Annotated in this window: 56 protein-coding genes (2 of these 56 only partly in view); 32 read left to right on the top strand and 24 right to left on the bottom strand. The window is 72.2% G+C overall.

The window, feature by feature from the left end; all coding sequences use genetic code 11:
* Positions 1-657: the 3' portion of a snapalysin gene (gene snpA / locus AC07DF_RS13325; RefSeq protein ID WP_478970082.1), read on the top strand. It extends 3 nt beyond the left edge of the window; 657 of the gene's 660 nt are visible here — the last part of the coding sequence; the start codon falls outside the window, past its left edge; its stop codon occupies positions 655-657.
* On the opposite strand, the gene AC07DF_RS13330 is transcribed toward snpA, so the two are convergent.
* On the bottom strand, positions 654-1,667 hold the full coding sequence (locus tag AC07DF_RS13330; RefSeq protein ID WP_478970084.1) for an endonuclease/exonuclease/phosphatase family protein: 1,014 nt from the start codon (positions 1,665-1,667) through the stop codon (positions 654-656). The two genes, snpA and AC07DF_RS13330, sit on opposite strands and share 4 nt — an antisense overlap.
* A gap of 43 nt (positions 1,668-1,710) precedes the next feature.
* On the bottom strand, positions 1,711-2,538 hold the full coding sequence (locus AC07DF_RS13335) for an alpha/beta fold hydrolase (RefSeq protein ID WP_478970086.1): 828 nt from the start codon (positions 2,536-2,538) through the stop codon (positions 1,711-1,713).
* An 80-nt stretch (positions 2,539-2,618) separates the two neighbouring features.
* Between AC07DF_RS13335 and AC07DF_RS13340 the strand changes: the two genes are divergently transcribed.
* On the top strand, positions 2,619-3,974 hold the full coding sequence (locus AC07DF_RS13340) for an aminotransferase-like domain-containing protein (RefSeq protein WP_478970088.1): 1,356 nt from the start codon (positions 2,619-2,621) through the stop codon (positions 3,972-3,974).
* On the opposite strand, the gene AC07DF_RS13345 is transcribed toward AC07DF_RS13340, so the two are convergent.
* Positions 3,880-4,839: a hypothetical protein gene (locus tag AC07DF_RS13345; protein WP_478970090.1), complete on the bottom strand. Its 960-nt coding sequence runs from the start codon at positions 4,837-4,839 to the stop codon at positions 3,880-3,882. The two genes, AC07DF_RS13340 and AC07DF_RS13345, sit on opposite strands and share 95 nt — an antisense overlap.
* Positions 4,840-4,942: 103 nt before the next feature.
* Complete coding sequence (locus AC07DF_RS13350; protein ID WP_478970092.1) at positions 4,943-5,392, bottom strand: hypothetical protein; 450 nt, start codon at positions 5,390-5,392, stop codon at positions 4,943-4,945.
* A 174-nt stretch (positions 5,393-5,566) separates the two neighbouring features.
* Between AC07DF_RS13350 and AC07DF_RS13355 the strand changes: the two genes are divergently transcribed.
* From AC07DF_RS13355 to AC07DF_RS13375, 5 genes are all read left to right on the top strand, one after another.
* Positions 5,567-6,628, top strand: a complete 1,062-nt coding sequence (locus AC07DF_RS13355; RefSeq protein ID WP_478970094.1) for a serine/threonine-protein kinase — start codon at positions 5,567-5,569, stop codon at positions 6,626-6,628.
* 125 nt (positions 6,629-6,753) lie between these two features.
* Positions 6,754-7,089: a hypothetical protein gene (locus AC07DF_RS13360; protein ID WP_478970096.1), complete on the top strand. Its 336-nt coding sequence runs from the start codon at positions 6,754-6,756 to the stop codon at positions 7,087-7,089.
* Between the two features lie 4 nt (positions 7,090-7,093).
* A complete protein-coding gene (locus tag AC07DF_RS13365) occupies positions 7,094-9,673 on the top strand; it encodes a substrate-binding domain-containing protein (RefSeq protein WP_478970098.1) in 2,580 nt (859 codons plus the stop codon).
* Positions 9,670-11,073 (top strand): extracellular solute-binding protein, encoded by a 1,404-nt coding sequence (locus AC07DF_RS13370; protein ID WP_478970100.1) that lies wholly within the window; start codon positions 9,670-9,672, stop codon positions 11,071-11,073. The genes AC07DF_RS13365 and AC07DF_RS13370 overlap by 4 nt, the downstream gene beginning before the upstream one ends.
* Positions 11,074-11,232: 159 nt before the next feature.
* The gene (locus AC07DF_RS13375; protein ID WP_478970102.1) at positions 11,233-11,664 is read left to right on the top strand and encodes a hypothetical protein; all 432 of its coding nucleotides are present in this window, start codon (positions 11,233-11,235) and stop codon (positions 11,662-11,664) included.
* A gap of 203 nt (positions 11,665-11,867) precedes the next feature.
* Here AC07DF_RS13375 and AC07DF_RS13380 read toward each other — a convergent pair whose 3' ends face one another.
* Positions 11,868-12,314 carry an ATP-binding protein gene (locus AC07DF_RS13380; RefSeq protein ID WP_478970104.1) on the bottom strand — a complete coding sequence of 149 codons (447 nt, stop codon included), beginning with the start codon at positions 12,312-12,314 and terminating at the stop codon, positions 11,868-11,870.
* A gap of 86 nt (positions 12,315-12,400) precedes the next feature.
* On the opposite strand from AC07DF_RS13380, the gene AC07DF_RS13385 reads away from it, so the two are divergent.
* Positions 12,401-13,249 (top strand): helix-turn-helix domain-containing protein, encoded by an 849-nt coding sequence (locus AC07DF_RS13385; RefSeq protein WP_478970106.1) that lies wholly within the window; start codon positions 12,401-12,403, stop codon positions 13,247-13,249.
* Positions 13,209-13,415, top strand: a complete 207-nt coding sequence (locus AC07DF_RS13390; protein ID WP_478970108.1) for a DUF397 domain-containing protein — start codon at positions 13,209-13,211, stop codon at positions 13,413-13,415. The genes AC07DF_RS13385 and AC07DF_RS13390 overlap by 41 nt, the downstream gene beginning before the upstream one ends.
* On the opposite strand, the gene AC07DF_RS13395 is transcribed toward AC07DF_RS13390, so the two are convergent.
* The 4 genes from AC07DF_RS13395 to AC07DF_RS13410 form a co-directional block, all read right to left on the bottom strand.
* On the bottom strand, positions 13,373-13,573 hold the full coding sequence (locus tag AC07DF_RS13395) for a hypothetical protein (RefSeq protein WP_478970110.1): 201 nt from the start codon (positions 13,571-13,573) through the stop codon (positions 13,373-13,375). The two genes, AC07DF_RS13390 and AC07DF_RS13395, sit on opposite strands and share 43 nt — an antisense overlap.
* Before the next feature lie 216 nt (positions 13,574-13,789).
* A complete protein-coding gene (locus tag AC07DF_RS13400; RefSeq protein WP_478970112.1) occupies positions 13,790-14,284 on the bottom strand; it encodes a hypothetical protein in 495 nt (164 codons plus the stop codon).
* Between the two features lie 6 nt (positions 14,285-14,290).
* The gene (locus AC07DF_RS13405) at positions 14,291-19,327 is read right to left on the bottom strand and encodes a DUF6531 domain-containing protein (RefSeq protein ID WP_478970114.1); all 5,037 of its coding nucleotides are present in this window, start codon (positions 19,325-19,327) and stop codon (positions 14,291-14,293) included.
* Positions 19,328-19,905: 578 nt separating this feature from the next.
* A complete protein-coding gene (locus tag AC07DF_RS13410) occupies positions 19,906-20,172 on the bottom strand; it encodes a hypothetical protein (RefSeq protein WP_478971013.1) in 267 nt (88 codons plus the stop codon).
* On the opposite strand from AC07DF_RS13410, the gene AC07DF_RS13415 reads away from it, so the two are divergent.
* Both AC07DF_RS13415 and AC07DF_RS13420 read left to right on the top strand, forming a co-directional pair.
* The gene (locus tag AC07DF_RS13415; RefSeq protein WP_478970967.1) at positions 20,062-20,337 is read left to right on the top strand and encodes a hypothetical protein; all 276 of its coding nucleotides are present in this window, start codon (positions 20,062-20,064) and stop codon (positions 20,335-20,337) included. The genes AC07DF_RS13410 and AC07DF_RS13415 overlap by 111 nt on opposite strands.
* 36 nt (positions 20,338-20,373) lie before the next feature.
* Positions 20,374-20,970: a Uma2 family endonuclease gene (locus AC07DF_RS13420; protein WP_478970116.1), complete on the top strand. Its 597-nt coding sequence runs from the start codon at positions 20,374-20,376 to the stop codon at positions 20,968-20,970.
* Between the two features lie 35 nt (positions 20,971-21,005).
* Here AC07DF_RS13420 and AC07DF_RS13425 read toward each other — a convergent pair whose 3' ends face one another.
* Positions 21,006-21,158 (bottom strand): hypothetical protein, encoded by a 153-nt coding sequence (locus AC07DF_RS13425; protein ID WP_478970118.1) that lies wholly within the window; start codon positions 21,156-21,158, stop codon positions 21,006-21,008.
* 128 nt (positions 21,159-21,286) lie between these two features.
* On the opposite strand from AC07DF_RS13425, the gene AC07DF_RS13430 reads away from it, so the two are divergent.
* The 4 genes from AC07DF_RS13430 (at position 21,287) to AC07DF_RS13445 (ending at position 25,494) form a co-directional block, all read left to right on the top strand.
* Complete coding sequence (locus AC07DF_RS13430; RefSeq protein ID WP_478970120.1) at positions 21,287-22,630, top strand: helix-turn-helix domain-containing protein; 1,344 nt, start codon at positions 21,287-21,289, stop codon at positions 22,628-22,630.
* Between the two features lie 71 nt (positions 22,631-22,701).
* Positions 22,702-23,715, top strand: coding sequence for a permease (locus AC07DF_RS13435; RefSeq protein WP_478970122.1), 1,014 nt, complete (start codon positions 22,702-22,704; stop codon positions 23,713-23,715).
* Positions 23,712-24,491, top strand: coding sequence for a TIGR03943 family putative permease subunit (locus AC07DF_RS13440; RefSeq protein ID WP_478970969.1), 780 nt, complete (start codon positions 23,712-23,714; stop codon positions 24,489-24,491). Before AC07DF_RS13435 ends, AC07DF_RS13440 begins: the two co-directional genes overlap by 4 nt.
* 232 nt (positions 24,492-24,723) lie before the next feature.
* On the top strand, positions 24,724-25,494 hold the full coding sequence (locus AC07DF_RS13445; protein ID WP_478970124.1) for a GAF and ANTAR domain-containing protein: 771 nt from the start codon (positions 24,724-24,726) through the stop codon (positions 25,492-25,494).
* A gap of 73 nt (positions 25,495-25,567) precedes the next feature.
* On the opposite strand, the gene AC07DF_RS13450 is transcribed toward AC07DF_RS13445, so the two are convergent.
* Positions 25,568-26,356 (bottom strand): hypothetical protein, encoded by a 789-nt coding sequence (locus tag AC07DF_RS13450; protein ID WP_478970126.1) that lies wholly within the window; start codon positions 26,354-26,356, stop codon positions 25,568-25,570.
* A 326-nt stretch (positions 26,357-26,682) separates the two neighbouring features.
* On the opposite strand from AC07DF_RS13450, the gene thrS reads away from it, so the two are divergent.
* Positions 26,683-27,966, top strand: coding sequence for a threonine--tRNA ligase (gene thrS / locus AC07DF_RS13455; RefSeq protein WP_478970971.1), 1,284 nt, complete (start codon positions 26,683-26,685; stop codon positions 27,964-27,966).
* Positions 27,967-27,976: 10 nt separating this feature from the next.
* Here thrS and AC07DF_RS13460 read toward each other — a convergent pair whose 3' ends face one another.
* Positions 27,977-28,534 carry a pyridoxamine 5'-phosphate oxidase family protein gene (locus AC07DF_RS13460; RefSeq protein WP_478970128.1) on the bottom strand — a complete coding sequence of 186 codons (558 nt, stop codon included), beginning with the start codon at positions 28,532-28,534 and terminating at the stop codon, positions 27,977-27,979.
* A gap of 178 nt (positions 28,535-28,712) precedes the next feature.
* Here AC07DF_RS13460 and AC07DF_RS13465 point away from each other — a divergent pair, with 178 nt between their 5' ends.
* Positions 28,713-29,669: a nucleoside hydrolase gene (locus AC07DF_RS13465; RefSeq protein ID WP_478970130.1), complete on the top strand. Its 957-nt coding sequence runs from the start codon at positions 28,713-28,715 to the stop codon at positions 29,667-29,669.
* Between the two features lie 158 nt (positions 29,670-29,827).
* On the opposite strand, the gene AC07DF_RS13470 is transcribed toward AC07DF_RS13465, so the two are convergent.
* The gene (locus AC07DF_RS13470) at positions 29,828-30,784 is read right to left on the bottom strand and encodes an LAETG motif-containing sortase-dependent surface protein (RefSeq protein WP_478970132.1); all 957 of its coding nucleotides are present in this window, start codon (positions 30,782-30,784) and stop codon (positions 29,828-29,830) included.
* Positions 30,785-31,069: 285 nt separating this feature from the next.
* On the opposite strand from AC07DF_RS13470, the gene AC07DF_RS13475 reads away from it, so the two are divergent.
* Together AC07DF_RS13475 and AC07DF_RS13480 are read left to right on the top strand one after the other, a co-directional pair.
* Positions 31,070-32,752 (top strand): glycoside hydrolase family 13 protein, encoded by a 1,683-nt coding sequence (locus tag AC07DF_RS13475; protein ID WP_478970134.1) that lies wholly within the window; start codon positions 31,070-31,072, stop codon positions 32,750-32,752.
* A gap of 179 nt (positions 32,753-32,931) precedes the next feature.
* Positions 32,932-33,054 carry a hypothetical protein gene (locus AC07DF_RS13480; protein WP_478970136.1) on the top strand — a complete coding sequence of 41 codons (123 nt, stop codon included), beginning with the start codon at positions 32,932-32,934 and terminating at the stop codon, positions 33,052-33,054.
* Here the strand turns inward: AC07DF_RS13480 and AC07DF_RS13485 are convergent.
* Positions 33,048-33,539, bottom strand: coding sequence for a hypothetical protein (locus tag AC07DF_RS13485; protein WP_478970138.1), 492 nt, complete (start codon positions 33,537-33,539; stop codon positions 33,048-33,050). The genes AC07DF_RS13480 and AC07DF_RS13485 overlap by 7 nt on opposite strands.
* Position 33,540: 1 nt before the next feature.
* Positions 33,541-33,915, bottom strand: a complete 375-nt coding sequence (locus AC07DF_RS13490) for a DUF6479 family protein (RefSeq protein WP_399021906.1) — start codon at positions 33,913-33,915, stop codon at positions 33,541-33,543.
* Positions 33,916-34,042: 127 nt separating this feature from the next.
* Between AC07DF_RS13490 and AC07DF_RS13495 the strand changes: the two genes are divergently transcribed.
* Both AC07DF_RS13495 and AC07DF_RS13500 read left to right on the top strand, forming a co-directional pair.
* Complete coding sequence (locus AC07DF_RS13495; RefSeq protein WP_478970140.1) at positions 34,043-34,897, top strand: hypothetical protein; 855 nt, start codon at positions 34,043-34,045, stop codon at positions 34,895-34,897.
* 143 nt (positions 34,898-35,040) lie between these two features.
* A complete protein-coding gene (locus tag AC07DF_RS13500) occupies positions 35,041-35,454 on the top strand; it encodes a DUF5994 family protein (protein WP_478970142.1) in 414 nt (137 codons plus the stop codon).
* A gap of 16 nt (positions 35,455-35,470) precedes the next feature.
* On the opposite strand, the gene AC07DF_RS13505 is transcribed toward AC07DF_RS13500, so the two are convergent.
* Both AC07DF_RS13505 and AC07DF_RS13510 read right to left on the bottom strand, forming a co-directional pair.
* Positions 35,471-35,833: a DUF1304 domain-containing protein gene (locus AC07DF_RS13505; RefSeq protein WP_478970144.1), complete on the bottom strand. Its 363-nt coding sequence runs from the start codon at positions 35,831-35,833 to the stop codon at positions 35,471-35,473.
* Between the two features lie 247 nt (positions 35,834-36,080).
* A complete protein-coding gene (locus tag AC07DF_RS13510) occupies positions 36,081-36,656 on the bottom strand; it encodes a TetR/AcrR family transcriptional regulator (RefSeq protein ID WP_478970146.1) in 576 nt (191 codons plus the stop codon).
* 74 nt (positions 36,657-36,730) lie between these two features.
* On the opposite strand from AC07DF_RS13510, the gene AC07DF_RS13515 reads away from it, so the two are divergent.
* From AC07DF_RS13515 to AC07DF_RS13530, 4 genes are all read left to right on the top strand, one after another.
* On the top strand, positions 36,731-38,572 hold the full coding sequence (locus AC07DF_RS13515) for an ABC transporter ATP-binding protein (RefSeq protein ID WP_478970148.1): 1,842 nt from the start codon (positions 36,731-36,733) through the stop codon (positions 38,570-38,572).
* A gap of 108 nt (positions 38,573-38,680) precedes the next feature.
* Positions 38,681-40,579, top strand: a complete 1,899-nt coding sequence (locus tag AC07DF_RS13520; RefSeq protein ID WP_478970150.1) for a hypothetical protein — start codon at positions 38,681-38,683, stop codon at positions 40,577-40,579.
* A gap of 171 nt (positions 40,580-40,750) precedes the next feature.
* Entirely contained in the window at positions 40,751-42,241 is a 1,491-nt protein-coding gene (locus AC07DF_RS13525; RefSeq protein WP_478970152.1) for an MFS transporter, read from the top strand.
* A 107-nt stretch (positions 42,242-42,348) separates the two neighbouring features.
* Positions 42,349-42,915 (top strand): tellurite resistance TerB family protein, encoded by a 567-nt coding sequence (locus AC07DF_RS13530; protein WP_478970154.1) that lies wholly within the window; start codon positions 42,349-42,351, stop codon positions 42,913-42,915.
* Positions 42,916-42,940: 25 nt separating this feature from the next.
* Here the strand turns inward: AC07DF_RS13530 and AC07DF_RS13535 are convergent, their stop codons facing one another.
* Positions 42,941-43,825, bottom strand: coding sequence for a serine hydrolase (locus AC07DF_RS13535; RefSeq protein WP_478970156.1), 885 nt, complete (start codon positions 43,823-43,825; stop codon positions 42,941-42,943).
* The gene (locus AC07DF_RS13540; protein WP_478970158.1) at positions 43,822-44,823 is read right to left on the bottom strand and encodes a LysR family transcriptional regulator; all 1,002 of its coding nucleotides are present in this window, start codon (positions 44,821-44,823) and stop codon (positions 43,822-43,824) included. Before AC07DF_RS13540 ends, AC07DF_RS13535 begins: the two co-directional genes overlap by 4 nt.
* An 85-nt stretch (positions 44,824-44,908) precedes the next feature.
* On the opposite strand from AC07DF_RS13540, the gene AC07DF_RS13545 reads away from it, so the two are divergent.
* Genes AC07DF_RS13545 through AC07DF_RS13560 form a run of 4 tightly spaced genes read left to right on the top strand, consistent with a single transcriptional unit; the run spans position 44,909 to position 48,612 of the window.
* Entirely contained in the window at positions 44,909-46,546 is a 1,638-nt protein-coding gene (locus tag AC07DF_RS13545) for a penicillin-binding transpeptidase domain-containing protein (RefSeq protein ID WP_478970160.1), read from the top strand.
* 14 nt (positions 46,547-46,560) lie between these two features.
* Positions 46,561-47,502, top strand: coding sequence for a class A beta-lactamase (bla, locus tag AC07DF_RS13550; protein WP_478970162.1), 942 nt, complete (start codon positions 46,561-46,563; stop codon positions 47,500-47,502).
* A gap of 19 nt (positions 47,503-47,521) precedes the next feature.
* On the top strand, positions 47,522-47,884 hold the full coding sequence (locus AC07DF_RS13555; RefSeq protein ID WP_478970164.1) for a DUF952 domain-containing protein: 363 nt from the start codon (positions 47,522-47,524) through the stop codon (positions 47,882-47,884).
* A 47-nt stretch (positions 47,885-47,931) separates the two neighbouring features.
* Positions 47,932-48,612, top strand: coding sequence for a DUF4328 domain-containing protein (locus AC07DF_RS13560; RefSeq protein WP_478970973.1), 681 nt, complete (start codon positions 47,932-47,934; stop codon positions 48,610-48,612).
* On the opposite strand, the gene AC07DF_RS13565 is transcribed toward AC07DF_RS13560, so the two are convergent.
* From AC07DF_RS13565 to AC07DF_RS13585, 5 genes are all read right to left on the bottom strand, one after another.
* Complete coding sequence (locus AC07DF_RS13565) at positions 48,609-50,117, bottom strand: alpha/beta hydrolase (protein WP_478970166.1); 1,509 nt, start codon at positions 50,115-50,117, stop codon at positions 48,609-48,611. The genes AC07DF_RS13560 and AC07DF_RS13565 overlap by 4 nt on opposite strands.
* A 121-nt stretch (positions 50,118-50,238) precedes the next feature.
* Positions 50,239-50,757: a hypothetical protein gene (locus AC07DF_RS13570; protein ID WP_478970168.1), complete on the bottom strand. Its 519-nt coding sequence runs from the start codon at positions 50,755-50,757 to the stop codon at positions 50,239-50,241.
* Positions 50,741-51,232 carry an RNA polymerase sigma factor gene (locus tag AC07DF_RS13575; protein WP_107456362.1) on the bottom strand — a complete coding sequence of 164 codons (492 nt, stop codon included), beginning with the start codon at positions 51,230-51,232 and terminating at the stop codon, positions 50,741-50,743. Before AC07DF_RS13575 ends, AC07DF_RS13570 begins: the two co-directional genes overlap by 17 nt.
* Entirely contained in the window at positions 51,229-51,855 is a 627-nt protein-coding gene (locus AC07DF_RS13580) for a class F sortase (RefSeq protein ID WP_478970170.1), read from the bottom strand. The genes AC07DF_RS13575 and AC07DF_RS13580 overlap by 4 nt, the downstream gene beginning before the upstream one ends.
* On the bottom strand, positions 51,852-52,241 hold the full coding sequence (locus AC07DF_RS13585) for a sortase-dependent protein (protein WP_478970171.1): 390 nt from the start codon (positions 52,239-52,241) through the stop codon (positions 51,852-51,854). Before AC07DF_RS13585 ends, AC07DF_RS13580 begins: the two co-directional genes overlap by 4 nt.
* A gap of 189 nt (positions 52,242-52,430) precedes the next feature.
* On the opposite strand from AC07DF_RS13585, the gene AC07DF_RS13590 reads away from it, so the two are divergent.
* The 3 genes from AC07DF_RS13590 to AC07DF_RS13600 form a co-directional block, all read left to right on the top strand.
* A complete protein-coding gene (locus tag AC07DF_RS13590) occupies positions 52,431-53,606 on the top strand; it encodes an NAD(P)/FAD-dependent oxidoreductase (protein ID WP_478970173.1) in 1,176 nt (391 codons plus the stop codon).
* A gap of 110 nt (positions 53,607-53,716) precedes the next feature.
* The gene (locus tag AC07DF_RS13595; RefSeq protein ID WP_478970175.1) at positions 53,717-55,042 is read left to right on the top strand and encodes a hypothetical protein; all 1,326 of its coding nucleotides are present in this window, start codon (positions 53,717-53,719) and stop codon (positions 55,040-55,042) included.
* A gap of 49 nt (positions 55,043-55,091) precedes the next feature.
* On the top strand, positions 55,092-55,589 hold the beginning of the coding sequence (locus AC07DF_RS13600; protein WP_478970176.1) for an AAA family ATPase. The gene runs 732 nt beyond the window's last position; the window shows 498 of its 1,230 coding nt (coding positions 1-498); its start codon is at positions 55,092-55,094; the stop codon falls past the right edge of the window.

Here is a 55,589-nt window from a genome sequence, read left to right on the forward strand (position 1 = left end):
CGAAAGTCCACGTCCGCCCTGGCGGTTCTCGGCCTCGGCCTCGCGACGGTCGGCTTCGGTACGACGGTTCCCGCCGCGGCTGCCCCTGCCACGGCCCCGCACGCCGGGTACGTCGCCCAGTCCGCCGAATCCGACGCCAGCAGGGCCTTCTTCGAGGCCGTCCTGAAGTCCGTCGCCGAGAAGCGCGCCGCCAACCCGAGCTCCACCGCGGCCGTCACCGTCGTCTACGACGCGTCCCGTGCGCCCACGTTCAGCTCCCAGATAGCGCGCAGCACCCAGATATGGAACAGCTCGGTGTCGAACGTGAGACTCCAGTCGGGGTCCGCGTCCTCCGCCGACTTCAGCTATCGGGAGGGCAATGACTCCCGTGGCTCGTACGCCTCCACCGACGGGCACGGCAGCGGCTACATCTTCCTCGACTACAGGCAGAACCAGCAGTACGACTCCACGCGGGTCACCGCCCACGAGACCGGTCACGTCCTCGGTCTGCCCGACCACTACTCGGGCCCGTGCAGCGAGCTGATGTCCGGTGGCGGGCCCGGCACGTCCTGCACCAACGCCGTTCCGAACGCCGCTGAGCGCTCCCGGGTGAACCAGCTCTGGGCCAACGGCTTCGCGGCGGCGATGGACAAGGCCCTGGAGAAGTCCGGACGCTAGGACTCACCCTCAGGGCGCTGATGCAGCGTCAGGTCGGTGATCACCGATCGGTGGTCCGTGTCGGCCAGGTCCAGGACGCGGGTGTCGCGGGCCGCGAAGTCCCGCGACACCAGCACATGGTCGATCTGGGCGCCGAGCGTCGGGGCGGTCAGGGCCGGCCAGGTGGCCGTGCGGTCGGCGCCGTCCAGGCGGGAGGCGTCGCGCAGGCCGGTGTCGAGGATGCGGCGGAAGGCGGCGTGGTCCTGGGAGGCGTTGAAGTCGCCGGCCAGGACGAGCGGGGTGCCGCGGTCGGTGACGGCAGCGGCGCGTACGGCCCCGAGCTCCCGCTTCCAGAGGTCCACCTGCCCGGGCAGCGGGGGCATGGGGTGGGCGAGCTGGAGCCGTACGGCGTGCCCGTCCACGTCGGCGACCGCCCCGGGCATGCCCATGGTGCCGGGGACGCCGGCGGTGGGCCGGAGCGGGAAGCGGCTGAGGATGGCGGAGCCCTCGGAGCCGCCGCCCTCGACAGCGCTGCGGTGCGGGAAGTCCTGGGAGAGGTCCTTCTTCAGCCGCGCGTCACAGTCGTAGTCGCACTCCTGCACGAAGACGATGTCCGGTTTCTCGCGGCGGACGGCGGCGACCAGGGAGCCGGTGCCCTGCCCGAACTCGACGTTCGAGGTCAGCACGCGCAGGTCGGCGACCGGGCGGCCCGCCGGGTCGTCGACCTTGCCGTACGGTTCGATGAACCAGGCCAGCAGGCCGAGCACGGCGACTCCCCAGACCGTTCCCAGCCACCAGCGGGAGCGCAGGGTGAGCAGCAGCGCCAGGCCGGTGGGCGCGAGCAGCCAGGGGAGGAAGGCGAGGAGCTGCGGGACGGGTGTCATGCCGTCGCTGTCGGCGGTGCGGAAGCCGACGACCACGCTCACACCCGCGAGCAGAAGGAAGGCGAACCCCGCGCCGAACCTCCGCCCGGGCGGGCGGTCCTCCGGCCCGTCGTCCGTGGCGGTCCACTCGGCAGCGGCGGTGTTCACAGGCCGGCCTTCCGTTCGCGGGGTGGTTCGCCCGCATCCTCCCTCAAAGACGGGGTGGGGCGGAGGAAGGTTGCCGTACGTCGACGCGGGCCAGGAATTCCCCCAGCGCCCGGTCGAACACGTCCGGGCGTTCCAGGTTCGGCATGTGGGCCGCGCCGTCGATGATGTGCAGCGCCGAGTCCGGGAGGGCCGTGTGCATGGCCAGGGCGTCGGAGACCGGTGTGAAGGAGTCGTCCGCACCCACGACGACCAGGGCCGGGACGGAGACACGGGGCAGCAGGTCGTCGTAGCCGGGGCGGCGGGCGCGGGCGCGCAGGGCGGCTGCGGCGCCCTCGGGTGCGGTGGCGGTCATCATGCGGTGGACGTGGGCCTTGACCTCGGCGGGGGCGTACGGGGCGACCATCCGCTCCAGGACCTCGTCGGCGTAGCCGCGCATGCCCTCCGTCAGGAGACGGTCCGCCATGGCGTCGCGGGTGCGGACGCCCTGAGGGGTCTCCGCCGACGGGAAGGTGTCCGCGAGGACCAGGCCGCTGACGCGCTCGGGGAACAGGCGGTAGCAGTCCATCGCGATCTGGCCGCCCATCGACAGGCCCGCCAGGACGAACGACTCCACCCTCAGCTCGTCCAGCAGGGCCTCGATGTCCCGGGCGAATCCGGAGAAGTCCGTGAGGGCGGGGGTGACCGGAGAGGCGCCGTAGCCGCGCAGGTCGGGGGCGACGACCCGGCGGTCCGCCGAGAACGTCTCGAGCTGCGGGGTCCACATCGTGCGGTCGAAGGGGTGGCCGTGGACGAGAACCAGGGGAACCTTGGGGACAAGCGGCTGCCCGGCGTTCTCGGGGCCTTTGTCCTCGTATGCGAGGAAGGGTGCCATGAGGACGACCCTAGGCCGCCCCATTACTCGGTGCAATAAGATCTTTGCTCTCGGTGCAATCCAAGGGGGAGACCGAACCGATGGGTGACTACCGGCGTATCGCCGACAGGATCGCCGACGACATCGCCACCGGACGGCTCCGGCCCGGTCAACGGCTGCCGCCGCAAAGGGCGTTCGCGCGGCGCCGCGGGATCGCCCCGTCGACGGCCGGCCGGGTGTACAGCGAACTCGTCCGGCGCGGGCTGGTCGTCGGCGAGGTGGGGCGCGGCACCTTCGTACGGGCCGGACCGGCGGTCCCGGCGGGGCGGGCGCTCGCCGAGCCCGGCCCGGCCGACGCGCCCGTCAACCTGGAGCTCAACTACCCCAGCGCCCCCGGCCAGCCGGAGCTGCTCGCCCCCGTCCTCGCGCCGCTGCTGCGTCCCGACGTGCTGGCCGAGGCCTTGCTGCCGGCCGCCGCCACCGGCACCGCGGGGGCCCGGGAGGCCGCGGCCGCCCTCCTCGCCACACCCGGCTGGCGCCCCGCCCCGGACCGGCTGCTGTTCACCGGCAACGCCCGCCAGGCCATCGCCGCCGTCCTGGCCTCCCTGGTCCGGCCGGGCGGCCGGGTCGGCGTGGAGCAGCTGACGTATCCGCTGGTCAAGGAGATCGCGGCCCGGCTGGGCATCACCCTGGTGCCGCTGGCCGGTGACCCGGCCGGGCTGCTCCCGGAGGCCGTCGCGGCCGCGCACCGCACGGCACCGCTGTCCGCCCTGTACCTGCAGCCGACGCTGCACAATCCGACGTCCCTGACGACGAGCCGGACACGGCGGCTGCAACTCGCCCAGCTGATCCACCACTTGAACCTCCCGATCGTGGAGGACCGCATCTGGTCCTTCCTGCACGGGTCGGGTGAGCGGCACGGGACGGGTGATCCTCTGGCCGCCCATGCCCCGGCCCTGGCCCATGTCGTCGACGGGCTCTCCAAGCGGATCGCCCCCGGGCTCACCGTCGGGTTCCTCGTCGTGCCGCCGCAGCGGGTCGGTGCCGTGGCCGACGCCGTGCGGTCGGGCGGCTGGAGCGCGGGGCGGTTCGCGCTGGAGGCGGCGGTGCGCTGGGCCGCGGAGGGGACGGTGGCGCGGCTGGTGGAGGCCAAGCGGGCGGACGCGGCGCGGCGGCAGCGGATCCTCGCCGAGGAACTCTCCGGCTTCGCCGTACGGTCCGACCCGCGCGCCTACTTCGCCTGGTGGGAGCTGCCCGCCCCGTGGCGTGCCGACACCTTCACGGCCGCCGCCGCGGCGCACGGCATCGCCGTCACGCCCGGCCCCGCCTTCGCCGTCGCCCCCGGCCACACGCCCGACGCCGTCAGGCTCGGGCTCGCGTCGGCTCCGGAGGGGGATCTGCGGCGGGCACTGCGGACCCTCGCCCGCGTCGCCGCGCGGCGAGGCAGCGGCCGGTGAGCCATGAGGTGAGGGCCACCGTCAGGCCGAGGGCGAGGAGTAGCCAGGAGACCGTGCGCAGGGTGGTCGTGAGGGCGTCGTAGACCGCGCCCACCGCGGGGCGGTGGAGCGCGTCGGGCAGGTCGGCGAGGGTGAGGCGGCGGCCGATCGCCACGGCGAGGACCAGCAGCCCGCCGCCCAGGGCCGTGCCGAGGCCGAGGGCGGTGACCGCGCGGCGGCGGCAGGCGGCGACGGCGATCCCGGCGACGGCCAGGATTGCGGCGGTGAGCGGCAGCCAGAAGGCGGCGGTGTCCAGCACGTCGTATCCCCTGCGCAGTCGGTCCACGTCCCCGGCCGGGAGCACCGGGACCCGGGCGTGGGCGACCGGGATGCGGTGGGCGAACGACACGTTGTCGTCGGCGAGTTGGCGTTTGACCCGGGCGACGACCGGGGCGAGGTCGACCGTGACCGCGGCCGCGTGCGTCTCGTCGTCGCGCAGGGCGTGCAGCACGGCGGCGTGGAGGGCCTGGTTCGCCGCGTCCCAGGCGGCGCGGAACGCCTCGGTGCGGGTGAAGGAACGCGCCGCGTCGTGCACGAAGGGGCCGACCGCGCCGCGCAGGGAGCCGGTGTCGAGCTCGTGCCCCGCCTCCCGCATGATGCCGTCCCCGACGGCGTCCGCGACCGCGCGCTGCACGTCCGGGTCGGCCGCGAGCGGAGCCATCGTACGGACGTAGCGGCCGGTGTCGGTCAGCCCGTGCGCCGCCCAGGACGCGAGCGCCCCGAACGGTACGAGCAGGCACGCGAGAGCCAGCAGAACGGCCGACAGGGCGTTCCGCAGTCGTGGGGGCGCCTGCTCGGGTACGGGCGCCCGGTCGCGCTCGGGCACCCTCCCAGGCAAGCCGCCACGGGCCCGCTCCGCGCCCGGTGTGACTGCAATCGGCCTCATATGTCAAGCCGAACGAGCGCACCCCCGGGACGACCGGACCCGGTCAGTCGATGCGGTGTCCCGAGGCGTCCTCGTGCGTGTAGTAGCGGTAGAACATGATCAAGAGGACACCCGCCCCGGCCGCTATGCCCAGCCACATGGACCACAGCACGGACAAGCCGGACTGGCTGATGAGGAAGCCGGTCGCGCAGCCCGTGAAGGCGAACCAGAGCGCCGCGTGCAGTTCGCGTCGCAGCCGCGGGCCGAAATGCCACACGGCGGCGAACAGCACGGCGAACACGAGCGCGGTGACGAAGCCGAACAGCAGGTTCCAGCCCGTGATGGGCCCGCCGTAGCGCCGGTTGGCCGCGGCCCAGTAGCCGTAGACGAGCCCGAGGGCGAGGGGAACCCCGACCCTGGCCATCGCGTGGGTCCGCGCGCTGAAGACATCGGGTGTACGGCGCTGCGTGAGCTGCCTGGTCACCTTGCGTGAGGCGGGTGCCGCATGAGCCATGAGAGTGCTCCTCTCTCTCCCTGCCCCTGCCTACCAGGGCACACCGCCCGGCAGCGGCTGGCAAGTCGGCGGGCGAAGCCCCTCGAAAGCGGAGGTTTACGGCCCTCAGGCCCTCGTTTGCAGCCGCAGAGGTTACGGTGCTGCCGTACCTGATCGACCGGGGGAGGGGAAGAGATGCCCGGAACCGTGCTGCTGCTGGCGGCCTCGCCGCTGGGCAAGGGGCGCCTGGTGGACGCCGCCTCCGTGCTCCCCGTCCTCGCCGCCGTGCCGCCCGCCGTGCTGTCCGGCACGGACACCGCGAACGTCGTCGAACTCGCCGACCCGCTGGATCCGCAGGCCGTCCTCACCCGGCTCCGCGCCGCCGCCACGGCCCCCGGCCCGCTCACCGTGTACGTCACCGGACAGCTCCAGCTCGACCGCAAGCAGCGCCTGCCGCACCTCGCGCTGGCCCGCACCACCGCCCCGACCGTGCGCTACACGGCCTTCCCCTGGCACTGGTTCCGGGAGGAACTGCGGCTCAGACCCGCCGGGGCGACCACGCTCGTGCTCGACCTGCACGCGGACGCCGAGACCTGGGAGCTGCTGCGGAGCACCCCTCTGGACTCGGGCCGCGGCACCGCCGTCCACGGGCGCATCGCACCACCGCCGTCCCGGCGCACGGTCGCGGTACCGGCGTACATGAAGGCCGTGGCGACGATCCTGCGCAGCGGGTTCCGCCCGCCGCCGGAGCAGCTGCACCAGCAGGCGCTGGCCCGGATCGCGCAGGAGAGCGCCGGCCGGGACATCGTGGTCAGCGCGCAGGGGCCGGTGAGCGGCGATCCGCACACCGCCATCACCGCCGCCGTCCAGGCCGGCCGGCACCAGGACGCCGACGCGCTCGCCGCCCGGCACGAGCAGGCCGCCGTCGCCGCGCACGGACCCGCCTCCGAAGAGGCCCTGCACTGGGCCGAGGTCCGGGCCGACCTGGCGATGTTCGCCGGGGACGCGGCCCGCAGCTGCCGCACCTGGCTGGCGGTGGCCACCGTCCGGCTGAACGCCGGGCAGGCGGTGGACGCGCCCGCCGTCGAGTCGGCCGTCGACCGGGCCCACCACCAGTGGGGCCAGATATCCGACCCCGCGCAGGCACGTGACCTGGGTGCCGGGCTCGCCGAGTTGCGGGGGCGGGTGCCCGGGCGGCGCGAGGGGGCGCTCGACCACGTCCAGCGGCAGCTGCGCCAGCTCCAGACCCAGGGCTGAGCACCCGTGCGCCGGGTGCGCTCGGCGTGAAAAGGGCGTGCGATCGCTTGCGCGGTTCGTGTCAAAGGTCTGCCCTCGGGGCCTGACCCGGTGTCATGATGTCGGGTATGACAGAGGGGGACGAAGTGGCTGTCTTAGGTGTACGCGTCCGGCTGGGCGCCGGCGCGACCGTGGACGATGTCAGAGCCCTGCGGGCATGGCTGGAGCGGGACGAACCGCTGGAACAGCTGCTCTCCGCCGAGCAGCTGCGCATCGAGGAGCGGACCAGCACGGACGGGCCCAAGGGGCGTCTGGGACCCGACATCGAGCTCGTCCTCCAACTGCTCGGTAACGTCGCGACGGTCGTGGCGCTGACCGAGTACACCGCCCGCGCGGTGAAGACCTGGAAGAACAACCGCCGCAGGCTCCAGGGCGGCGAACCCGATTCGGAGATCCGTCCGCTGGGCTCCGACGGGTCGTAGCCCGGTGAGCCGCTTCGACCCGCGCGGCCGAGTGAACCGGGCGCTGCTCGTCGGTGTGTCCGAGTACGACCACACGGCACCGGCTCCGTATGGCGTGACCGGCCAGCTTCCCGCCGTGCGGCACAACCGGACGACACTCGAGGACGCCCTCTACCGGGGCCGGGTGTTCGGCGCGGGTGAGGTCACGGTGCTGCCCTCCCCGTCCCAGCACGACTTCACCGGCGCGCTGCACCGCGCCGTGAGCGAGGCGGAGGGCCTGCTGCTGCTCTACTTCGCCGGGCACGCCGTCGTGAACACGTCCGGCGGCGAGCTGTACCTCCAGATGCGCACCGCGCGGGTGCTCGCGGGCGAGTTGCCCGGTGCGGTGAGTTTCGCCGAGGTGCTGAGCGAGATCTGCGTCGCCGAGAGCCGTGCCGAGAAGGTGCTGGTGATCCTGGACTGCTGCTACGCGGGCCACGCGGCGGAGATCTGGCACCGCTTCGCCGACCCGGAGGGGAACAGGGAGAAGGTCCTGCTCCTGATGAGCGTCCAGCCCAACCGCTGCATCCTGGGCGGGGACGCCGACGTCGCGACGCCGTTCACCCGCGAGCTGGCGCAAGTCCTCGACGAGGGCGGGGAGGTGTGGCTCTCCGAGCTGTACCCCACGCTGAAGCAGCGGATGGACGAGGCGGGTTACAAGGCGGAGGAGGACGACCCGCAGATACCGCAGGCACTGGCTCCTCCGTGGGACCCGGACGCGGACATCCTGCTGGCGGCGCGGCCGGTGCCCTCGCATGCGCCTGTGTACGAGCCCGCGCCCGAACCTCCGGCCCCTCCCCCGCCGCCGAGGCCCGGCCTCCCGTCCCGCCCGCGCCGGTCACGCCTGCTCAGACGCGCGGCCAACAGTGTCCGGGCCATCGTCGACCGGCTCGGCAGGACCCTGCTCACCGTCCTGCTGGCCCTGCTCGCCACCGGTGCCGGCGGCTACGGGATCTTCGCCCTCATCGGCGATTCCGGGACCTGCGCGCCGGCCCTGGAGCTGCGCGTGCTGACCGACCCCGACCTGGAACCGGCGATGCAGGCCGTCGCGGACGCCTACTTCGCCTCGGACACGAACACCACGGACGACGGCTGCCGGCGCGGCGGCGTCACCGTCTACAGCGCCGGTGCCGCCGCCGTGGTGAGCGCGCTGGGCGAGCGGACCGACACCTGGCAGCAGCCGCGCGAGGACGACAACCCGCAGCGGGACATCGGCCCCCAGCCGGACGTGTGGATCCCCGCGACCGGAGCCGACGTCGGCCGCGTCACCGCCGCGCAGGAGGACCGGGTCTTCGCCCGGCTGGAGCCGGACACCGAGCCGTTCGCGTATTCGCCGGTCGTGCTGGCCGTGCCGCAGGACCTCGCCGGGCCCCTCGGGAAGCTCACCGGGCGGTCGCTGCCGGAGCTGGTCGACGCGTTGGAAGGACTGCCCGGCGCCGCCGAAGTGCACCGCCCCGACCCCGGCTTCACCGGATCGGCACTGCTGGCGACCGTGGGCCTGTACGGCGACGGGGACGACGCGCGCGGTGCCGAGCGGCTCATCACCCGGCCCGAGCGGCCCGAGCCCTCGGCCGTCAAACTGCTGTGCACGCTGCCCGACGTAGGCGCCGTGGACGACCGCGGCGCGGCCCTGGTCCCGGAGTTCCTGCTCAGGAGCGGGGTCGGCTGCCACCCGGTCACACGCGTCCCGCGCACCGCCGCCTACCCCGACGACGTACCCGGTCTGGAGCCGACGTTCGTGCGGGTGCGCTGGGATCACGGCGACCGGGACGCGAACGCGCGCGACGACGAGGCGAACCGCTTCCGCACCTGGCTGGCCAGTGCGGAAGGCCGGGCGGTGCTCGGCGAGCAGGGCTTCAGGTCAGCGAGCGGTGAACGCGCTCTGCTCGACACCGAGTCGGCTCCCGACGGGCTGACCGGCACCGTCCGCCCGGCGGATTCCGCCGACCCGTCGCGACTGGACGAGACACTGGAGCAGTACGGCAACGCGCACGGACCCGGCCGGGTGCTCTTCCTGCTCGACAGCTCCGGCTCGATGGCCGGTCTGTGGGACGGCCCCAGCGGCGGCCCCGGCATTCTGAAGCGGACCCTGCCCGGGCTCGGCGGGGAGGACCAGTACGGGATGTGGGCCGTGCACGGCATCGAGGGCCGTACGCACACCGAGCTGCTGCGCTTCGGCACACACGCCCGCAAGGACGCCGAGGAGGACCTCGACGCCGCCAAGGTGCGGGACGCGGAGGCCGATCCGCCCGCCGCCCTGCTGGACGCGCTGGCGTTCATGCGGGAGCGCGGCGCCGACGACGAAAGGCCGCAGCTGATCGTGTACCTCACCGACGGAGAGGACGACACCCGTCTGACCGGGGACCGGCTGAAGCAGGTGCTCGACCGGGCCGGGACCGCGGGCGTGCCCGTGGCGATGGTGACCCTGAACAGCGGGGCCTGCGACAGCGGCCGCCCCGGCAGGCTCATCGCCGAGGCGAGCCGGGGCCGCTGCCTGGACGCCGGGGACGACCTGGTCCCCGCCCTGCACGACGAGGTCGCCCGCGTCGGAATGGGGGAGGAATGACGGCCCGCCGCCTGCCCGCCGCCGTGCTGTCCCTGCTGTCGTTGCTCGCCCTCGCCTCCTGCACCGGCGGTGAGGGGCAGGAACAGCCGCAGGGTGCCGACGCCTCCACCCGGATCGTGGTGGCCAGCGGCCAGGACGTCACGGGCAAGAACGGCGTCCGCCGGCAGCTCATCGACGCCTGGAACGCCAAGGAGGGCAGCCACGGCTACCGGGCCCGCCTGGTGGAACTGCCCGGCTCCGCCGACCAGCAGCGCAGCCAGCTGCTCGGCGCCCTGCAGTCCGGCGGCGCCGACTACGACGTGGTGAACCTCGACGTGACCTGGATCCCGGAGTTCGCCGAATCCGGCCTGATCCGCCCGCTGACGGACGCGGCCGTCGAGTCCCCCGAGGACATCGTCCCGTCCGTGGACAGCACGTCGTACTGGGACGGCGAGCGGTACGCGGTCCCCTTCAACAGCGACGCGGGCCTGCTGTACTACCGCAAGGACCATCTGAAAAAGGCCAGTGCCTCCCATACCGAGCTCAGCGACGAGGTCACCTGGGACGAGCTGCGGGAACTGATCGATGCGGTCGACCCCGAGGACAAGAACGCGGGCTGGACCACCCAGCTCGCCGCGTACGAGGGCCGTACCGTCAACGCGATCGAGGCGTTCGCCTCGGCCGTACCGGACTTCGAGCTGACCGACCGCGACGGCAAGTATGTGGCGACCGAACAGCAGTTGACGGCGGGTGTGACCGAGCTGCGTGGGCGTACGGCGAAGCCCTACACGCTGGAGGAGGCCTACGAGTCCCGCGAGGCCGAGTCGCTGAGCGCCTTCGCGGAGGGCCGCACCACCTTCCTGCGGCACTGGCCGTACGTCTATCCCACCCTCTACGAGACCTTCAAGGACAAGCTCGGTGTGGCCCGGCTGCCCGGCAAGGCGGTGCTCGGTGGCCAGAACCTCGCCGTCACCTCGTCCATGACCGGGCAACGGGCCGCGAAGGCCGAGGAACTCATCGCGTTCCTCACCGACCCGGACAGCGAACGCTGCCTGCTGCGCGCCGGGTTCGCCGCGACCCGCGCCTCCGCCTACCAGGACTCCAACACCGCCCCCGACTGCCGGCACGCCCGCGCGTACGCCGAGTCGCCCTCGGCGTCCCCCACCGGCGAGAGCACGGTCCGTACGCCCCCCGACCGTTTCGCCGACGGCACCAGTTACTCCCGCGACATCCTGTACCCGGCCCTGCGCGGGGCCGTGCACCGACCGGTCACGCCCCTGTACGGCGTGGTGAACCGCACGCTCATCACCGAACTCGACGCGCTGTACGGCCCTCCGCGGGGGCCGGGGGGAAGCCGGCCGGGTGACGCGGAGATAGCGAAAAGCCTTGACGAGGCGTTGAGAAAAGTTTTACCCGGTTGAATCTCCTCCCAATGATGTTCACAACTCCTCCATTGCGTACGTGTGTCCCCGTGGGTAGCCTCAATTTCGCACTGACCATGCAATTGAAGTAAACGGGGAACGGGGATGGACTTCGTGAGCGTACGAAGCAAGGGAATTTCTTCCGTAATAGCCTTCGCCATGACCGGCGCGCTGTGTGCTGCCGGAGCGCAGTCGGCACAAGCGGCTCCGGCCCAGCCGGAACTTCGCGCCGGAGCGGACGAGATCTGTGCGGTCCTGGGGATCGGCAGCGGCGCGGCGGGCCTCACCAAGGCCCTGGCCAAGGGCGCCTCGTGGGTCGGGATCGGCGCCAGCATCGGGTGCTACGCCTACACGAAGGCGAAGGAGGCCACACCGGCGGAGAAGCGGGCGGCCATGATCAAGTCCTACAAGAAGTACCAGGCCATGAGCGACATCAAGAAGCTCGACGCGCTCGGCTACTACTGCCGCAAGAAGGACACCGGCGGTGGCGGCGGCACGGACGTCGCTCCCACCAACCCGACCGTGAAGGTGGGGTACCGCGACATCAGGATGAAGGGCGTGACGTACAAGTGCACGGCGACCGGGGACTGACCGGCCGTCGCGGCCCGGGCCATGGAGAACGCCTGCTGTTCTCCATGGCGCTGGTCGTGGTGAGTCTGCTGTGGGTCACACGGGACATGGCCATGTGGGCGACGGTGATGTGCGGCGTCGGCGCGGCGGCAGGGGCTCTCGGAGTTTTCTACTTCGGTTGGCGCTATATTCACGATTCTCGCGCACGCGAGAATTCCCGCTAGTCACCTATTCTTTTCCGGCTTCACATCGCATTCGAACCAGACGGTTTTTCCAGGCCGGTCGGGCAGTGGATCCCACCCCCACCGGTCCGTGACCGCGTCGACGATCAGCACGCCGCGTCCGCCCTCGGCGAGTTCGTCCACAGCTGTGGACAGCGGCGGTAGCGGGCATCCGTCCGTCACCTCCACCCGCACCCCACGCCCGTCCGGCCACCGCGTCATCAGCACCGCGGCGCGCCGGTCGGGCGTGTGGCGTACGACGTTGGCGACGAGTTCGGTGAGGGCGAGGCCGGCCGGGTCACAGAGCTCGGCCATCTCCCAGGCGATGAGATACACCCTGAGGATTCGGCGCAGATGCCGGGCGCTGTGCTCACCCAGCGTGAAGTCGGTGCCGTATCGGGAGCCCGGGGAGCCAAGTCCTGGCCAGGGCTGGTGGGTTGCGTGATCCATGCCTCCAGGCTGGAGTCGAGTGACTACGCTCGGCAACGGACCGAAATGAACGCCGCGCCGCGTTCTGACCTGGGGGTGACCACTCCATGCCCAACATCCGCCGCCTCGACCCCACCGCCTCACCGCTGGATTACTTCGGCTCCGAGCTCCGCCGCTACCGCGAGAGCGCGGGGCTGTCCCAGAAGGAGCTCGGGGACTGCATCTTCTGCACGGGTTCGCTCGTCGGCCAGATCGAAACGGCCCACAAGGTCCCGACCAGGGAGTTCGCGGAGCGGGCGGATGCGGCGCTGATGACGGACGGGTGCTTTTCGAGGCTCGTGGGGTTGGTGTTGCGCAGCCAACTCCCGGCCTGGTTTCAGGCGTATGCGGAGATGGAGGCGAGGGCGGCCTACATCAGCACGTTCCAGTGCCAGTTGGTGTACGGGCTCCTGCAGACGCCGGCATACGCACGGGCGGTGCTGGGCGCGGTTCAACCGGAGAACCTCGACGAGTTGGTCGAGGCCCGCATGGAGCGGCAACGCCTCCTACGGAAGGAGAAGCCGCCGCTGGTGTGGGTGGTGCTGGATGAGGCCGTGCTGTACCGGCCCATGGGTGGCCGGGAGGTGATGCGAAACCAACTGGCGCACCTGTTGAGCTTCCGGAACGAAAGGCGCTTGAAGATCCAGGTGCTGCCGTTCTCGGCGGGGGAGCACCCGAGTGTGCAGGGCTCCTTCAACCTCCTGCGCCTCGATGACGACCCTGACATCGTCTACACCGAGGACTTCGTCCAAGGGCACATGACGGCCAATCCGGATAGTGTCAGCGAAGGTTGGCTCCATTACGATCAAGTGCGAGCTGCTGCCCTGTCGGTACGGGACTCGGCAGACCTGATCGCCCACGTGATGGAGGAGCGCTATGGAGACCAGCCAGCAGCTGAGGAGCGCGACGTGGCGTAAGTCGTCGTACAGCGGAAGCACCGGGGGCGATTGTGTCGAGGTCGCCGACCTCGGGCTGCTCGGCGTCGGTGTGCGTGACTCCAAGAATCCCGAGGCCGGGATACTCACCGTCTCTCCGGAGGCCTACTCCGTCTTCGTGGCGGCGTCGAAGACGCGCAGCGAGTAGACGTCGCTGTCGTTCTCCGAGATCGCGAACAGCGTGCTCGCGTCCGGTGCCCAGGCCAGGACGACCGACGCGAGGGTGTCCGCGTCGCCGCTGGTGCCGGTGTTGGGGAAGTCGATCGTCCAGGCAGCTACCCGGTCCTCTAAACGGCGCCCGTACAAACACGGAGGCCGAGCGTAATCGGCCACAGAGCGTCCGGTGAAGCGACTGTGACCGCGCTCGCCATTGCGGCACCGCCCCGTGTTCAACAACACCGGGCGGTGCCTCAGTCCGCAGCCAATGTGCGGTCAGCTACAGGGCGATCGCTGAAGCGCAGTCCGAGGACCTCCTCAGACTGGTGATCAACTCTCCCCACGATGTGCACGAGAAGGAACGGATCACCCGGCCAGGCCGCACGCGGCGCGTAGTCGGGCCATGAGCTCGAGGTCGAGTCGCACGTCGAACTCGACCAGGTGTCCCAGTTCCGAGAATCCGAACACTGCTGTCGGGTCACCGACTGCCCGTGCCGCGGGCTCATGGCCGAAGCGAACACATAGCCCGTCCGTGTACAGGTGAATCCCACCCGCAGAGCTGCCCTGGCTGGACTCGCCGTACGACATCAGTGGGACACCGGATTCAGTGACACCGGGCAGGAGCAGTGGGGCGTCGCTGTCTTCCGGCCGGCTGACGTCGACCAGTACGAGTTCCACCACCTCGCCGCTGTCGCGGTCTGTCTTGACCTCGACCAAGGATGCCCCTACCTCGAGAGCGATGGACTGCGGCGCCTGCCGGAGGCGTGCGTAGCCCGGCCACTGAATGGTCAGGGGGACGTACTCGTCGATCTCAACGGTGGGTCCTCCGTGCGGTCGCGCGCCGTGGATCGTGAACGACACCGGCCCTCACCCGAGCCTTCGTGCATGCTTCAGCACCGGGTTCTCCGTCAGCGTCCTGGGCTTGGCGATGATCAGCTCCCAACCATGACTCAACACCCTCCGACCGTACTGGACGCCCTGCACGGTGGCGGCGTCGACTGCTCGGGTGAGACCGGCCAGCATCTCCTCGGTTTTGAAGCTCTTGGAGAAGCTGTTGTGCATGATCTCCTCGGCGATGTGCTTCGTCGCATTGGGATGGACCCAGATTCGGCGGCCGCTTGAGGTGAGCAGGTTGAAGGACTTGGGCAGCACAGTTCCGGCATAGACGGGCTGAGTCGCCGCGATTCGCGTCCACACGGAAGCGGTGGCGTACTCGGCTCCCTCCAATGCGAGACGTCGGCCTCCTGCGACGGGGAAGGGCACCATGCTGCCGTACAAGCCGACGTTGTAGGCCGGCGGGCAGATGACTTCGGCTCCGGTGAGGTAGCTGAAGCCGCCGAGGGATAGGCCGTCGAGGAGGCCGAGGCTGGTCTGGCCGGTGACCTCGATGGCTCCGTTGGTGACCTTGTCGGAGAGGTTCTTGGCCGACTGGGACGCGGGCGGCAGGGTCGCGGTCTCGCGATCCTCCTTGTCGCACTCGGTGTTCCAGCCCCAGTTGCCCGAGAACAGGTCCTTCAGCTGCGTGGTGACGCTGCACAGGCCGCTCGGGTCGATGCGGCTGGTGGGCATGTTCTCCACGTAGGCGTAGGGCTGCGTGAAGGGCGTGTCCGGGTCGGGGGTGTAGGGGTCGGGACGGGTGAAGCGGCCGGTGGCGGTGTCGTACTGGCGGGCGCGCAGGTCGAGGTAGCCGGTGGTGGTGTCGTGGTAGGCGCCGGTGTAGGACGGTGTGGATGACGGGGCGCCGGTGGTCTGGGTGTCCAGGGTCCGGTTGCCGAAGGGGTCGTAGGCCCAGCGCTGGTAGACCTTGCCGGTGCTGTCGGTGACGTCGAGGGGCGAGCCCAGGGCGTCGTGGGTATAGGTGAAGACGGCGCCGGAAGCGTTCTTGGTGGCTGTGGGCTGGCCGAGCGGGTCGTAGCGATAGGACTGCTGGACCTTCCCGGCGCTGTCGAGCTCGCTGGCCAGGATGGGCAGCGGGGCGTTGGGGTCCCACTGGAGGCGCTTGGTGACGGCGCCGGCCTTGCTGGTGGTGACCAGGTTGCCTTCGGCATCGTGCTCGTAGGTGTAGCCGGTGCCGGCGACGGTGGCGGCGGAGATCTGCCCGGCCAGGTCGTAGGTGTAGCTGTTGGCTCCGGCCTTGGTCTGGTTGCCTTCGCCGTCGTAGTCGTAGCTGGTGGTGGTGGAGCCCGTGGTGGTAGAGGTGAGCTGGTCGGCGGCGTCGTGGTCGTAGCTGGTGGCCGTCGTGCCGAGCGTCGAGGTGAGGCGGTTGCCCGCCTTGTCGTAGGTATAGGCCGTGGCGCGAGAGGCGGCACAGCCGCTGACCTGCGGCTGCGGGGCGCAGCCGGACGTGATCCGCCCGGCCTTGTCGTAGGTCAGGTCGTAGCCGCCTGCGGCCACCCCGGCCCGGGTGGTGTCGATGCGCGTGGGCTGCCCGGCCGGGGAGAGGGTGAGCGCGGTCTTGGTGACCACCGCTCCCGCCTTCGCGGCGTTGACGGATGTCAGCCGAGCGGCGGCGTCGTAGGACCGGTCCTCGGTCAGCGTGTTGGGCAAGGTGCTGCGGGTGAGGTTCGCCTCCGCGTCGTAGGTGTAGCTCGTGGTCTTGGAGTCGGCCGCCATGGTGGCGGTGCGGCCGTCGGCGTCATAGGTGTACGTGATGGTGTTGCCGTCGGCGTACTTGCGGGTCAGCATCTGGCCCGCGGCGTCGTAGGTGTAGGCGAAGCCGCGTGTCTTGGTGAGGCGTCCGGCGTTGTCGTAGCCGAAGTCCTCGGAGACGACGCCGTTGTCGCGCAGGGTCATCTGTCCGGCGGCGTCGTGCTGGTAGGTGACGTCCGGCGTGGAGTCGGAGTAGTCCACCTTGGCCAGCAGGCCGCGGACGTCCCAGGTCTGGGTTGTCGTGCCCCGGGGCGTGGTCTTCTTGGTGAGGTTGCCGTCGGCGTCGTAGGCGTAGGACGTCTTGCGTTCGAGTGGGTCGGTGACGGAGTTCAGCCGCTGTGCCGGGTCGTAGCCGTAGGCGGTGACATGCCCGGCGGGGTCGGTGCGCCGGACGCGGTTGCCGGCCTTGTCGTAGGCGTAAGTCGTCTTGCCGCCGTCGGGGGCGGTCACCGAGGCCAGGTGGCCGAGGGCGTCGTAGCCGTAGTCGGTGGTGCGCTGTGCCGGGTCGGTGACGGAGGTGACGTTGCCGAGGGCGTCGTAGCTTCTCTTCGCGACGTTGCCGAGCGGGTCGGTCAGGCTGACAGGTTGGCCGGCGGCGTCGTAGCCCGTGGTCCAGGTGAACTTCGCCGGCGTGGCGCCGGAAGCGTTGCCGCGGGCGCTGACCATCCGCACCTCGCGGTCGTCATCGTCGTAGGCGTAGGTCGTCTTGTTGCCGAGCGGAGTGGTGATGGAGGTGCGGTTGCCGGCGGCGTCGTACCCGTAGGTTGTGACCTTGCCCAGCGGGTCGGTCACCGTCGCGAGCAGGTCTGCGGCCGTGTAGGTGTACTTGGTGACTTTGCCCAGCGGGTCGGTGACCTGGGTGACGTTGCCGTTGGCGTCGTAGGCCGTGGTCGTGGCGCGGCCCAGCGGGTCGGTGACCTTGGTGGGCCGGTTGAGGGCGTCGTAGGCAGTGGTGGTCGCGGCTCCCGTCGGGGCGACGGTCTTGATGAGGTTGTCGGCCTTGTCGTAGGCGTACGTGGTCATGTACTTCGGCCGGTCCGCGCCGGCGGCGTTGCCGTTGGGCGGGGAGACTGAGGCAAGGCGGCCCGCCTTGTCGTAGCCGTACGTCGTCCGCCCGCCCGCCGCGTCGGTCGCGGAGGCGACGTTGCCGTTCGCGTGGTAGGTGGTGGTCTCGACGGAGCCGTCGGGAGCGGTCACCGAGGTGACGCGGTTGAACTTGTCGTAACCGTAGGCGGTGATCCCGCCCGCCGCGTCGGTCACCTTGGTCTTGTTGCCGTTCGCGTCGTAGTCGTAGGAGGTGGCCTTACCGGCCGGGTCCGTGGACTTCGCCAGCCGCCCGGCACCGTCGTAGGCGTACGTGGTGGTGTACTTGGCCGGATCCGCGCCGGAGGCGTTGCCGCGCGGGTCGGTGCTGGTCAGCACGCGTCCTGCCGCGTCATGGGTGTAGGTGGTCTTCGCGCCGGACGGCGATGTGCGCGAGGTCAGGTTGCCCTTGCTGTCGTAGCCGAGCGAGGTGACCTTGCCGCGGGGAGAGGTGGTGGTGGCCACCTGCCCCAGCGTGTTGTACGTGAAGGAGGTCTTGCCCGCCGGTCCGTCGAGGGAGGTCAGCCGCCGGGCCGTGTCGTAGCTGTAGGTCGTCTTGGCGCCGCGCCCGTCCGTGTGGGTCGAGACGTTGCGGGCGGAGTCATACGTCCATGACTGGGTCACGCCTCCGCTGGTGCGGCTCAGCAGGCCACCGGCGGAGTCGTAGGTCATGGCCGTGCGCCGTCCCGCCGGGTCCGTGACAGCCGTCAGGCGCAGCTTCGCGTCGTACTGATACGAGGTGACATTGCCGAGCGGGTCGATACGGTTGCGCAGCACGCTGCCGTGATACAGGTCGGTCCATATGCCGCCGGCCGCGTCCTGGTAGTCGGTCTCCAGCGTCGCCCGGGAGAAGGTGGCCTTCTTGCCGTCGGCGTCGGTGTGCTCCTTGACGCGGCCGCTGCTGTCGTACTGGACCTGCATCGTCGTGCGCCCCGCCGGGTCGGTGACGCTGGTGAGCTGGTCCTCCGTGTCGTAGCCGTAGGTGACGGTCCCGCCGTCGGTTCCCTTCACGGAGGTGAGCAGTCCACCGGTGTAGCCGTAGTCGACGCTCTGACCGCCGGGAAGGTCGACCGATTCCAGCAGATGGCTGTCCGGATCGACCGACAGCTTGACCACCCGGCCGCCGGCATCCGTTACCGACGCGAGGTCCGAACCCGAGTACGCGAAAGTCAGGCCGGCACCGCCGGTGTCCCGCCAGCCGGTGAGCAGGCCCGTGCCGTTGAACGTGAGCTTCTCTCTCGTGCCACTGGTCAGCGTGAAGCCGTTGGTGGCCGACCCGGTCAGAGTGGCCGTGACACCGAGCGACGTGGCCGTATAGGCACCCGAGGTGGCGTCCTTGGCGAAGGTGATGCGGGCCCCGCTGTCGGCGGCGTATACCACCTTGGTGTCCGACACCTGAAGCCGCACGTCATAGGCGGAGGACCAGCCCTTGCCCAGGATCCCCGAAGCTGTGTTGTTGGACGAGTACGTCCTCCGCAGCGCGAACGGCACACCAGGCGCTGGCAGTTGGGCGTCCACAGTGGCTTCGGTCTGGGCGCCGGTGGCGGTGTTGACCGGGTCGCCGATGTAGCCCTGGAAGATCGGCCGGCCTGTGGTGTCCAGGCAACCGCATCCGTACGTCTCATTGACAGGAACGGACACCGGCCGCCCCTCGGCCGCGATGTTCGGACCCTTCGCCTCGGTACTCCAGCCGGTGGCGCAGCCCTTGCCGAGCGGGTCCGCATGCGTTCCACGGTCGGCCGACACGGCGATCTTCATGTAGTACTCGACGCCCTGGGTCAGGATCGTCGGGTCAGAGACACCCCAGTCGAACGTCTTCCCGGAAGAGTCACTCGAGCCATCCGGGTCCGAGTCGCACCACTGCTTGATCAGCTTGTTGTCCGACGCCCGGTACAAAGCCCTGTAGATCGACTCGGTACCCACAGGGGTGTCGTACTTGACGTTGCCCCATTCCACATCGAAGCCGAACCAACGATGAGGGGAAATCCGCAGGTTCGTCGGAGGCCCCAGTGCAACCGCCGCAGCAGGGCTCCGCTCCAACTTGGCACCCTTGACGTCGGGCGCGGAGGCGTCGCTCTCCAGAGTCTGCTTTCCCGGGAGGCTGATGCTCGTGCCGGGTGTCTTCGGCTCCCGCAATTCGTCGACCTGGGCCCGCCGTTCCTTGAGCGTCATAGGACGCTCAGGCTTCAACGGCTTCGACGTCTTGGCTGCAGGCAGGCCCTTCGCCGTGACGGCCCCGCCTGCAGCCGCAGCCACGCTGCCTGCCGTCAGGATGCCCCCACCTAGCAATGCCAGGAGCACCGAGTGAACTACTAACGATCGCGCGGTACGCACCGCTCCCCCTCCACTTTGCCTCCACAAAGAAGGCACAAGATCTGCAAAGGGAAGAGTCGTACCACGTGGGACGTGTACACGCCAACCGTGATGTGGCCATCGCTCACGCGCGGATGAAGTGCGAAGACGTCCGAGCACCACATGGCTCGAGCACATGTCACCGGCGGCGGCATCTAGCGGAATCACGCTGGCAGGCCTGCCACTGGCGGTGATCGCTGCCGCTGTCGACGAGGGTGAACGACAATCCGGCCGGCCACGCCAGAGGCGCCCTGTGCCCTCTGGTCAATCCGAAAGATCGGCTGGATCTGGTTGAAGGCCCCTCACGCCAACGCGCGCGCGAGCGCGGGGCTCTCCCAGAAGGAACTGGGGGACTGCATCTTCTGCACGGGCTCCCTCGTCGACCAGATCAAGACGGCTCACACGGCCCCGACCAGGGAGTTCGGGGAGCGGGCGGATGCGGCGCTGATGACTGACGGGAGCTGTTCGAGGCTCATGGGGTGGGTGCTGCGAAGCCAGTTGCCCTGCTGCGTGCCGACAATCCGGACAAGGTCGAGGAGATGGTCGCGGCCCGCATGGACCGGCAGCGCGTTCTGAAGCGGGAGCAACAGCCGGCGGTGTGGGGCGTCCTGGACGAGTCGGTGCTGCAGGTGGCGGGAAGCCGCAGGGATGATGGGCTCGTTCACGCTCCTGCGATTCGGCGACGATCACCATCTCGTCAGAGGCGCACGCCACCTTCGTGGGCCAGTCGGCAGGGGCGGCACCTCCGTGCGGTAGTGGACACCGCCGACCGGGGTCGGTGCGGTTTAGCATGGTTTCACTGGTGGTCACATGGTGTGCCCGCAAGGTGACCAGGGCAGCGGCGTTGGTCCAAGGGAGACGGTGCTATGACCGAGCAGACCATCTACCGGCACTTGCGAGAGCTGCGTGAGCACTTCACGCCGCCGCCCGGCTTCACGTACCCGGAAATCAGTGACGGGACGTTCATCATGATGATGAGCCCGCGGCCTCGTCACCAGCTGACCGCGGTGGATGTGCGTGATCAGTTGGCTGCCCAGCTACCCGACGGCATGGTTGTCGCCGAGGCGACGGACACCGACGATGAGTCGCTGGGCAAGCTCCGGATCCCCGACGTCCTGGTGGTGCCCAGGGCTGCCATGGAGACGGATGATCCTCTGGACGCCCGCGAGATCGTCCTCGCTGTCGAGATCGTGTCCCCGTCGAATCCCAACAACGACTACCACGGCAAGTCCGTCGACTACCCCGCGATGGGGATCCCCCACTACCTGATCGTCGACCCGCGCGACGGGACGTGGACGTACCAGTGGGAAATCGGCACGTGTGGGGGTCGGCCCGGGTACGAGAACCGGCTGCATCTGCCGTACGGGAACACCGTCACCCTTGCGACCGACCTGGGCGTGTGGACGGTCGAGACCGGTGACCTGCCGCGCTACAGCGCAAAGGACATGATGCGCGCCGGCTAGCTGCTACCCGGCCTGTTCTGAATCCCGCAGGATCGTCACCTGGCGTCGGCGACGGCCCGCTGGTCCTGCCGGGGTGCGTCCGCTCTCGCCGGCCCCGCGTTCGCCGCGAGCAGCAGTGTCGCGACGGCGATGACCGCCGCGGTGAGACCTCTGGTGTAGCGCTCGGCGGTGCGTGTGCGGCTCAGCACGGCGACCTCGCAACGGGGGCGGTGGCTACGGCGGCAGCGTGTTAAGCATGTTCGACAAATCGGCTTAACACTCCGTTTAACCTAGGGGCTGCTGGCGGCGAACGGCAAGAGGGGCAGGGGGAGTTGGCGTGGGGGAGCGTGATGATCCGGGGACGATCGGGCGCCGGGTGCAGCGGTTGCGTGTCGAACGGGGACTGACGCAGCGGCAATTGGCGGAACCCGTGTACACGCCGGCCTATGTCTCCACCCTGGAGTCGGGCCGGGTGCGGCCCTCCGACGACGCTCTGCGGCATCTCGCCGAGCGGCTCGGCGTCGCCTTCGACGAGCTCGCCACCGGGCGTTCCGCGCGGCTCGTGACCGAGCTGCGGCTGCGGCTGACCGAGGCCCAGCGGATCTTCGCCGTGGGCGAGGCCGAGCCGGCGGCGGAGCAGTACGCCGAGCTGCTCGTCGAGGCGGAGACGCAAGGGCTTGCCGCGGAACAGGCCGCCGCGCTGCTGGGGCTGGGCGAGTGCGCCCTGGAGACCGGCGAGCTGGTGGCCGGGCGGCAGTACTTCGAGCGGGCCGAGGGGTGTCTGGCGGGGGCGCCGCTGCCCGCCCGGGTTCCGGCCCTGCGCGGCCGGGCCGTGGCGCACTACCTCGCCGGGGAGCTCCGGTACGCCGTCTATCTGCTGGAGTCCGCCCTCGATGAGCTGAACCGTGGGGGCCTGCACGACCCGGACGCCCTGCTGTTGCTCTACGCCAGCGTCATCGGGCCCTATATGGACATGGGTGCGCATGCCCGTGCCGCGCAGGCCGCCGAATTCGCGCTCGCGCTCGCTCCGCAGTCCGGCGATCCGGTCCTGGTCGCCCGGATGCACCGGTCCGTCGCCCGCACCCTGGTCGCCGAGGGACGCCTCGCCGAGGCCGACGCCTCGCTGGCCAAGGCCGCCGAGCTGTACCGGGGCCTGCAGATCCGCACCGAACTCGCCCACTGCCACTGGATGCGCGGCTATGTGTACGCCCAGGACGGGCAACTCGAGAGTGCCGAGGCGGAGTTGAGGGAGGCCCTCGGCATGCTGACGGCCAAGCGTGCCGCCCTCTACAGCAGCCAGGTCGCCGTCGAGCTGGCCGATGTGCTCCATCGGTGCGGCAAGTCCGACGAGGCCGCCGCCCTGCTGCACGGGGTGCTCGACGACCTGTCCCCCGAGCGCGGCGCCGTCCACTCCGCCGCCGCGCACCGGCTGCTCGGCATCATCGCCGAGGACGCCCGCCGGACCGAGGACGCCGAGGAGCACTACGTCCGAGCGTTGAGCCTGCTGGAGCGGGCCGGTGCCGCCGGTGACCTGGCCGACCTGTGCCGGTTGCTGGGCGATCTGCTGCGGCGGACCGGGCGGGTGGAGGCGGCCCTGGACGCCTACCGGACCGGGCTCGGGCACCGTACGGCCCCCGGGACGACGACCCTCGGGCCCGCGCCCGCACAGCCTCCTCTGTGAGGAAACACGGGCCTCGCACAGTCGTGCGGGTTAGCCTCCTTCCGGGAGTGTGAACGACCGGGGCGGGGCACGTGGAGAACCAACGGACGGCGACGGTGGCCGACGGGCTGCGGACGGCCCTGCGCACCCTCGTGTACACCGTCCTCGGCGGCGCCGCGCTGATCGCCATCGTGACGGTGGTGTCGGTGCTCGGGCCCCTGCTCGCGCTCGACCTCTACACCCCGCCGGTCGCGGCCTGGTGGACGGTGTTCACCGCGATCGCCGTCCAGGGCGTGCCCTTCCTGCTGCTCGGCACGGTCGTGTCGGCGGCGATCGGCGCGTTCGTGCCCGAGCGGGTGTTCCAGCGGCTGTTGCCCCGCCGTACGGCGCTCGCCGTGCCGGTCGCGGGGGCGGCGGGGGTGGTACTGCCGGGCTGCGAGTGCGCGTCCGTGCCGGTGGCGAGCAGCCTGATGCGGCGGGGTGTCGCCCCGGCCGCCGCGCTCGCCTTCCTGCTGTCGGCGCCCGCGATCAACCCCGTCGTGCTGGTGGCGACCTCGATCGCCTTCCCCGGGCAGCCGGAGATGGTCCTCGGCCGGCTGGTCGCCTCGCTCGCCACGGCCGTGGTGATGGGCTGGCTGTGGGCGCGGCTCGGGCGGGAGGAGTGGCTGCGGCCGCCGAAGCGGGGCGGCGGGCAGACGCCGGGCGGCGGCCCGCGCGCCTTCGTCTCCGGGCTTCAGCACGACTTCCTGCACGCGGGCGGTTTCCTGGTGCTCGGGGCGGCCGCCGCCGCGACCTTCGACATCGTCGTGCCGAGGTCACTCCTGGAGGTGTTCACGGGGTCGGCCTGGCTGTCGGTGCTGCTGCTCGCCGTACTGGCGGTCGTGCTGTGCGTGTGCAGTGAGGCCGACGCGTTCGTGGCGGCGTCGCTGAGCGGCTTCTCGCCCACCGCGCGGCTGGCCTTCATGGTGGTCGGGCCGATGGTGGACCTGAAGCTGATCGCCCTCCAGACGGGCACGTTCGGGCGGGCCTTCGCGGTGCGGTTCTCGTCGGTGACGTGGGTGGTGGCCGTGGCGAGCAGCGTGCTGGTGGGGTGGTGGCTGCTGTGAGGCGCTTCGGACCGGCCGTCCTGCTCGCCCTCGTCGGCGCGGCGATCCTGCGGGTGTCGCTCTTCAGCGAGCTGTACCTGCGGTATGTCCAGGCGGGGTTGCGGCCGTACCTGGTGGCGTCGGGGGTGGGGCTGGTGCTGCTGGGTGCGGTGGTGGGGGTGGTGGCGCGGACGTCGGGGGAGCACGGCGGCCACGAGGAGCTTGACGGCCACGAGGAGCTTGGCGGCCACGAGGAGAGTGACGGCCACGAGGAGGAGCGTGACGGTCACACCCACGGCCCCGCCGGCCCCCGCGTCGCCTGGCTCCTCGCTCTGCCCGCTCTGGCCCTGCTGCTGTTCCCGCCGCCCGCCCTCGGCTCCTACAGCGCGGAGCGCGAGGCGGCCCAGCGGGCGGCCCGGGGCGTCGGTGGCTTCCCCGCGCTGCCCTCCGGGAACCCCCTCGACCTCACCCTCGGAGAGTTCGGCTCCCGGGCGGTCTACGACAGCAGCCGCTCGCTGAAAGGCCGTACGGTCCGGCTCACCGGCTTCGTCACCCGCGACGGCGACGGCACCTGGTACGTCACCCGCCTCCTCGTCTCCTGCTGCGCCGCCGACGCCACGACCGGCAAGGCCGAGGTGCGCGGCGCCGACGCCCCGCCCGTCGACACCTGGGTCACGGTCACCGGCACCTGGCACCCCAGGGGCGAACTGGGCACGGACTCCGCCTGGCCGCCGGTCCTCGACGTCACCTCCGTACGGCGGGTACCGCAGCCGGACAACCCGTATGAGAAGCGCTGAACGGGAGTTTCGCCCCATCTGTTCCGGGTAGTCGGGGCACGATTCCAGGAGGTTACGGGAGGTCCTGGAGGTCTCCGGGGCGCGCCGGTGCCGGCCGACGGGGTGTGGGGTGCCGGCCTGCCCGCCAGGCGCGCGGCGCCCATGGCGGCACGCTCACCGGTCCGCCCGAACAGGCCCAGGAGCCCCAAAGCCCTCCCGCTGTACACCGGAGTGATCGAAGGAGGCGGTTGTCGTGCGGTCCAGGGACGACCCCGGCGGTGAGCCCGGCCCTCGCCGAACCGGCGGTGACCTGGACCCGGACGGGATCCGGGCCGCCGATGCGATCGCCCAGGGCGTACGGGGCGCCGAGCCCGGTGAGGTGCCGGGGCGGCTGTGCGAGGTCGCGGTCGAGCTGCTGCCGGTGGTCGGCGCGAGCGTGTCGCTGCGCAGCGACGGCATGCCCGTGCAGCTCAGCGCCAGCGACGCGCGCGCCGCGCAGCTGGCGCAGCTCCAGGCGACGCTGGGCGACGGCCCCTGCCAGAGCGCTGTGGAGACCGGCGCGCCCGTCCTCGCCTGCGACCTGGCGGCGGGCCGCGACGCCGGACGCTGGCCGGTCTTCGCCCAGGAGGCGACGGCGGCCGGGGTGCGCGCGGTGTACGCGGTGCCGCTGGGCAGCGACGCGGTGTACGTGGGCACCCTCGACCTGTACCGCGACAACCCGGGCGGGCTCACCGCCCGCCAGCTGCACGTGGCCCGGCTCGTGGCCGGTGTCATGACGGTGGCCCTGACGGCGCTGGCGCGCGGGGACGAGCCCGAGGCGCGGGACGGGGAGGCCTGGCTGAGCGGGCTGGCCACGGGCCACGACGAGGTCTACCAGGCCGTGGGCATGATCATGGCGCAGCTCGGCGTAGGCGCGGACGACGCGCTCGCGCGGCTGCGGGCGGACGCCTTCGCGCGCGGGCGCACGGCCCTCGAGGTGGCACGTGACGTGCTCGCCCACCGCACGCGCTTCGAACGGGACTGACGGGACTGACGGGACTGACGGGACTGACGGGACTGACAGGACTGACAGGACTGACGGGACCCAGGGGGTGCGGTCAGATCTGCGCCCGGCCCTGCTTCCTGAGATCGGTCAGCCGCTGCACCCCGAGCTGCACGGTCTGCTGCGTGACCTCCGCGTGCACCTCGTCCAGGCCGGCGTTGGTGACGGTGATGGCCTCCTCGCCGACGCGCGCGGCGGCGAGATCCATGGTGAGGTACGTCAGCTCGCCCTCCTCCGTCTCTCCGGCCAGCGTCACCCGCAGGGCCTGGCGGGCGTCCCCCACCGGAGGCAGCGGCATCTTGCTGACCTCGACGGTCTGGACGCCGCCGCGCGTGGTCGCGGCCGCGAACTGGCCGCACAGGCGGGGCAGCGACTTCATCCAGCCGAGGGCGCGGTCGACGTCCGCCGGGCGGTGGGCGGCGACCTGGTAGCGCAACTGGGCGTCGGTGTCGGCGTCGTCGAGCGCGGACACCGCGTGCGGGCCCTTCGGCGTGCCGAAGAGGTCCTCGGCGTACAGGGCGTCGAGCAGCCGCTGGCAGTCCCGCTTCTCCGTGGTCGCCTTGAGCAGCCCGTCCCGCCAGGTCCTGGCGCCTCGGGTCGGCCCCCACGGCTCGCCCAGATCGGCCTCGGTGATCAGCGCGGCCTGGGCCATGGCCTCGGTGAGGGCGGCCCCGGAGCCGGCGGGCTGCTCACCGGCGGGCGAGACGGCCGTGGCGGGGGCGGAGGCCGAGAACCACCGGGGCCGCGGCTCGTTGTCGACGGAACAGGCGGCCGTGGTCAGCAGTCCGGTCACGGACAGCGCGGAGGCGAGGAGGACACGGACGGTGCCCGGAGGGTGCGTCATCGGGGGTGCCTCCTGCGCGGGGCTCATGCGGAGGCGCCTTCTGGTGGGCGGGCTCTCCGAGATCGGGTCTGTGCTCTACGGCTACGGCACCACCGCGACGGTCTGCACACCAGTGCGACGGGCTGTTCGGGTGAGGTCGGGCAGTGCCGGTGCGAGGCCGAGGGGCGCCCAGGAGCACCGGGGCCGAAAATCCGTCGCCCGGGCGCCGACGCCCTGTTACGGTCACGCCCATGCAGCGCGCCCAGCCGTTCCCGTCTCTCACGACGACGCCGGAGAGTGTCCCGGCGCGCTGACAGCTGACCCAGATGTCCGAAGCCCCGGGGCGAGTGCCCCGGGGCTTCGTCGCGCGGTGCTCGCCCCGGATCCCGAAGATTTCGAGGGAGACCACCGTGCACGACCACCGCCGGCTCGGCCGCGAACTGAACCTCTTCGACACCGACCCGCTGATGGGCGCCGGGCTGCCGTACTGGCTGCCCGACGGGGCGATCGTGCGGCACACCCTGGAGGAATACATCCGCGAGGCGGAAGGGCGGGCCGGCTACCGGCACGTCTACTCGCCCGCTCTCGGCAAACGCGAGCTGTACGAGATCTCCGGCCACTGGGACCACTACGGCGACGACATGTTCCCGCCGATGGACCTGGGCGCGGAACAGGTCCTGCTGCGCCCCAGCCTCTGCCCCCACCACGCCCTCATCTACCGCTCCCGCTCTCGCAGTTACCGCGAACTGCCCCTCCGCATGGCCGAGTTGGGCGGCATGTACCGCTCGGAGCTGTCCGGCGTCCTCGGCGGGCTGACCCGGGTGCGGGCCATCACCCTCAACGACGCGCACATCTTCTGCACCCTGGAGCAGGCCGTCGAGGAGGCCCGGGCGGCGCTGGAGCTGATCGGCCGCGCCTACGAGGATCTGGGCATCCGCGCCTCCCGCCACCGTCTCTCGCTGCCCGGCGAGGGCGGCAAGTACGTGGCCGACCCGGAGCTGTGGCGGCGGGCCACCGCCCTGCTCCGCGAGGTCCTGGACGGCTCCGGCATCCCCTACGAGGCCGCCGAGGGCGAGGCGGCGTTCTACGGCCCCAAGATCGATGTACAGATCACCGACCCGGCCGGCCGCGAGTCCACCCTGTCCACCGTCCAGATCGACTTCCACCAGCCCGAGCGCTTCGACCTGCACTACATCGGCGCCGACGGGGCCAAGCACCGGCCTGTCATGGTGCACCGCAGCATCATCGGCAGCGTGGAACGCGCGGTGGCGCACCTCCTGGAGACCCATGGGGGTGCGTTCCCGGCGTGGCTGGCGCCGGTGCAGCTGGTCGTCCTGCCGGTCGCGGAGGAGCAGGCGGACGCCGCCCACGCCCTCGCCCGCCGCGCCCGTGAACTCGGCCTGCGCGCCGAGGTGGCGGGCCCCGAGCAGGGCACCCTCGGCGCCCGCGTCCGGGCGGCCCGGCTGGTCCCGTACCAGGCGGTGATCGGACAGCGGGAGGCCGCGGCGGACCTCGTGGCTCCACGCCTGCGGGACGGCCACCAGCCCCCCTCCCTGCCCGCCGCCGAACTGCTGCGGCAAATCGCCGGCCGGGTGGCCGCCCGCGGCACCGAGCTGTGGGACGGGTCGTAGGAGGACGGGCTCAGAACGACCAACGCGTATGGGAGTAGACGCCGTTGTCTCGCCCGAAGCCGTACGCCGTGTCGGGGGCGACCGCGTACACGATGTCCTCGCCGCTGCGGAACGCGTCGCCGATGCCGTGGAAGGTGCCCTCGGGGGAGGTGATGTGCGGCCCGTACTGCTCCTCGTACGCCGCGATCACCTCCTCCAGCAGCGCCGGGTCGGTGACCGGCCGCGCCCTGCCCTCGACCACCAGGTCGAAGCCCTCGGTGAGGGAGTTCGCCCCGGTGGTCAGCGCGCAGTGCGCGTCCCGCTCGAGGTTCTTCGCCTTCTGCTCCTGCCGGCCGGTGGAGAAGTACAGCACCCCTTCGTGCCAGGCGGCGATGACGGGCGTGACGTGCAGCCTGCCGTCGGGCCGGACCGTGGACACCCAGAAGATCTCGGCGGCCCCCAGCCGCCGCTGCGCCTCGTCCCACTCGGTGGCGGTGACGCCCGAGGCGCCGGGGCGGGGGTTGAGAGCGGAGCTGTAGCGGGGGTCGAGCTCGGTGGTGGGCTGCTGCGCGGGACCCGGTGCCGGCATGGCGTCTCTCCTGTCGTCCTCTGCTGTCTCTGCTGTCTCTGCTGCTTCGGCTGTCGTCTTCCCTGCGGTCTCCCTACGTCCTTCCCGTGTGCGCCCCGGCGTCGGTTCGCCCGTTCGAGGGGCGCGTAGGGTCGCTCGTACGGAGCCCAGCCCGGGACCGGTGGAAGGAGCCCTCGCTGTGACGGACGGTCAGCCCATCCCGGTGATCATCGACTGCGACACCGGCGTCGACGACGCCCTGGCCCTGCTGTTCGCCGTACGGCACCCGGCGCTCGACGTGCGCGCGATCACCTGCGTGGCCGGGAACACGGACGTGGACGGGGTCGTCCGCAACACGCTGACCGTGCTGGAGGTGGCCGGTGCCGGGGACATTCCCGTGGCCCGGGGCGCCGAGCGGCCGCTGATCGAGCCGGTGCGGACGGCCCGGCATGTGCACGGTCAGGACGGCATGGGGGATCTGGGGCTGCCCGCGCCGACCCGGGTGCCGGTCGACGTGGACGCGGTGACGCTGCTGCGCCGCGAGATCCTCGCCTCGCCCCGGCCGGTCACGCTCATCCCCACCGCGCCCCTGACGAACATCGCGCTGCTGCTGCGGACACACCCCGAGGTGACCCGCAACATCGAGCGGATCGTGTTCATGGGCGGCGCGGTGGCGACCGGGAACGCCACGCCGGTCGCGGAGTTCAACGTGTGGCACGACCCGGAGGCCGCCGCGGTCCTGCTCACCGCGGGGGTGCCGATCACGATGTACGGCCTGGACGTGTTCAAGCGGGTCCTGGTGCCCGCCGGGGAGGTGCAGCGGCTGCGCAGCAGCGCGGAACCGACTCTGCGGCTGGCCGGTGAGCTGCTCGCCCACCGCGACCCGGCGACCTCGGGCGACCCCACGCCCATGGGGGGCCTCGGCGACGCGGGCGCGATCTGCGCGGTCGTCGACCCGAAGGGCATCACCACCGAGGCCCTGCCGGTCGAGGTCGTCCTCGCCCCGGGTCCCTCCCGCGGCCAGACGATCGTCGACCGCCGTCCGCGCCCCGGTGAGTCCGAGATCCACGAGGGCGTGCGCGAACAGCCCCTGGTGGACGTGGCACTGGATGTGGACGTGGAGCGGTACGTCAGCCTGTATCTGGAGACGCTGTAGCGCGGGAAGCCGGCGGCGGTCGTCCGACGGCCGGTCCACCCGCCGCAGGAATCGCTGACCCGCCCTGCCGCAGGCTTGGAGGGGTGACGGCAGGGCGGGGAGTGGGGGCCTGGCTCAGGTGCGGGGGCCCTGGCTCAGGCGCACGGCGGTCGTGCGGCTCAGGCGCCGGAGGCGTTGCGCTTGGCCGTGCGGCGGCGGGTGACGATCATCATGGCCGCGCCGCCCGCCAGCAGGGCCGCCGCGCCGAAGGCGATCGGGCCGGTGCTGCTGTTCGCGCCGGTCTCGGCGAGGTCGCCGCCACCGCCGTTCGGCTTGGGGGCGGTGGGCGTCGACTCGGAGGCGGACGGGGTGGGCGTGTCCGTGTCGGAGGACGGCGGGGTCGAGGGCTCCGCGGGCTCGGACGGGGAGGCCGGGGGCGTCGACTGCTCGGCCGGCGGCTTCGGCGGCTCCGAGGGGCTGGCGGGCGGGCTGGACGGGGGCTGGGTCTCCGCCGGCGGAGGCGTCTTCGTGCAGTCCTCCGTGCCGCCGTTCCAGGCCGCGATCAGCTTGTCCTTGATGACCGGGCGGTCCGGGCCCTTGGGCAGCTCGCCGTGCTCGAAGCCGTCCTTCGCGTCGAGTTCGCCGTCGAACTTCACCGCGCCCCGGTACAGGTCGATCTGCCCGAAGCAGCCCTTGTCCGGGATGGCGATGTCGAGCGAGTCGGTGGCGCCCGGCTTGACCGTCACCGTGTCGAAGTCGACGAACACCTGCTCGCCCGAGGTCCCGAAGGTCGCGCCGTGGGCGAGGTAGGAGGCGAGGGAGGCCGTGCAGGTCGCCGCGTCACCGGCGGTGCGGACCTTGATGTGGACCTTGCCGTCCTCGGTCGGCTTCAGGTTCTGGTCGTCGACCTTCACCGAGTCGTGGAAGTTCGTGCCGTCGAGCGAGAACTGGCAGCGGTCGGTGCCGGTCTCCGTCCCCGCGCCCGTCCCGGGCTTGTAGCTGCCGCCGGACGACCAGCCGTCGCCGCCGGGCGTACCCTGCGCGAACGCGGTGGTGGCGGAGGCGGCGCAGAGGGCGAGGGCCGCGGCGCCGGTCCCCAGCAGGCGTCGCGCGATGACACGTCTCGCTATGGACATGCGATCCCATTTCTTGGCGTATGCCGGAACCCGGGTGACGGCAGCAGGGCAGCACGCGGCGGCCGGCCGTACCGGGGTGAGTGGTCTGAGAAACACTGGGCCCATTGGTCATATGCGCCACAGTGCGACCTCATCGTGGCGGCGCCGCGGCACGCTGTCAACCTGCGGATATGCAAAGGGAGTTACTCCCTCATCACACTTTCATCACAGCGGGAATGGATCACTCCGACCACCCCGATGTTTCCTTTTTCCGGCATTCTGGACAGATTCAATGCTGTCGCCCGTATGCCCTGCGAAGGAGACCGCGTGACCGATCGCTCCACTCTCGACCTGTCGTCCCGGGATCCCGACTGGTGGCGGCAGGCCGTCGTCTACCAGGTCTATCCCCGCAGCTTCGCCGACGCCGACGGCGACGGACTCGGAGACCTGCGCGGCATCACCCGCCGTCTCACCCACCTCGCCGCCCTGGGCGTGGACGCCCTGTGGCTGAGCCCCTTCTACCCCTCCGAGCTCGCCGACGGCGGCTACGACGTCGCCGACCCCCGGGACGTCGACCCGCGCCTGGGCACCCTCGACGACTTCGACGCCCTGGCCGCCGAGGCCCACCGCCTCGGTCTGAAGGTCATCGTCGACATCGTGCCCAACCACTCCTCGCACCGGCACGTGTGGTTCCAGGAGGCGCTCGCCGCCGGTCCCGGCTCGGCGGCCCGCGACCGCTACGTCTTCCGCGACGGCCGCGGTGAGCACGGCGAACTCCCGCCCACCGACTGGCAGTCCGTCTTCGGCGGCAGCGCCTGGAAGCGCGTCCCCGACGGGCAGTGGTACCTGCACCTGTTCGCCCCCGAGCAGCCCGACCTCAACTGGGAGAACCAGGAGGTCCGCGCCGACTACCGCACCACCCTGCGCTTCTGGTCCGACCGCGGGGTCGACGGCTTCCGCATCGACGTCGCCCACGCCCTGGTCAAGGACCTGAGCGAACCCCTGCGCGACCTCGGCACGCACGCGGCGGGTGGCGAGGAGGCGCTCGCGGGCATGCCGCCCGGCACACACCCCCTCTACGACCGTGACGACGTGCACGAGATCTACCGCGACTGGCGCAAGATCCTCGACGCCTACCGCCCGCCCCGCATGGCCGTCGCCGAGGCCTGGGTGCCGGGTGCCCGGCGGGCGCTGTACGCACGTCCGGACGAGCTGGGCCAAGCCTTCAACTTCGAGTACCTGGAGGCCGGCTGGGACGCCGATGAGCTGAGGCAGGTCATCACCGACTCGCTCGCCACCGCCCGGGCCGCCGGGGCCTCGGCCACCTGGGTGCTCTCCAACCACGACGTCGTACGCCACGCCTCACGGCTGATGCTGCCGCCCGGCACCGACCTCAACGCCTGGCTCCTGTCCGGCGGTCACGCCCCGGCCGTCGACGAGGCGGCCGCACTGCGCCGGGCCCGGGCGGCCACCCTGCTGATGCTGGCGCTGCCCGGCTCGGCCTACGTCTACCAGGGCGAGGAACTCGGCCTGCCCGAGGTCGCCGACCTGCCCACCGAGGTGCTCCAGGACCCGATCTGGGAGCAGACGGGGCATGTCCGCAAGGGGCGTGACGGCTGCCGGGTGCCGCTGCCGTGGACGACGGGCGGACCGTCGTACGGCTTCGGGCCCGGTGGCGCCTGGCTGCCGCAGCCGTCCGGCTTCGCCGCGTACGCCGTCTCGGCCCAGGACGGGGTGGAGGGCTCCACCCTGGAGCTGTACCGCACGGCCCTCCGGCTTCGCCGCAAGCTCCTTGCCGGAGAGGAGCTGACCTGGGCGGCGGACGCGCCGGAGGGTGTGCTTCGGTTCGACCGGAGTGAGGGGTGGCGGTGCGTGACCAATCTGTCGGGCAAGGTTGTGCCGCTGCCGGCCGGTGAGGTGCTGCTGAGCAGCGCGCCCCTGGAGGACGGGCGGGTCGGGCCGGACACGACGGTGTGGCTCGGACGCTGAGCGCTCCGCTGGGTGGGGCCGTGGGGGGGCGTTTGGCGTGGGTCGTGGTTCGTCTGCGGCTGCGTCGTGGCTGGTCGCGCAGTTCCCCGCGCCCCTGAGGGCGCGGGGAAACCCGCGTGGGGCAGTTGGGGGTGCCGGGTGTGGGGGCGGGCGTGAGAATCGCTGGCAGGGTGTCGTCGATGTCCGTACAGGGAGTCCTGCCCGCGATGAACAGGTACAGCAGGAGAGCAGCCGTGGCGATGGCCGTCGTCGTGGGGGTGCTCGGGGTGCCGGGGCCGGCCGCGGTCGGCCCCGGTCAGTAGCGCACGGCCCGGGCCACCTCGGCCCGGACGTCGCCGGACACGTCGTGGGTACCGCGGGCGGTGGCCGTGGCGGAGTGGCCCGCCTGCACATTGCTCACCGTGACGATGACCGTGTCGATCAGCTGTTTCTCCGCGTCGGTGAAGTCGACCTGGACGGCGAAGGACCGGGCCGCGTCGTCGGTGTTGTCGACGGTGACCTCGGCCCGGGCCCGGCCGTCGGGGCCGATGGTGGGCGCGCCGACCTTCGCGTCGCCCTTGACGTCGATGCCGTCCTGGATGTCGTCGAGCCGACGTCCGGCCTCCGCCGTGGCCGACTCGACCGCCTCGGAGGCTCCCGAGGCGATCGAGCCGACCGCCGACTCCGCTTTGCTCGCGGTGTCCGAGGGGCTGTCGTAGCCGTCGCCGCAGCCGGTGAGCGCGGCGGCCAGGGCGAGCGTCAGCGCCGCTCCGCCCGTCGCCCAGCGCGCCCGGTGGCGGGCGGCCATGTCACGTACGCCCCAGGCCGCCGCCGCCGAAGGATCCGCTGGATCCGGGCGACCAACGGCGCGGTTTCTGGTCCTTGCCCGTCCTGGTGCTCGCGTGGTGGAGCTCATGGGGCAGCAGCCGCTTGCCGTCGGGTGTCATGATCGGCACGTCGTCGGGCTCCCGCCGCTCGCGCATCTCGTGGACCGGCCCGCCGTCCGGGACGTGTGGCTGTTCCTCCGGACCGGGGTGATGGGTGTCCTTGTCCATGACCCGCATCCCGACCCGTACGCCCCAGATCAGCGCGCAGGCCACGATCAGCCCGCAGACGAAGGCGATGGTCACGGCGATCGCGTGATCCGACGACGCCGCCAGCAGTTCATACGTGGCCGTTTTCATACTCCGAGTATCGCCGACGGATTGCCGTAAAGCGCCCGGAATGTCCGTCGGCAAAAACGGGGCAACCTCTGCCGCTCCGGTGACGACCTCACGGTGATACCCCGTCCCCCACACGAGGGAGATCACCATGCGCAGACATCTCGCGCGACTGATCACCGTGTTCGCCGTCCTGGCGGCGGTCTTCGCCACGCCCGGCATGGCGAACGGCAAGGCACAGGCCGCCGCCGACGAGTGGAACCCGCCCGCGAACCTCGTCCAGCCCCTGAACGAGGTCTGGCGGCACGTCGAGACGACCTACCCGAACCTGTACGGCTTCCGCAACTACGGCTGGGACCAGGTCATGGCCAACCGGGGAAGCGTCAACTACTGCGTCCGCTGGGAGTCCGACGCCCCGGTCAGCGCCGCCCTGCGCGACCGGATCCACGCGGCGCTGAAGAAGCAGTTCGGCAAGTGGATGACGGCCATGACCGAGAACGGCAAGGGCCACAACGCGTGGCCGTACACCAACGTCCCGGTCAACATCGTCGGCTGGGCCGTCAAGAACCGCTCCACCCTCCAGTGGACCGACAACTCCGTAGACATCTACGCCGGCAATCTCGACGGCGGCGGCGCCCCGCAGTGCTCCCCGGACTGCGGCCGCTTCTTCCACCAGGACGGCAACTACTCGAAGTGCCCGGGCGGGGCCGCCCGCCACTACGACCAGTCGCTGTGGCTGACCAAGGGCTTCCAGGGTGGTGCGGGCGGTGACTGGGGCCAGCGCATGGGCCAGGAGTACTTCACCGGCGCGCTGAACCAGGAGAACATCCACATCTACCTGCACGAGGTCGGCCACACCTTCGGCCTCGACGACTTCTACGACTGGTCGCCGACCGGTCAGTGCTGCTTCCTGATGAAGGCGGGCAGCGCCACCCAGATCACCGAGTTCGACAAGTGGATGGCGCGTGACTTCTGGCGCCACCTGAAGAACCGCTACGGCCTCTGACCGGCGGCGGGCGGTGCGGGCGCCCCGACCTCCGCACCGCCCTGCGGCGTACGGTGGAGGAACCGGGGGTATGCCGAAACCGGTGGCTGAACGGTCTCCTGGCCCCGACACCGCCGTCCCCCCCGTTCGCAGCAGGAGCCCCGATGACGTCCGCCTCCTCGTCCCCGCCGCCGCTCCCCGCCCCGCGGGACGTCCGGCTGCGGCTCGCCGAGCCCACGCGCTTCGGCCGTACGGCACGCCGGATCGACGGGGCGTGGTGGCCCCGCTCGGACGACCTGGCGCGGGAGCTGACCGGGCTGCTGGGTGTGCTGCCGCGCGCCTGGGGGCGCATCAGCAGCGTCCTGGTCCACGGGGACACCTGGCAGGACTGCCCGGAGCGGCTGGTCGTCGCCGGGCAGGCGGTGCACGTGGGCCGCACCGACTCGCCCACCGCCCCGCACACCGTCTGTCTGCTCGCGCTCGGCCGGGGCCGCTACGACCTGCTGGTGGTGCCGCCCGCGACAGCTCGGGCGGAGGCGGACCTGCTCATGGAGCGGGCCGTCACGCAGGGCGCGTGACGCCCGGCCCCGCGGCTCAGTGCGCGAGCAGCACCAGAGCGAGGGCGGCCAGCGCCGGGACGGTCTGCACGAAGAGGATCTTCCGGCTGGCGGTGGCCGCGCCGTAGACGCCCGCGACCGCCACGCACACCAGGAAGAACACCGAGACCTGGAAGCCCACCGGGTCGGACGCCACCGCGCCCCACAGCAGGCCCGCCGCGAGGAAGCCGTTGTACAGGCCCTGGTTGGCGGCCAGGGCCTTCGTCTCCGCCGCGAACTCGGCGGTGGTGCCGAAGGCGGCGCGGGCCCGTGGAGTGGTCCACAGGAACATCTCCAGCACCAGGATGTAGGCGTGGAGGGCGGCGAGAGCCAGCACCGCGAGGGTGGCGAGGGTCGACATGCACGCATCATCCCAGGCGGGCCCCGCCGTCCTCGCCCCGCCGTCCTCGCCCCGCCATCCTCACCTCACCGTCCTCGCCCCGCCGTCCTCGTTCGGGCCTCCCGGGAGGCGGCGGGCGGTGCCGGGTGGCAGATTGCGGGCAGTGGAAGGCCGGTCCGGGCCGACGCGTCCCCGCGTGTGCCGCTCGGGAGCCCGGCCCGGCCTTCCCGCTTACGGGTCGAAGGGGTTTGGAGCTGCCGTCACTGATCTACGGGGCGATGGCCTTGCGCAGGGTGTGCAGGCACAGCGTCATGGCGGAGTGCTTCGAGGCACCGGCGGTGCGGGTGTGCGCCCAGGCCGAGTACAGCAGGGACCAGACGAGGTCGCGGACCCACTCGTCGTCCAGCTCGAGGTCGATGCTGCCGTCCTTGTGCCCGCGCCGGACCGTCCGCAGGAAATGCTGGTCGGCGGCGGTCTCCTCGTCCCAGCCCGACCAGGTCGCCAGCGGCGGCGTCTCGAACATCAGTGTGAGGCCGTCGCCGAGCTCGAAGTACTCCTGGCAGAGCCGCTCCAGGGCCTTGGCGGCCGGGCCGTCGTCGAGCCGGGCGCGCCCGGTCGCCGCCGCGACCTTCTCCAGGATGTCCGCGCCGATGGCCGCGAGCAGGTCGGAGCGCTCGGGGAAGTAGCGGTGGACGGTCGTACGCCCCACACCCGCCGCCGCGGCGACGTCGCCGAGTGACGCGGTCGGGTCGGTAGCCAGCAGGCCGATGGCGGCGTCGATGATGGCGCGCCGCGTGCGTGCCCGGGTTCCGCTCTCGGCCGCCCCGCTCCGCTCCTCAACCATGCGCATACGGTAGCGCGTCTTCCATGATGAAAATCGCTTGACCGTTATGGAACATCGGTGTTCCACTCGGCGTCATGACTGTTCCGGAAGGTACGTCCCGCAAGGTGTCCGTCCCGCGGCTGCGGATCCTCTGGTCGTTCGCCCGGCCGCACCGGCGCTCCCTGGCCCTGGCCCTCGTCCTCGCCCTGGTCGGGTCCGGGGTGGGGCTGGCCACGCCCATGGTCACGAAGGGTGTGCTCGACGCGCTCGGCGGCTCGGACTCGCTGCGGGGGCCGCTGGTGGCCCTGCTGGTGCTGCTGGTGGTCGGCAGTGCCGTCATGTACTGGCAGTGGACGCTGCTCGGCGCGCTGGGCGAGCGGGTGGTGCTCCGGGCCCGTGAGTCGATGGTGCGGCGCTTCCTGCGCGCCACCGTCCCCGCCGTCACCCGGCGCCCGCCCGGCGAACTCGTCACCCGCGTCACCTCCGACACGGTCCTGCTGCACCAGGCCGCCACCGGCGCCCCGGTCGGCCTGATCAACGCCGTGGTCATGCTCTTCGGGACCCTGGTCCTCATGGGCGTCCTCGACCTGGTGCTGCTGGGCACGGTCGCGGCGGCGGTGACCGTGGTCGCCGTCCTGTTCGCCGTCCTCATGCCCGGGATCGCGACCGCGCAGCGGCGGGCCCAGGACCACCTCGGGCGGCTCGGCGGCAATCTGGAGGGCGCGCTGCGCGCGATCCGCACGGTGAAGGCCGGCCGGGCCGAGGACCGCACGGCCGAGCGCATCATGGCCGACGCGCGCGTCTCCGCCGAGCACGGCGTCCGCGCGAACCGCCGCGAGGCCCTGGCCTGGACGATCGCGCTGGCAGGCATCCAGCTGGCGATCATCCTGGTCCTGGGCGTGGGCGCCTGGCGGGTCGCCGAGGGCGACCTCGAGGTCTCCAGCCTCATCGCCTTCCTGCTCTACGCGTTCGGGCTGATGGACCCGATCAGCGAACTCAGCCAGAACGTCACCGCGCTCCAGTCCGGGATCGCGGCGGCGGAGCGGATCCGGGAGACGGACGACCTGGAGTCGGAGCAGGGTGAGGTTCATGAGGGCACGGTGCGGGAGGCCGTCGTGCGGGAGGCCGTCGCGGGCAAGGGTGCCGTACAGGACACCCCCGTACTGGAACAGGACACCCCCGTACTGGAATTGAGGGACGTCAGCGCGGCCTACGGCCCCGACGCGAAACCGGCCATGCGCGGCGTCGACCTGGTCATCCCGCGGCGCGGGCACACCGCGATCGTCGGGCCCTCGGGCGCGGGCAAGACGACCCTGTTCTCCCTGGTGCTGCGCTTCCTGGAGCCGAGCGGCGGTGAACTGCTCCTGGATGGCCGTGCCTACCGCGACCACAGCCACGACGAGATCCGGTCGCGTCTCGCGTACGTCGAGCAGGACACGCCGGTCATACCCGGGACGATCCGGGACAACCTGCTGCTGGCCCGGCCCGACGCGACGGACGCGGAACTGCGGCGAGTCCTGCACGAGGTACGGCTGGCCGAGAAGGTCGACGCACTGGACGACGGACTCGACACGCCCCTGTCCGGCGTGGCCGTCTCGGGCGGTGAGCGGCAGCGCATCGCCCTGGCCCGGGCCCTGTTGCGCACGCCGGACGTGCTGCTCCTGGACGAGGCGACGGCCCAGCTCGACGGGCTGACCGAGGCCGCCGTCCAGAGCTGCGTCCGCGCCCGCGCGGCCACGGGTGCCGTGGTCACGATCGCCCACCGGCTGTCGACCGTCATCGACGCGGACACCATCGTGGTGATGGAGGCGGGCCGGGTCCGCGCCCGGGGCGGTCACGGGGAACTGCTCGCCACGGACACGCTGTACCGGGAGCTGGTGGAGGCCCTGCGGATCGCGGCCCCCGCCGACTGCCCGGAATCGCCCCTTCTCGGTTGACCGACAGCCCCAGGTTTGATCAGCTGTCTCACTGGTCTTGTTCGATTCTGATCGAGCATTTCATGGCTCCCAGGGGGGGAGCTTGTGACAAGTTGGGGAGTTTTCTTGATGTATCGCGATCCCGCCGCGCCGCGTCGCGCCGGATTCCGGCGCGGCGCGGCCGCGTTGACCCTGCTGGCGCTGACCGGCGGAACGGCTCTGACCGGGGTTTCGGCCGCCGGTGCCGCCGTCCCCGCCGGGAAGGCGTGCGCGCCGACGGAGGGTTTCTCCGGCTGCCGCCTGTACGTCCCGACGGAGGGCGCGCAGGAGTTCAAGGTGCCGTCGGGTGTGACACAGCTGAACGTACGGGTCTGGGGCGAGGGCGGCACCGGCAACAGCATGGCGAGCGGCGGTGCGGGCGGCTTCGTCGGCGGCACCCTCAAGGTCACGCCCGGGGAGGCACTGAATCTCGCCGTCGCCGGGCCGCGCTTCGGTGACGCGCTCGGCGGGAAGGCGGGTGCCACCGGCGCAGAGCGCGGCGGGAACAGCAGCGCCATCCGCACGAGCGCCGGCGCGCCGCTGGTCGTCGCGGGCGGCGGTGGCGGTGGTGGCGGCGACATGGCCTATGCCCAGGCGGGTGTCGCCGGCGGCGAGTCGGGCCAGGACGCCTCCGAGAAGGGTCGCGGCGGCAAGGGCGCCACCGGCGCCAAGGGCGGCGCGGGCACCGGGAACGGCGCGGCGGGCGCCGACCAGGCCAAGGGCGGTGCCGGTGGTGCCGGCGGCGCGGGCAGGTACGGCGGTGGCGGTGGCGGTGCCGGCTACGCGGGCGGTGGCGGTGGCACGGGCGCCGAGACAGGCGGCTCCTCCGGCCAGGACGGCACCACCGGCAGCGGTGGCGGCGGCTCCAGCTACGCCGAGCCGACCCGGGTGGACGACGCCCGCCTCGTAGTCGGCTCCGGCACCAAGGCGCCGGAGAAGACCGACCCGTTCTGGGCTCCCTCCGACGACCCGGTCAACTCCGGAGTGGCCCAGGGCGGCGCCAACGCCCCCGGCGGCCCCGGCCGGATCGTCCTCCAGTGGCAGTCGGCCCCCGTGGTCGACCGGCTGACGCAGGTCTCCGGCACCGGCCAGACGGCCCAGCCGGGCGGCAGCGTCGACCCGCTGGCCGTGGTGGCCCGGGACAAGGACGGCAAGCCGGTCGCCGACACCTCGGTGACCTTCACGATCGAGGACCCGGACGGTCTGAAGCCCCTCTTCCATCTCACGGGCGGCCCGGACGACGACGAGACCGTCGTGGCGACCGACGCCCAGGGCCGGGCGCAGTCCCCGTACCTCGGGCTGGGCACCACCAAGGAGGGCGAGTTCACCGTCCGGGCGAAGACCCAGGGCGCGTCGACGGCCTTCACCGTGCGGGTCAAGGAGTCGCCCTACGTCGTGAGCGTCGCCGGCGGTGACGACCAGCAGGCCGAGCAGGGGCAGGACTTCGCCGAGGCGCTGCGCGCCAAGGTGGTCAAGTCGGGCCAGGCGGTGCCCGCCGGCACGGAGGTGGTCTTCCGGGTCGAGGACGGCAGCGAGGACGCTCCCCGATTCGGCGGCGAGGACCAGGTCGTCCGCGTCAAGACCGATGACTCGGGCAGCGCTGCGGCCCCGGACCTGACCGCCGGCGAGGGCACGGGCACCTACACCGTCGCCGCGTCGGTCGGTGACGCCATGACCCAGTTCGCGGTCGAGGTCGTCGCCGGTGACGGGCCCGGCTCGCCCTCCCCGAGCCCGACGACCGGCCCGACGACCGACCCGAGCCCCTCGGCCGACCCGAGCCCCTCGCCCAGCGCGAGTGAGTCCGGGACGACCGGTGGCAGCGGCACGACCACGGGCGGCGGCACCTCGACGAACCTCGACGGCGGCAGCCTCGCCTCGACGGGGGCGGGCGGCATCGGCCTCCTGCTCGCGGCGGCCGCGGCCCTGGCCACGGCGGGCTTCGCGGCGTTCCGCTTCGCCCCGCGCCTGAAGCCGCGCTCGCGCGACTGACCTGACCTCACGTCACCCCGACTGCCCGCACCCGATCACCGGGTGCGGGCAGTCGCCGTTTCCACCGCGGAGTTGAGGGTTGCCGGATGCCGGTGCCGCGAACTGCCCCGGGAGGACGGCCACGGCGGCGGGAAAAGTCTCCGGGGCCTCTTCAACGAAACGATTGAAGTCATGGATACCCGAGTCATCGAATCCGCCCCCGGGACCCGACGATGGTGGACGCTGTCGGCCGTGAGCGCGGCCCAGCTCCTCGTGGTCCTGGACGGGACCATCGTCAACATCGCACTGCCCTCCGCACAGCGCGCGCTCGGCATGTCCGACGGCAGCCGGCAGTGGGTGATCACCGCGTACGCCCTCGCCTTCGGCGGGCTGCTGCTGATCGGCGGCAGAGTCAGCAGCGCGCTCGGCCACCGGCGCACGTTCGCCGTCGGCCTGGCCGGCTTCGCCGTCGCCTCCGCGCTCGGCGGGGCCGCCGGGAACCCGGAGACACTCTTCGCCGCCCGCGCCTTACAGGGCGTCTGCGCCGCCGTACTCGCGCCCGCGGGGCTGTCGTTGCTGTCCACGACCTTCACGGAGCCGGGCGAACGCGGCCGGGCGTTCGGCGTGTTCGCCGCCGTCGGCGCCGCCGGATCGGCGCTCGGACTGATCGCGGGCGGGCTGCTGACCGAGTACGCCGGCTGGCGTTGGTGCCTGTACATCAACGTCCCGGTCGCGTTGCTCGCCGTGCTCGGTACGGCTCTCGTGCCGGCGGACCGCCCGGTCCGGCGCGAGGGACGGCTCGATGTGGCGGGCGCGCTGCTCAGCGCCGGGGGCTTCGCCGCCGTCGTGTACGCCTTCACCGAAGCCGAACCGTACGGCTGGGGTTCGGCGAAGGTGCTCACGCCGCTGGCCGCCGGGGTCCTGCTGCTGGCCGCGTTCGCCGTGGCCGAGCTCCGCGCCCCGCACCCGCTGCTGCCGATGCCCGTGCTGCTGCACCGCGCCCGTGCCGGGGCGCTCCTGGCGATCACCCTGATGTTCGTCGCGATGTTCGGCTTCTACCTGTTCATGAGCTACTACACCCAGACCGTCCTCGGCTACTCACCGGTCCAGGCGGGCCTGGTCCTGATCATCAACGCCCTGGCCGCCCTGCTCGGCTCCACCCTCCTCGCGGGGAAGCTGCACGGACGCGTCGCGCCCGCGGCGCTCATCGTGCCGGGCCTGGTCGCCGCGGCCGCCGGGGTGGTCGTCCTGACCGGGCTGACGGCGCGGAGTACGGACGTCCTGCCGCTGTATCTGACCCCCGCCCTGATCCTCACCGGGCTCGGTCTCGGCTGTGTCCTGCCCCCGACGGCCGCCCTGGCCACCACGGACGTACCGCCGCGCGACATCGGAGCCGCGTCGGCCGCCTACAACGCCTCCCAGCAACTGGGAGCCGCACTCGGCACCGCCCTGCTCAACACCGTCGCGGCCAGTGCCACGGCGTCCTACGTGGCGGAAGCCGGGCGCACCAGCCCGGCCGAGGCATCCGTCCACGGCTACACCACGGCCCTCACCGTCGCCTTCGGCATCCTGCTGGCCGCCGCGTGCGTCGCCGGACCGCTGATCGCGACCCGTGCCGCTCGGGAGAGCAAGGAGGACAGGGAGGACAGGGAGAGCTGGAAGGACAGAGGGAACAGGAGGTGAGAGAGGGGCCGGTTTTGCGGAACCTTTGCCCGGGGGTCGGGCGTTGACCCGGTGAGCGCGCGGGAGCGGGTTCGTGAGATGACTCCGACTAATACCGAGGTGACTCAATGGCAGTGTGGGACAAGCTCAAGGACCAGGCCAAGGCCTTCCAGCAGAACCAGAGCGGGCATGGCGCGACCGGTGGCCACGGCGCGACCGGCGGGCACGGCTCGGGCTCACGGTCCGGCGGTGGCAGCAAGGCCCAGCTGGTCGGGCTGTTCAAGACGCAGCTCGGGTCGCTGAAGAACGAGCTGAAGAGCGGTGCGTACCGGGACGCGAGCATGGCGATGTGCGCCCTGGTCGCTGCGGCCGACGGGCAGGTGGATCCCTCCGAGCGGCAGCAGGTCGAGTCGATGATCCTCAGCAACGACGTGCTGCAGAACTTCCCGCCGGAGCAGCTGCGCCAGCGCTTCAACAAGCATGTGGACCAGCTGACGATGAACTTCCAGCACGGCAAGACCGAGGCGATGCAGGAGATCGCCAAGGCCGCCAAGAAGCCCACCGAGGCCCGGGCCGTGATCCAGACCGGCATGGTCATCGCCGGGGCCGACGGCCACTTCTCCCAGGCCGAGGCGACGGTCCTGCGCGAGGCCTGCGCGACGCTGGGGGTGTCTCCGGCCGAGTTCCAGCTCTGACCACCGGCGCGGCGGCCCCGTCGGCCTACCTGGCAGCGCGCAGCGCGTCCACGGCCAGGCGGGCCGCCGTGCCGATGACGGCGTCGGCCGCGGGCAGCAGCGCGGAGGTGCGGGCCGTGCGGGTGAAGACGGCGACGGCGTAGCGCCCCCCGTCGGGGTACTCGACGACGCCCACCTCGTTGCGCACGGTCGGCAGGCTCCCCGTCTTGCCCGCCACATGCACGTCGTCGAAGGGGAAGCCGGAGGCCATCCGGTGCGGCCACACCTGCAGCCCGAGGACGCGGCGGACGGCCGCGCCGTGCTCGGGCGTGCACGCCTCGTCGCGCCACACGGCGCCCAGCAGCCGTGTCATGTCGCGCGGGGTGCTGCGGTTGGTGCGGGCCGGGTCGAGCGCCCGCAGCCGGGTGACGACGAGCGGGTCGGCCAGCGCCCGCGCGCCACCGGAGCCGGCGTCCTCCTTGATGGTGGCCAGGAGCTCGCCGAAGGAGTGCACGACGTGGGTGCGGGTGAGGCCCAGACGGGCCGTGGTGCGGTTGACGGCGTCGAGACCCACGCGCTCCAGCAGCAGATCGGCGGCGGCGTTGTCGCTCACGGACATCATCAGATAGGCGAGGTCCCGCAGCGACAGCCGGGCGCCGTCGAGCATCGCGGCGAGCCCCGTCGGCCCGGTGGTGCGGCCCTCCGGCGGGCACTCGACCTGCTCGGTGAGGTCCAGGATCCCCGCCGCGGCCTGCTCGTGGAGCGTGACGAGCACACACAGCTTGTGGACGCTCGCGGTGCAGACCGGCTGGTCCGCACCGGCGTCGAGCTGGGCACCGGAGTCGATGTCGACGGCGTGCAGCCGGCCGGTGACCCCGGCGTCGGCGAAGGCCGCGTGGATGCGGGCGAGGGTGTCGGGGGGAGGGTTCAAAGCCAGTACTCCGAGGCCGGGCGCAGATGGAGCGGGCGGGAGGGCACGTCGGGGGTCGCGCCCGCGGTGGTGCGCAGCGCGTGCGTGGCGGCCTCGGCGAAGGCGGCCACGGCGGCGTCACCGCGTCCGCCGGGCCAGGCGACGGAGTGCCGCAGGGCCAGCGGCGCCCCGGTGAGCGGACGCCAGACGACACCCCCGGCCGGTCCTCCGCGACGACCCTCGTCGGGGTCCGCGCCGCTCTCCCCGGGGCCGTGCGCGTCCCGAGGGCTGAAGGACACCGCCTCCGCCGACAGGACCAGTCCGCGGACGAAGCTGACGCCCTGGGCGTGCCGTACGGCGGGTGGGGTGTAGCCGTTGCGGGCGCAGGTGGTCAGCAGGTCGTCGTAGACGGCGGGGGCGCCCGTGCGGGGGAACAGGATCAGGTCGTAGCCGGTGAGGGAGGCGAGGGGGACCTCGTCGAGCCCGGCCGCCGACGCGTCGCGGGGCAGCAGTACGCCCAGTTCGCGGCGGAGCACCGGGCCCAGCTCCAGGCCGGAGACGTCACAGGGGTGGTGGATGAGCCCGACGTCCAGCTCGTGCGCGGCGAACCGCTCCAGTTGCTGGGCGGTGGGCAGCTCGTGCAGCTCCAGTTCCACGCCGGCGCTGCCGGCGTCGGCGAAGCCCGCGAGCAGCGCGGCGACCGTGTCACCGGATATGTCGGGCGGCAGCGCGGCCCGCAGCAGGCCGGTCTCGCCGTCGCGGATACGGCGTGCGGTGGCCATGAGCGCCTCGGAGCGGGCGAGCACCTCCCGTGCCTCGGGCAGCAGCAGCGCCCCCGCCTCGGTGATGGTCACCTGCCGGCTCGTGCGCTCGAAAAGCCGGACGCCCAGATGCCTCTCCAGCCGCTGGACGCGCTGCGAGAGCGGCGGCTGCGCCATCCCCAGGCGAGCCGCGGCACGGCCGAAGTGTGACTCTTCGGCAACAGCCACGAAGCACTCCAGGTGCCGCACCAGGTCCACGAACAGTAACCATATCCGGTATTGATCGATGCGAGATCGATAAAGGTCTTGGACAGGTTGCCCACGGCGCTGCTGTTCTCGGCGCATGGACTCCCTCGCCGAATACACCAGCCGTGCCAACCGGGACCGCAGACGGCGCCGCAACGCCGTCCGGGCCGTCACCGCGGGAGCGGTGGTGCTGGCCGTCGCCGTGGGCGGGTCGTACGCGGCCGGTCTCGGTCCCTTCGCACGGGACACCGGCCCCGACCCCGCCGCCGGGAAGCAGGCCCGCGCGTTCCTCGCCGACTGGGCCGCCGGCCGGCTGCCGAGCGCGGCGGCCCGCACGACCAGCCCCGGTACGGCACAGCGCGTGCTGGACAGCTTCACCGCCGGGCTCGAGATCACCGAGCCCGCGCTCAAGGCCAAGGCCGCGACCGAGGCGGAGGACGGCACGGTCACCGTCCCGTTCACCGCCCGGATGCCCGTCACCGGCCTGGGCACCTGGACCTACGAGTCGAAGCTGCCGCTGCGTCAGCAAGGCGACGGCACCTGGAAGGTGGACTGGACGCTGTCCGTCGTCCACCCCCGGCTGAGCGGCACCGAGAAGTTCCGCCTCGAACGGGAGGAGACGAAACCCCCCGAGGTCATCGACCGGCAGGGGACGGCCCTGTCCGGCGACGAACTCCCCTCCCTCGCACCCCTCATGACCCGCCTCGGCGGAAACGGCACGGACACCGGCGCGCGCGGGGCCATCCACCTCGTCGACCGGGCCACCGGGGACGTCGAGCGCACGGAGGCCAGGTTCGGCGCGCGCACGGTCCGGGACAAGGGCCCCGTCCGCACGACCCTGCACGCCGGCTGGCAGTCCGCCGCCGAGCAGGCCCTCGCCACCCACGCCGAGGGCAAGAACGCCGCGCTCGTCGCCTTGCGCATCGACGACGGCGAGATCCTGGCCGTGGCGAACTCCCCGGCCTCCGGCTTCAACCGAGCCCTCTCCGGCACCTACGCGCCCGGCTCCACCTGGAAGATCGTCACCACCAGCGCCCTGCTGCTCAAGGACGCCGTCAAGCCGGACGAGGTGGTCGACTGCCCCCGGTACCTCACGGTGGGGAAGCGGTTCCAGAACGTGGAACTCTCCCAGCACCCGGGCGCCACCTTCCGCAAGGATTTCACCGAGTCGTGCAACACCGCCTTCATCAGCCTGCGCGACCGGCTCTACGACGGGGAACTCGGGGATGTGGCACGCAAGTACTTCGGGGTGGGCCAGGAATGGCACGTCGGGGCACCGACGTACGACGGCTCGGTGCCGGCGCCGAAGGACGAGACGGAGAAGGCCGCCTCGATGATCGGGCAGGGCCGGGTGCAGGCCAATCCGCTGCTCATGGCGTCCGTGACCGCGACGGCCGTGTCCGGCACCTTCCACCAGCCCTCGCTCACCGACGGCAACGAGGACAAGACCACCACGACCCCACTCCCACGGGGCGTCGTCACCGAGCTGCGCGCGATGCTGCGGGCCACCGTCACCGACGGCACCGCGGAGGTCCTCTCCGATCTGCCCGGCGAGATCGGCGCCAAGACCGGTACCGCCGAGGTCTCCGACGCGCAGGACAACAACGGCTGGCTCGTCGCCCACCGCGGCAACGTCGCCGTGGCCTGTGTCGTGGAGGAGGGTGTCACCGGCGGCGGCTCCGCCGGACCGATCGTCCACAGCCTGCTGGCCGCCGCTTCCGGCGACCCCGAGTGACCGGAGAACACCGCATGTCCGCGCATGGACCTTCCTCGTCGACCCGCCGGGCCTTCCTGGCCGCCGCGGCCCTCCTCCCTCTCGCCGGCTGCGGCACGGACGAAGACCGGGAGACCGGCCGGACCGGCCGAACGTCCACGACCGCCCCACCCGCCCCCGCGCCTCCCGTCCACCGCCCCCGACTGGCGGATCTGGAGCGCGAGTTCGGCGCCCGCGTCGGCGTCTACGCCCTCGCCACCGGCACCGGCGCCACCGTGATCCACCGCGCCGACGAGCGCTTCGCCTTCTGCTCGACCTTCAAGGCACTGGCCGCCGCCGCGGTCCTGCACCACCGCTCCCTGAAGGGCCTGGACCGGCGCGTCACCTACACGCGCGCCGACCTCGAGTCCACGGCGCCGATCACCGGGAAGCACATCGCGACCGGCATGACCCTGCGCCAACTCTGCGACGCCGCCGTCCGGTACAGCGACGGCACGGCCGGGAACCTGCTGCTGCGCGACCTCGGCGGCCCGGCGAAACTCACCGCCTATCTGCGCGGACTCGGCGACGAGGTCAGCCGCATGGACCACTACGAGCCCGAACTGCACGACGTACGACCCGACGACCCCAGCGACACCACCACCCCCCGGGCGATCGCCACCGACTTCCGCGCCCTGCTCCTGGGCACCGCCCTGCCCGCCCGCGAACGCGCCCTGCTCACGGACTGGCTCTCGCGCAACGCCACCGAAGTCGGCGCCCGGCGCATCCGGGCCGGGCTCCCCAGGGGCTGGGAGGTGGCCGACAAGACCGGCACGGGCAACTACGGCAGGGCCAACGACATCGCGATCGTCCGTCCGCCCCGCACCGAGCCGCTCGTCCTGGCCGTCATGACCGACCGGCCCGGCTACGGGGCCGAGCCCTCGGACGCCCTGATCGCCGAGGCGACCCGGCGGACCATCGCCGCCCTGAAACTCTGAGGGGTCTATAACGGGGGCCATGATCTATCACGTGGTACCGCTCACCGTCTGGGACACCGCCCCCGGCCGGACGTACGCGCCCGACTCCCTCGCCGAGGAGGGCTTCGTGCACTGCTCCCCGGACGAGCCGGCCACGCTGGCCGTCGTCAACGCCTTCTACCGGGACGCGCCCAGGCCACTGCTGGTGCTCGCCCTCGACGAGGCGCGTCTGACCGCGCGGGTGGAGTTCGAGGCGGCGGCCCCCGCCCCGCCGCCCGGGGTCGCCGGGGACGTCCTCTTCCCGCACGTGTTCGGCCCCCTCGACCGGGACGCCGTCGACCACGTCCTCGAGGTGCGGTGGGACGAGGAGGGCCGGGCGGCGGGACTGAGCCGGCGGGACTGAGCGGGGCAGGAAGGCCGGGTGAAGGGGTAGGACAAGATGGGCGGGTGATCGAAAAGGAACCCCCCACCTCCACTGAGCCCTCTGCCCTGCGCCCGATCCGGGGCGCGGCCAACCTCGCCGTCGTCGCTCTCGCCCTCGCCGGACTGGCCTGGGCGGTCCGGGCGGTCTGGCACATCCGGCTCGCCACGGCGGGCATGCCGGCGTCCGGCCCGCCCGACCAGGGCGACGGCGTCCACCGTCCTCTCAACGCCCTGGAGAACTCCTACCATTCGGTCGACTCCGCAGGCGGCGCCGTCACGGCGGTCTGCGCCCTCGTGTTCCTGCTCTGGCTGGACCGCGTACGGGACAACGCCCGGACCCTCTCGGACAAGGAACCGCGCTACCAGTACCTCTGGCTCTTCCTGGGCTGGATCGTGCCCATCGTGAACCTGTGGATACCCCGGGGCATGGTCGCGGACGTCCACCGGTCTGTCTTCCCCGACCGGCGGCTGCCCGCCGTCGTGAACTGGTGGTGGGGCCTGTGGCTGGCCGGCCTGGCCGGCGGAGTCGGCCTGATCTACGCCGACTCCACCGACGACGTCATCGTCCGCGCCTACACCGAAGTCTGGCCCCTGCTCGCCGCCGACCTGGCGATCGTGGCCGCGGCCGGCACCGCCGCCCTCATGGTCCGCACGCTCACGGCGGCCCAGCAGGAGCGCCTCGACGAGATCGCGCGGACCGGCTCCTAGTTCCCGGTGGCCGGGTCGGCCGCGGCGCAGGTGCTGCCGTCGCGCGGGACCTTCAGGGCGACGAGATAGCCGTCCATCGCGTCGCGGGTGCAGTCGCTCCGGTCGTAGACGCGGTGTCCCGCGCCCTCGTACGTCAGCAGGACGGCCCTGCCGCGGGTCTGCCGGTGTACCTCGGCCGCCCAGGAGAAGGGGTTGGCCGGGTCGTGCCGGGAGTGCATCATCAGCAGCTTCGGGGCCTTGGTGACGCGCAGATCGTGCTGTGGATTGTTCACCCGCTCCGGCCAGCCGACACATCCGGCCAGAGCGGCGTGCACGCGGGGCGAGCCGCGCATGTGCGGTGCCGCCTGCTGTTCGGCCGCGGTCAGGCGCGCGAACTCCCGGTGGTCGCGCGGCCGGAACCGCCAGTCCTGGCAGAACACCGCGAAGAGGGGCTGCGCCTCGAGTGGCTCATCGGCTTCCGGTGCCGGGGCCGTGGCGGCCGCCGCGGGCCGTGTCTCCGGCCGCTGCGCGTCGAGTCGCGCCACGAACGTCGCCGCCTCGGCCCAGTTCGGTCCGTAGAACATCCTGAAGACGCGCAAGGTGATCTCGTTCGCGTCGAGGGTCCGGCCCGGCTGCTCCGGATCCCGTATCCCGCCTCGGTCGGCCCGCTCCAGCAGTCCGTCCCAGACGGCCGGGACGTCGCGCCCGTGCAGGGCACAAGAGCGCGCACGATCACACCACTTCACGAACTGGTGCCAGGAGTCCTCGGCGGATGTCGCCGAGGAGACGAGGAACTCCCGGGCGCCGGTGATGCTGTGGTCGATGTTCGCGGTGAGGGACATGGCACGGATGCGGTCGCCGTACAGCTCCGCGTACTGCTCGCCGAGCAGCGTGCCGTAGGAGTGGCCGAAGTAGGTGATCTTCCGCTCGCCCAGCGCCTTGCGCAGTGCCTCCATGTCGTGGACGACGGACAGGGTGTCGGCGTGGTCGAAGACGGGGCCGGTGTGGCGGCGGCAGTCCTCGCGCAGCTCGCGGTTGTAGGCCGCCAGCCGCTCGAACTCCCCCTGGTCGCGCGGATACACCGACGGCCGCGCGTCCAGCAGCTTCTTCGAGCACATCACCGGCCGGCTGCCGCCCACGCCCCGCGGATCGAAGCCGACGATGTCGAATCTGGCCCGCAGTTCGGCACTGAGCTGGGCCTCGGCGCGCGTCAGGGTGTAGTTGACGCCGGAGTCGCCCGGTCCTCCCGGGTTGACCATCAGGACGCCGATCCTGCGGTCCGGGTCGGTCGCCTTGCGGCGGGCCACGGCCAGGTCGAACGTCTCGCCCCGCGGCCGGGCCCGGTCCACCGGCAGCCGCAGCGTCCCGCACTCGGCCGTCTCGTGATCGGGGCACGGCTTCCAGTCGATGGCCCGCACGGACGCCGCCGGCGAGGTCGTGCGGGTATCGGCCTCCGCCACACCTCCCCCCATCAGCAGCGCCCCTGCGGCGAGCGCTCCGGCTAACCCCTTCAACAACGAACGCACGGAGTTCCTCCTGTCGGCCATGCGAGGGAGCCTGGCAGCAGGCCAGGACGCACCACAACGCTCACCGACCCGAATCGGGGACAGACCGGGGAACGCACGGACAGGGACTCGGGGTTGACCCCTACTGGTCCCTCGGCCCGGTCGACGGGACGTCTCGCGCCGGGGTCGGTGTGGCCGACGGGGTGCGGGACACGGCCGTCGCGCGCGTGGTGTCGCGGGGACTGTCCGTGCGCGGGGCGGCCGTCCCGGGGGCCGGGGCCTCGGATGCCGAGGTCGGCGCGGAGGACGGCAGGGGGGATGGTGCGGAGGACGACGCGGACGGGGCAGGGGAGGGGGACGACGGCGGAGTGGGAAGGGGCGTCGTCGCGGGCGGCGGGGCCATCGGGACCGTCGGGGAGGCGGGACGGTCCGGGGCCGCGAAGCGCAGGGGGAGTGCGATGAGGGCCGCCACGGCACAGCACACCCCGGCACCGGCAGCGGTACGAACGAGGCGGCGGCGCTTCGCCCTGCGGCGGACCACCTCGTACTGGCCGGGCGGTGCCCCCAGGTAGTCCGGGGAGGAGGGACGCAGGATCACGGCGAGGGGGTCGTCGGGGCCGGACTCCGGGTCGCCCGGGACGTCGTCAAGGCGTGTGGTCAAGGCTTCTCCTCAGGTGGACGCGGAGCAGTTCGCGGGCCGCGTGCAGGTCGGCCTTGACGGTTCCTTCCTTGCGCCCGGTCAGTGCGGACACCTCCCGGATCGGCATGTCAGCGTAGTAGTGGAGGAGGATCGGCACGCGGAGCCGTTCCGGGAGCGACTGGACGAGCAGCCGCACCGAGGGGTCGGCCTGCTCGGGGTGGGGCCGTACGGCGGCTTCCGAGGTTACGCGGTGCAGGGCCCGGCGCTCGCGCTCCAGTTTGCGCCAGTGGTCCCGGACGAGGTTGGCCGCGGTGACGTAGAGGAAGCCGCGGGGCTCCTCCACGGACGTCCAGCGGGCCCAGAGCCGGGTGAACGCCTCCGAGGCGATCTCGTGGGCCGTCCCGTCGTCGTCGACGAGCCGGCGGCACCAGCCGGCGAGGCGCGGGTAGAGGGCGGCGAACAGTTCGGACGCGGCCTTCTCGCGGGACCGTTTCAACGCTCTCCAGGGGTCGGGGACTCGGTGCCGCTCAGCGCGGCGAAGACGATCACGTTGTCCGCGTATCCGTCGCCGGTGCGCGCTCCGCCGCATGTGATCAGCCGCAGTTCCGGGCGGTCCACGTTCCCGTAGACGTCGTCCGCGGGGAATGCGGTTTTCGGGGTGGTCCGTACGGTCGTGACGGCGAACTCCGCCGCCGTGCCGTTCTCCAGGCGCGCCACGATCCGGTCGCCCCGGCGCAGCCGGTCGAGACGGCGGAAGACGCCGTCGCCGTACTTCCCGACCGTGACATGACCGAGGATCACCGACGGCCCGGTCTGCCCCGGGGCCGGCGAGTGCCGGTACCAGCCGGCCCGGTCGTCCGCCGTGAGGGGCGGGACCTCCACCGTGCCGTCCGGTGCCAGGCCCAGCCGGATCACGGGCGTGTCGACACCGATCGCCGGGATCAGCAGCCGGACCGGAGCGGATCGGGCCAGGGGACGCGCCCCCTTGGCCGGAACCGCCCCTTCGGCCGGAACCGCCCGCGGCTTCGGCTGCCGTCCGGTGCTCTCGTGGCCCCCGCACGCCGTCAGCAGCGACGCCAGTGCCGCGGTGGTGAACGCGCGCCTGGAGAACGCGGTCATGCCCCGGTCGCCCGGCGGCGGCGCACGACGAACACCGTTCCGCCGCCCAGCGCGAACGCAGCGGCGGCGCCCGCGCCGATCGCCGTGCCGTCGCTCCCGGAGGACGAGGATGCCGGCGTCACACCGGTGTCGGGCGCGCCGCCCGGCCGGACGGAGACCTGGTCCTCGGCCGGTGCCCGGGTCGGTTCCGGCTTCGGGGCCGGGCGGGTGGCTTCCGGTGCCCGGGTCGGTTCGGCACTGTCCGGCGCCTCGGACGGGGCGGGCCGGGTGCTGCTGGGCGGGGTGGCCGACGGGACCGGGCTCGGGGTCGTCGCGGACGCGGGCCCGGTGCCCAGCAGTACGGCGGTGCCCGCGAGGGCCAGGGCGCTCAGGACGGTGCGGCGCATGGAATCGCTCTCCTTCGTCGGTCCCGCCCGGTGCTCGGCGGGGTGGGTGACGGTCGTGCGGAGAGACGAGGCGGCGGTGGGGCAGGTTGTAAAGAGATGGCAAAGTCCGCTGAGGGTGTGCGCGGGGGCGGGTGGTTGACCTCGTAGGTGCCGCGTAGTGGACTGGAACGACTGCGAAGGGATGGCCCTTTGACCTCCTCACCCGTCTGCCCCACCGTCCCCCGCACCGCCGACGTCGTGATCATCGGCGGTGGTGTGATGGGCACGAGCATCGCCTTCCACCTGGCCGAGGCCGGGGCGGGGAACATCGTCGTCGTGGAACGCGCAGAGCTCGGCCAAGGCAGCTCGGGCAAACCGATCGGCGGCGTACGGGCGCACTTCTCCGACCCGCTCAACATCGAACTGGGCGACCGGAGTCTGCGCGCCTTCCGGGACTTCCCCGACCGCCCCGGCGCCGACATCCGCCTCGACACCGTCGGCTACCTCTTCCTGCTCACCACCGAGCGGCAGGCCGCCGACTTCGAGGGCGCCGTCCGGCTGCAGAACTCCCTCGGCGTCCCCAGCCGTATGACCGGCCCCGAAGAGGCCCGCCGCCTGTGCCCCTACGTCAGCACGGACGGGCTGGTGGCCGCCGCCCACTCGCCGGCCGACGGCCACGCCCGGCCGGGACTGGTCGTCCAGGGGTATGCCCGGGCGGCGGCAAGGGCCGGGGTCGTGTTCGCCACGCACACCACCGTCACCGGTTTCGACACCGCCGGCGACCGGCTCACGGCCGTCCTCACCGACCGCGGGCGGATCGACTGCGCCACGGTCGTCTGCGCCGCCGGCGCCTGGTCGGCACGGATCGGCGACCTGGCCGGCGTCCCCCTCCCCGTCCGGCCGGTGCGCCGCCAACTGGCCTTCACCGTCCCGCTCACACCGCCCGCCCCGCGCATCCCCTTCACCATCGACTTCTCGTCCTCGGCGTACTTCCACAACAGCGACGACGGGCTGCTGTTCGGCCTGGCCGACCCCGCCGAGCCGGACGGCTTCGACACCACCTGGACCCCCGGGTGGCTGGAGCTCTTCCGCGACGTCGTACGCCACCGCGCCCCCGACCTCGCCGAGATGGAGACGGCGGACGGCTGGGCCGGGCTCTACGAGGTCACCCCCGACCACAACGCGCTCATCGGCCGCTCCGACGAGGTCGTCAACTTCCTCTACGCCACCGGGTTCTCCGGCCACGGCTTCCTCCAGGCCCCGGCCGTCGGGGAGATCGTCCGCGACCTGTACCTGGACCGGACGCCCTGCGTCGACGTCGGTCCCCTCAGCGCCGACCGCTTCCGGGCGGGGGCGGCGATCCGGCCCGAGTCGCACGTGGTGTGAGGCGTGGGATATTCCGTCGCGCAGGGGGAGCGAGGGCCGTTAGCATCCGTCGCGATGACGACTCACTCCGAGAACAGATCGGGGGTCCCGTCCGCGCAAGGTGAGTGCTGATGCTCACCGACCTCGCGAACGGGGACACCCCGCCTTCCTTCTGGCCGCGCGTGCGCGAGTTCGCCGTGCCGCCCTCCATGATCGAGACCGCGACCGCCCGGCGGCAGGCCGGGGACTGGGCGGGTGCGTGCGCCGCTGCCGGTATCGACGTAGACCTCCAGCCACGCGCCGTGGCCCGGGCCCACGGCAGAGAACTCGCCGCCCGGCTCCGCGCCGACCTCCGTCACCTGGCGCCCGACCTGCTGCGCTGGCACCTGCCGAGGATCGCCCCCGACGGGCTGTTGCGGCCGGGGCTGACGATCGGGCTGGCCCGGTACGACACCACAGGCCCCGCACCGCAGCAGCTCGTGGTGCGGACACCACCGGCCTGGGCCGACGCCGGTCAGCGGCTCAGCCTCGCCCTGTGGGACGGGTCGGACACGGCCGACCGGCGCCATCCGCATCCCCGCCCCAGCAGACGGTTCCGTCTCGACCTGCACCGGCACCTGTGGGATGCGCGCCGGGCAGGCGAGTTGCGGGCGCGGGCGGGAGCGGGTCCGCCGGACGGTCGTTCAGCGCCCGGGCCGCTGCCGCACGGCCATCGCTGCGCCGTCGACCGGTGGGCGGCCGAGGCGGAGATCCTGCTGCGTGCCGAGGGCCGGTCGACCGGCAGGGTCGGTGTCCGGCTCGGGGCGCGCAACCGGCTGGTCCTGGACGTGTCCGACGGCACCCCGGCGGTGACGTCGCACGCCCCCGACCCCGCTCTGCCCGTCCTGCCCGATGCGGCGACCTGGGTGCTGCCCGACCTGGAGCTGCTCCGGGCCGGGGCGATCGATCCCGGGCGGCTGCATCCGCTGGTCGCCTCGGCGCTGGGGGTCGAGCGGACCGGCACCTCCGGCGCGCCTGAACAGGCGGGTGATCCACGGCAGGTGGAGTGCAGGGGCGCCCGGCACACCATCGGCCTGGTCGACGGCGCCCTGGCCGCACTGGACCACGACCCGGACGAGATCCGGCGCGAGGAACTGCTGGCAGCGCTCGGCGGACCACCCCTGCCCTGTCTCCAGGCCATCGACCGCGCACACCGCCGCCCCGACTGCCTCACCGGCGTGCGTGAACGCCTCCGGCACGGCGACGTCACCGGGGCGCTGGCCGCCGTGGAGAGCCTGCTGGGCCCCGAAGCGGTGCTGCGCGACGGCCCGCTGAGGGACGCGCTGGAAACGGCCGCGCGGCGGCGGATCGCCTACGGGCTGTTCCGGACGGGCCTTGACGGGCCCTCGCCCGGCAGCCTGCGCCCCTGGGACCGCCGCCGCTCCCGCGACCACGGCCCGCGCCCCCGCCACATGTGACCTCGCCCCGCCCGCCCTTCAGGACCTCTAGACCTACAGGTGATCACCCATGCCCACACGCATCACGCCCCTGGCCGACACCACCGCCCGACTCGACGTCGCCGCCGACCTGCTGACCCTCCTGCGCGACACCACCACCGAACCGCGCCCCGACACCCAGCTGGAAGCCCTCACCCTGGCCGTCGCCGCGGATCTGCCCGTGCTGCTGTGGGGAGAGCCGGGCATCGGCAAGACCGCCGCCCTGAACCAGCTCGCCACCGTCCTGGACCTGCCGCTGACCACGGTGATCGCGAGCGTGCACGAGCCGTCCGACTTCTCGGGGCTGCCGATCGTCGGCGACGACCCCGCCGAACAGGGTGTGCCCATGGCCCCGCCGGACTGGGCGGTGCGCCTGGTGCGGGCCGGTCGGGGACTGCTGTTCCTCGACGAACTCTCCACCGCGCCGCCCGCCGTCCAGGCGGCCCTGCTCCGGCTCGTGCTGGAGCGGCGGATCGGAGCGCTGCGGCTGCCGCCCGGCGTGCGGATCGTGGCCGCCGCCAACCCGCGC

The sequence above is a fragment of the Streptomyces sp. NPDC044719 genome, from assembly GCF_056433405.1.

Coding starts and splice junctions, on each gene's coding strand:
- AC07DF_RS13335 (WP_478970086.1), bottom strand. CDS start 2,538: ATGGCACCCTTCCTCGCATACGAGGACAAAGGCCCCGAGAACGCCGGG.
- AC07DF_RS13340 (WP_478970088.1), top strand. CDS start 2,619: ATGGGTGACTACCGGCGTATCGCCGACAGGATCGCCGACGACATCGCC.
- AC07DF_RS13350 (WP_478970092.1), bottom strand. CDS start 5,392: ATGGCTCATGCGGCACCCGCCTCACGCAAGGTGACCAGGCAGCTCACG.
- AC07DF_RS13355 (WP_478970094.1), top strand. CDS start 5,567: ATGCCCGGAACCGTGCTGCTGCTGGCGGCCTCGCCGCTGGGCAAGGGG.
- AC07DF_RS13370 (WP_478970100.1), top strand. CDS start 9,670: ATGACGGCCCGCCGCCTGCCCGCCGCCGTGCTGTCCCTGCTGTCGTTG.
- AC07DF_RS13375 (WP_478970102.1), top strand. CDS start 11,233: ATGACCGGCGCGCTGTGTGCTGCCGGAGCGCAGTCGGCACAAGCGGCT.
- AC07DF_RS13380 (WP_478970104.1), bottom strand. CDS start 12,314: ATGGATCACGCAACCCACCAGCCCTGGCCAGGACTTGGCTCCCCGGGC.
- AC07DF_RS13385 (WP_478970106.1), top strand. CDS start 12,401: ATGCCCAACATCCGCCGCCTCGACCCCACCGCCTCACCGCTGGATTAC.
- AC07DF_RS13390 (WP_478970108.1), top strand. CDS start 13,209: ATGGAGACCAGCCAGCAGCTGAGGAGCGCGACGTGGCGTAAGTCGTCG.
- AC07DF_RS13405 (WP_478970114.1), bottom strand. CDS start 19,327: ATGACGCTCAAGGAACGGCGGGCCCAGGTCGACGAATTGCGGGAGCCG.
- AC07DF_RS13415 (WP_478970967.1), top strand. CDS start 20,062: ATGGACCGGCAGCGCGTTCTGAAGCGGGAGCAACAGCCGGCGGTGTGG.
- AC07DF_RS13420 (WP_478970116.1), top strand. CDS start 20,374: ATGACCGAGCAGACCATCTACCGGCACTTGCGAGAGCTGCGTGAGCAC.
- AC07DF_RS13450 (WP_478970126.1), bottom strand. CDS start 26,356: ATGACGCACCCTCCGGGCACCGTCCGTGTCCTCCTCGCCTCCGCGCTG.
- AC07DF_RS13460 (WP_478970128.1), bottom strand. CDS start 28,534: ATGCCGGCACCGGGTCCCGCGCAGCAGCCCACCACCGAGCTCGACCCC.
- AC07DF_RS13470 (WP_478970132.1), bottom strand. CDS start 30,784: ATGTCCATAGCGAGACGTGTCATCGCGCGACGCCTGCTGGGGACCGGC.
- AC07DF_RS13475 (WP_478970134.1), top strand. CDS start 31,070: ATGCCCTGCGAAGGAGACCGCGTGACCGATCGCTCCACTCTCGACCTG.
- AC07DF_RS13480 (WP_478970136.1), top strand. CDS start 32,932: ATGTCCGTACAGGGAGTCCTGCCCGCGATGAACAGGTACAGCAGGAGA.
- AC07DF_RS13485 (WP_478970138.1), bottom strand. CDS start 33,539: ATGGCCGCCCGCCACCGGGCGCGCTGGGCGACGGGCGGAGCGGCGCTG.
- AC07DF_RS13490 (WP_399021906.1), bottom strand. CDS start 33,915: ATGAAAACGGCCACGTATGAACTGCTGGCGGCGTCGTCGGATCACGCG.
- AC07DF_RS13495 (WP_478970140.1), top strand. CDS start 34,043: ATGCGCAGACATCTCGCGCGACTGATCACCGTGTTCGCCGTCCTGGCG.
- AC07DF_RS13500 (WP_478970142.1), top strand. CDS start 35,041: ATGACGTCCGCCTCCTCGTCCCCGCCGCCGCTCCCCGCCCCGCGGGAC.
- AC07DF_RS13505 (WP_478970144.1), bottom strand. CDS start 35,833: ATGTCGACCCTCGCCACCCTCGCGGTGCTGGCTCTCGCCGCCCTCCAC.
- AC07DF_RS13510 (WP_478970146.1), bottom strand. CDS start 36,656: ATGGTTGAGGAGCGGAGCGGGGCGGCCGAGAGCGGAACCCGGGCACGC.
- AC07DF_RS13515 (WP_478970148.1), top strand. CDS start 36,731: ATGACTGTTCCGGAAGGTACGTCCCGCAAGGTGTCCGTCCCGCGGCTG.
- AC07DF_RS13520 (WP_478970150.1), top strand. CDS start 38,681: ATGTATCGCGATCCCGCCGCGCCGCGTCGCGCCGGATTCCGGCGCGGC.
- AC07DF_RS13525 (WP_478970152.1), top strand. CDS start 40,751: ATGGATACCCGAGTCATCGAATCCGCCCCCGGGACCCGACGATGGTGG.
- AC07DF_RS13530 (WP_478970154.1), top strand. CDS start 42,349: ATGGCAGTGTGGGACAAGCTCAAGGACCAGGCCAAGGCCTTCCAGCAG.
- AC07DF_RS13545 (WP_478970160.1), top strand. CDS start 44,909: ATGGACTCCCTCGCCGAATACACCAGCCGTGCCAACCGGGACCGCAGA.
- bla (WP_478970162.1), top strand. CDS start 46,561: ATGTCCGCGCATGGACCTTCCTCGTCGACCCGCCGGGCCTTCCTGGCC.
- AC07DF_RS13555 (WP_478970164.1), top strand. CDS start 47,522: ATGATCTATCACGTGGTACCGCTCACCGTCTGGGACACCGCCCCCGGC.
- AC07DF_RS13580 (WP_478970170.1), bottom strand. CDS start 51,855: ATGACCGCGTTCTCCAGGCGCGCGTTCACCACCGCGGCACTGGCGTCG.
- AC07DF_RS13585 (WP_478970171.1), bottom strand. CDS start 52,241: ATGCGCCGCACCGTCCTGAGCGCCCTGGCCCTCGCGGGCACCGCCGTA.
- AC07DF_RS13595 (WP_478970175.1), top strand. CDS start 53,717: ATGCTCACCGACCTCGCGAACGGGGACACCCCGCCTTCCTTCTGGCCG.